General features: G+C 65.6%; 50 protein-coding genes (1 of these 50 only partly in view). 26 read left to right on the forward strand and 24 right to left on the reverse strand.

From position 1 onward, the window contains the following. The 7 genes from glgX to BUS12_RS21015 form a co-directional block, all read left to right on the forward strand. A protein-coding gene (glgX, locus tag BUS12_RS20985) for a glycogen debranching protein GlgX (protein ID WP_074298938.1) crosses the window boundary here: on the forward strand, nt 1-737 show its end. The gene continues 1,492 nt to the left of window position 1, outside the view; the window shows 737 of its 2,229 coding nt (coding positions 1,493-2,229); its start codon lies beyond the left edge, outside the window; it ends in the stop codon at nt 735-737. Nucleotides 738-797: 60 nt separating this feature from the next. Further along, nucleotides 798-1,013 (forward strand): DUF2934 domain-containing protein, encoded by a 216-nt coding sequence (locus BUS12_RS20990; protein ID WP_074298940.1) that lies wholly within the window; start codon nt 798-800, stop codon nt 1,011-1,013. Nucleotides 1,014-1,113: 100 nt separating this feature from the next. After that, nucleotides 1,114-3,159 (forward strand): AI-2E family transporter, encoded by a 2,046-nt coding sequence (locus BUS12_RS20995; protein ID WP_074298942.1) that lies wholly within the window; start codon nt 1,114-1,116, stop codon nt 3,157-3,159. A gap of 343 nt (nt 3,160-3,502) precedes the next feature. Beyond that, nucleotides 3,503-5,653, forward strand: a complete 2,151-nt coding sequence (locus tag BUS12_RS21000; RefSeq protein ID WP_074298944.1) for a hybrid sensor histidine kinase/response regulator — start codon at nt 3,503-3,505, stop codon at nt 5,651-5,653. Between the two features lie 187 nt (nt 5,654-5,840). Continuing rightward, the gene (locus tag BUS12_RS21005; protein ID WP_074298946.1) at nt 5,841-6,866 is read left to right on the forward strand and encodes an aldo/keto reductase; all 1,026 of its coding nucleotides are present in this window, start codon (nt 5,841-5,843) and stop codon (nt 6,864-6,866) included. 490 nt (nt 6,867-7,356) lie between these two features. After that, nucleotides 7,357-8,184, forward strand: coding sequence for a creatininase family protein (locus BUS12_RS21010; RefSeq protein ID WP_074298948.1), 828 nt, complete (start codon nt 7,357-7,359; stop codon nt 8,182-8,184). A gap of 100 nt (nt 8,185-8,284) precedes the next feature. After that, complete coding sequence (locus BUS12_RS21015) at nt 8,285-9,460, forward strand: YncE family protein (RefSeq protein ID WP_074298950.1); 1,176 nt, start codon at nt 8,285-8,287, stop codon at nt 9,458-9,460. 14 nt (nt 9,461-9,474) lie between these two features. Here the strand turns inward: BUS12_RS21015 and BUS12_RS21020 are convergent, their stop codons facing one another. The 10 genes from BUS12_RS21020 to BUS12_RS21065 form a co-directional block, all read right to left on the reverse strand. Continuing rightward, entirely contained in the window at nt 9,475-9,759 is a 285-nt protein-coding gene (locus tag BUS12_RS21020; RefSeq protein WP_074298951.1) for a hypothetical protein, read from the reverse strand. Further along, nucleotides 9,756-10,271 (reverse strand): hotdog family protein, encoded by a 516-nt coding sequence (locus tag BUS12_RS21025; RefSeq protein WP_074298954.1) that lies wholly within the window; start codon nt 10,269-10,271, stop codon nt 9,756-9,758. The genes BUS12_RS21020 and BUS12_RS21025 overlap by 4 nt, the downstream gene beginning before the upstream one ends. Continuing rightward, a complete protein-coding gene (locus BUS12_RS21030) occupies nt 10,268-11,101 on the reverse strand; it encodes a beta-ketoacyl synthase chain length factor (RefSeq protein ID WP_074298956.1) in 834 nt (277 codons plus the stop codon). Before BUS12_RS21030 ends, BUS12_RS21025 begins: the two co-directional genes overlap by 4 nt. Next, entirely contained in the window at nt 11,098-12,327 is a 1,230-nt protein-coding gene (locus BUS12_RS21035) for a beta-ketoacyl-[acyl-carrier-protein] synthase family protein (RefSeq protein ID WP_074298958.1), read from the reverse strand. Before BUS12_RS21035 ends, BUS12_RS21030 begins: the two co-directional genes overlap by 4 nt. 112 nt (nt 12,328-12,439) lie before the next feature. Then, on the reverse strand, nt 12,440-13,321 hold the full coding sequence (locus BUS12_RS21040) for a polysaccharide deacetylase family protein (RefSeq protein WP_074298960.1): 882 nt from the start codon (nt 13,319-13,321) through the stop codon (nt 12,440-12,442). Then, nucleotides 13,318-15,861 carry an MMPL family transporter gene (locus tag BUS12_RS21045; RefSeq protein ID WP_074298962.1) on the reverse strand — a complete coding sequence of 848 codons (2,544 nt, stop codon included), beginning with the start codon at nt 15,859-15,861 and terminating at the stop codon, nt 13,318-13,320. The genes BUS12_RS21040 and BUS12_RS21045 overlap by 4 nt, the downstream gene beginning before the upstream one ends. Then, nucleotides 15,861-16,532: an outer membrane lipoprotein carrier protein LolA gene (locus BUS12_RS21050; protein ID WP_074298964.1), complete on the reverse strand. Its 672-nt coding sequence runs from the start codon at nt 16,530-16,532 to the stop codon at nt 15,861-15,863. Before BUS12_RS21050 ends, BUS12_RS21045 begins: the two co-directional genes overlap by 1 nt. A 3-nt stretch (nt 16,533-16,535) precedes the next feature. Further along, the gene (locus tag BUS12_RS21055) at nt 16,536-17,543 is read right to left on the reverse strand and encodes an LpxL/LpxP family acyltransferase (RefSeq protein WP_074298966.1); all 1,008 of its coding nucleotides are present in this window, start codon (nt 17,541-17,543) and stop codon (nt 16,536-16,538) included. Continuing rightward, entirely contained in the window at nt 17,540-19,435 is a 1,896-nt protein-coding gene (locus tag BUS12_RS21060; RefSeq protein WP_074298968.1) for an AMP-binding protein, read from the reverse strand. The genes BUS12_RS21055 and BUS12_RS21060 overlap by 4 nt, the downstream gene beginning before the upstream one ends. Nucleotides 19,436-19,507: 72 nt before the next feature. Next, the gene (locus BUS12_RS21065; protein WP_074298970.1) at nt 19,508-20,164 is read right to left on the reverse strand and encodes a COG4648 family protein; all 657 of its coding nucleotides are present in this window, start codon (nt 20,162-20,164) and stop codon (nt 19,508-19,510) included. Nucleotides 20,165-20,737: 573 nt separating this feature from the next. Here BUS12_RS21065 and BUS12_RS21070 point away from each other — a divergent pair. From BUS12_RS21070 to BUS12_RS21130, 13 genes are all read left to right on the forward strand, one after another. Further along, nucleotides 20,738-21,016 (forward strand): phosphopantetheine-binding protein, encoded by a 279-nt coding sequence (locus BUS12_RS21070; RefSeq protein WP_290439582.1) that lies wholly within the window; start codon nt 20,738-20,740, stop codon nt 21,014-21,016. A 79-nt stretch (nt 21,017-21,095) separates the two neighbouring features. After that, entirely contained in the window at nt 21,096-21,812 is a 717-nt protein-coding gene (fabG, locus tag BUS12_RS21075) for a 3-oxoacyl-ACP reductase FabG (RefSeq protein ID WP_074298974.1), read from the forward strand. Nucleotides 21,813-22,005: 193 nt separating this feature from the next. Beyond that, complete coding sequence (locus tag BUS12_RS21080) at nt 22,006-23,394, forward strand: NAD(P)/FAD-dependent oxidoreductase (protein WP_074298976.1); 1,389 nt, start codon at nt 22,006-22,008, stop codon at nt 23,392-23,394. Nucleotides 23,395-23,462: 68 nt separating this feature from the next. Continuing rightward, nucleotides 23,463-24,251 carry a glycosyltransferase family 2 protein gene (locus BUS12_RS21085; protein ID WP_074301613.1) on the forward strand — a complete coding sequence of 263 codons (789 nt, stop codon included), beginning with the start codon at nt 23,463-23,465 and terminating at the stop codon, nt 24,249-24,251. A 126-nt stretch (nt 24,252-24,377) separates the two neighbouring features. After that, nucleotides 24,378-25,268, forward strand: a complete 891-nt coding sequence (rbsK, locus tag BUS12_RS21090) for a ribokinase (RefSeq protein WP_074298978.1) — start codon at nt 24,378-24,380, stop codon at nt 25,266-25,268. Beyond that, a complete protein-coding gene (gene rbsD / locus BUS12_RS21095; protein ID WP_074298979.1) occupies nt 25,265-25,663 on the forward strand; it encodes a D-ribose pyranase in 399 nt (132 codons plus the stop codon). The genes rbsK and rbsD overlap by 4 nt, the downstream gene beginning before the upstream one ends. Nucleotides 25,664-25,695: 32 nt before the next feature. Continuing rightward, nucleotides 25,696-27,207 (forward strand): sugar ABC transporter ATP-binding protein, encoded by a 1,512-nt coding sequence (locus BUS12_RS21100; RefSeq protein WP_074298981.1) that lies wholly within the window; start codon nt 25,696-25,698, stop codon nt 27,205-27,207. A 127-nt stretch (nt 27,208-27,334) separates the two neighbouring features. Beyond that, nucleotides 27,335-28,288 (forward strand): ABC transporter permease, encoded by a 954-nt coding sequence (locus tag BUS12_RS21105; protein WP_074298983.1) that lies wholly within the window; start codon nt 27,335-27,337, stop codon nt 28,286-28,288. A 134-nt stretch (nt 28,289-28,422) separates the two neighbouring features. Further along, nucleotides 28,423-29,367 (forward strand): ribose ABC transporter substrate-binding protein RbsB, encoded by a 945-nt coding sequence (rbsB, locus tag BUS12_RS21110; protein WP_074298985.1) that lies wholly within the window; start codon nt 28,423-28,425, stop codon nt 29,365-29,367. A 216-nt stretch (nt 29,368-29,583) separates the two neighbouring features. After that, nucleotides 29,584-30,609 carry a LacI family DNA-binding transcriptional regulator gene (locus tag BUS12_RS21115; RefSeq protein WP_074298988.1) on the forward strand — a complete coding sequence of 342 codons (1,026 nt, stop codon included), beginning with the start codon at nt 29,584-29,586 and terminating at the stop codon, nt 30,607-30,609. Between the two features lie 353 nt (nt 30,610-30,962). After that, nucleotides 30,963-32,150 carry a porin gene (locus BUS12_RS21120; protein WP_074301614.1) on the forward strand — a complete coding sequence of 396 codons (1,188 nt, stop codon included), beginning with the start codon at nt 30,963-30,965 and terminating at the stop codon, nt 32,148-32,150. Nucleotides 32,151-32,361: 211 nt separating this feature from the next. Further along, entirely contained in the window at nt 32,362-33,684 is a 1,323-nt protein-coding gene (locus tag BUS12_RS21125; RefSeq protein WP_074298990.1) for a TIGR00366 family protein, read from the forward strand. Between the two features lie 46 nt (nt 33,685-33,730). Beyond that, nucleotides 33,731-34,423, forward strand: a complete 693-nt coding sequence (locus BUS12_RS21130; RefSeq protein ID WP_074298992.1) for a cytochrome b/b6 domain-containing protein — start codon at nt 33,731-33,733, stop codon at nt 34,421-34,423. Nucleotides 34,424-34,502: 79 nt separating this feature from the next. On the opposite strand, the gene BUS12_RS21135 is transcribed toward BUS12_RS21130, so the two are convergent. Continuing rightward, nucleotides 34,503-34,964 (reverse strand): CHRD domain-containing protein, encoded by a 462-nt coding sequence (locus BUS12_RS21135; protein ID WP_074298993.1) that lies wholly within the window; start codon nt 34,962-34,964, stop codon nt 34,503-34,505. A gap of 143 nt (nt 34,965-35,107) precedes the next feature. On the opposite strand from BUS12_RS21135, the gene BUS12_RS21140 reads away from it, so the two are divergent. Then, complete coding sequence (locus BUS12_RS21140) at nt 35,108-35,503, forward strand: DUF4280 domain-containing protein (RefSeq protein ID WP_074298995.1); 396 nt, start codon at nt 35,108-35,110, stop codon at nt 35,501-35,503. 4 nt (nt 35,504-35,507) lie between these two features. Here BUS12_RS21140 and BUS12_RS21145 read toward each other — a convergent pair whose 3' ends face one another. The 10 genes from BUS12_RS21145 to BUS12_RS21190 form a co-directional block, all read right to left on the reverse strand. After that, the gene (locus tag BUS12_RS21145; RefSeq protein ID WP_074298997.1) at nt 35,508-36,062 is read right to left on the reverse strand and encodes a toxin-antitoxin system YwqK family antitoxin; all 555 of its coding nucleotides are present in this window, start codon (nt 36,060-36,062) and stop codon (nt 35,508-35,510) included. 7 nt (nt 36,063-36,069) lie between these two features. Continuing rightward, nucleotides 36,070-38,058 (reverse strand): type VI secretion system Vgr family protein, encoded by a 1,989-nt coding sequence (locus BUS12_RS21150; protein ID WP_074298999.1) that lies wholly within the window; start codon nt 38,056-38,058, stop codon nt 36,070-36,072. 61 nt (nt 38,059-38,119) lie between these two features. Next, nucleotides 38,120-40,729 carry a type VI secretion system ATPase TssH gene (gene tssH / locus BUS12_RS21155; RefSeq protein ID WP_074299001.1) on the reverse strand — a complete coding sequence of 870 codons (2,610 nt, stop codon included), beginning with the start codon at nt 40,727-40,729 and terminating at the stop codon, nt 38,120-38,122. Further along, entirely contained in the window at nt 40,726-41,844 is a 1,119-nt protein-coding gene (tssG, locus tag BUS12_RS21160; protein ID WP_074299003.1) for a type VI secretion system baseplate subunit TssG, read from the reverse strand. The genes tssH and tssG overlap by 4 nt, the downstream gene beginning before the upstream one ends. Beyond that, nucleotides 41,808-43,595 carry a type VI secretion system baseplate subunit TssF gene (gene tssF, locus BUS12_RS21165; protein ID WP_074299005.1) on the reverse strand — a complete coding sequence of 596 codons (1,788 nt, stop codon included), beginning with the start codon at nt 43,593-43,595 and terminating at the stop codon, nt 41,808-41,810. The genes tssG and tssF overlap by 37 nt, the downstream gene beginning before the upstream one ends. Next, the gene (tssE, locus tag BUS12_RS21170) at nt 43,579-44,052 is read right to left on the reverse strand and encodes a type VI secretion system baseplate subunit TssE (protein WP_074299007.1); all 474 of its coding nucleotides are present in this window, start codon (nt 44,050-44,052) and stop codon (nt 43,579-43,581) included. Before tssE ends, tssF begins: the two co-directional genes overlap by 17 nt. 51 nt (nt 44,053-44,103) lie before the next feature. Continuing rightward, complete coding sequence (locus BUS12_RS21175) at nt 44,104-44,610, reverse strand: Hcp family type VI secretion system effector (protein ID WP_074299009.1); 507 nt, start codon at nt 44,608-44,610, stop codon at nt 44,104-44,106. Between the two features lie 91 nt (nt 44,611-44,701). Further along, nucleotides 44,702-46,180 carry a type VI secretion system contractile sheath large subunit gene (tssC, locus tag BUS12_RS21180; RefSeq protein ID WP_074299011.1) on the reverse strand — a complete coding sequence of 493 codons (1,479 nt, stop codon included), beginning with the start codon at nt 46,178-46,180 and terminating at the stop codon, nt 44,702-44,704. Between the two features lie 26 nt (nt 46,181-46,206). Beyond that, nucleotides 46,207-46,773 carry a type VI secretion system contractile sheath small subunit gene (gene tssB, locus BUS12_RS21185; protein WP_074301615.1) on the reverse strand — a complete coding sequence of 189 codons (567 nt, stop codon included), beginning with the start codon at nt 46,771-46,773 and terminating at the stop codon, nt 46,207-46,209. A gap of 33 nt (nt 46,774-46,806) precedes the next feature. Further along, nucleotides 46,807-46,992: a hypothetical protein gene (locus tag BUS12_RS21190; RefSeq protein WP_074299013.1), complete on the reverse strand. Its 186-nt coding sequence runs from the start codon at nt 46,990-46,992 to the stop codon at nt 46,807-46,809. A gap of 345 nt (nt 46,993-47,337) precedes the next feature. On the opposite strand from BUS12_RS21190, the gene BUS12_RS21195 reads away from it, so the two are divergent. From BUS12_RS21195 to tssA, 5 genes are read left to right on the forward strand one after another with little or no spacing between them, the layout of a single operon-like run. Continuing rightward, a complete protein-coding gene (locus tag BUS12_RS21195; RefSeq protein WP_216352729.1) occupies nt 47,338-47,889 on the forward strand; it encodes a hypothetical protein in 552 nt (183 codons plus the stop codon). A gap of 9 nt (nt 47,890-47,898) precedes the next feature. Next, nucleotides 47,899-49,260, forward strand: coding sequence for a type VI secretion system baseplate subunit TssK (gene tssK, locus BUS12_RS21200; protein WP_074299015.1), 1,362 nt, complete (start codon nt 47,899-47,901; stop codon nt 49,258-49,260). After that, nucleotides 49,257-50,231: a DotU family type IV/VI secretion system protein gene (locus tag BUS12_RS21205; RefSeq protein WP_074299017.1), complete on the forward strand. Its 975-nt coding sequence runs from the start codon at nt 49,257-49,259 to the stop codon at nt 50,229-50,231. The genes tssK and BUS12_RS21205 overlap by 4 nt, the downstream gene beginning before the upstream one ends. Continuing rightward, nucleotides 50,228-54,115 carry a type VI secretion system protein gene (locus tag BUS12_RS21210; RefSeq protein WP_074299019.1) on the forward strand — a complete coding sequence of 1,296 codons (3,888 nt, stop codon included), beginning with the start codon at nt 50,228-50,230 and terminating at the stop codon, nt 54,113-54,115. The genes BUS12_RS21205 and BUS12_RS21210 overlap by 4 nt, the downstream gene beginning before the upstream one ends. Beyond that, on the forward strand, nt 54,112-55,200 hold the full coding sequence (gene tssA / locus BUS12_RS21215; protein ID WP_074299021.1) for a type VI secretion system protein TssA: 1,089 nt from the start codon (nt 54,112-54,114) through the stop codon (nt 55,198-55,200). The genes BUS12_RS21210 and tssA overlap by 4 nt, the downstream gene beginning before the upstream one ends. Nucleotides 55,201-55,212: 12 nt before the next feature. Here the strand turns inward: tssA and BUS12_RS21220 are convergent, their stop codons facing one another. From BUS12_RS21220 to BUS12_RS21235, 3 genes are all read right to left on the reverse strand, one after another. Then, on the reverse strand, nt 55,213-55,578 hold the full coding sequence (locus BUS12_RS21220) for a hypothetical protein (RefSeq protein WP_074299023.1): 366 nt from the start codon (nt 55,576-55,578) through the stop codon (nt 55,213-55,215). An 11-nt stretch (nt 55,579-55,589) separates the two neighbouring features. Then, the gene (locus tag BUS12_RS21225) at nt 55,590-56,189 is read right to left on the reverse strand and encodes a DNA/RNA non-specific endonuclease (protein ID WP_216352730.1); all 600 of its coding nucleotides are present in this window, start codon (nt 56,187-56,189) and stop codon (nt 55,590-55,592) included. A 357-nt stretch (nt 56,190-56,546) separates the two neighbouring features. Continuing rightward, entirely contained in the window at nt 56,547-57,173 is a 627-nt protein-coding gene (locus BUS12_RS21235) for a type 1 glutamine amidotransferase family protein (RefSeq protein ID WP_143788418.1), read from the reverse strand. Nucleotides 57,174-57,671 lie beyond the last annotated feature (498 nt).

Raw genomic sequence — 57,671 nt, forward strand, 5'->3', positions numbered from 1 at the left:
AGTCATGGAATTTCGGCGTCGAAGGTCCGACCGACGACGCGGACATCCGCCAGCAGCGCGAGCGTCAGAAGCGCAATCTGCTCGCTACCTTGCTGCTCTCGCAAGGCACGCCGATGATCCTCGCCGGCGACGAATTCGGCCGCACCCAGCAGGGCAACAACAACGCCTATTGTCAGGACAACGAGATCAGCTGGCTCGACTGGGAAGCCATCGACGACGAAGGGCGCGCGCTCACCGAGTTCGTCAAGAACCTCACCACACTGCGGCATCGCTTGCCGGTGTTGCGACGCGGACGCTTTTTGACCGGCGAATACAACGCGGAACTGGAGGTGACCGATACGCGCTGGCTGTCGCCGACCGGCGAGGATCTCTCGCAGGAGCAATGGGACGATGCGGCGATGCGCTGCTTCGGCCTCGTGATCGACGGCCGCGCGCAGGCGAGCGGCATCCGCCGTCCGGCCTCGGATGCGACCTTGCTGCTGGTCCTCAACGCGCACCACGATCTGGTGAACTTCACGTTGCCGGACATTCCCGAAGGCGATAAATGGACCTTGCTGCTCGATACCAACATGCCGGTGCGCGATGAATTACCGGCCTATTCGGCCGGCGAGTCCTACCAGGTGACCGGCCGCTCGCTGCTGCTGTTCGCACTCGATGCCCCGAGCCGCGCCACTCAACGGGTGCTGGACGGGCTCGAGCAGCAACTGACCACGGACGACGCCGACAAGGCGGCTTGAGGACTGCGCCAGGTACAGGGCTTGCTGAACCCGAGTCACACACCCCACCAGGAGGCCAGCATGGACCAGCAGCAGGAGCAGTATCAGGAACTCGAACCGGTAAGCCGTGAAGAAAGGATTCGCACCCGCGCGTATTACCTGTGGGAGCAGGCTACCGATCCACGGGGCACGCCGGACGAATACTGGGAACAGGCTCGCGCCGAGGTGGAAAAGGAGTCGCCGGACGAGGACACGTCGAAGCACGGCGTGATCCCTACGCCCACGCATAAGAGCTAGCTGTACGGCGGGCGTCGCGCCTTGGCGCCTCGCCTTACACCTTGATCTGGACGGCGACGCCCACCGCAGGCCATCGAACGCAACCGGACTCACGCCCTCCATGAAAGACTTCGACGATCCACGCCTGACGCGAACCGCGACGCGCATCGCCGCGCCAAGTGCCGCGCTGGGCGTCGAGGGGCTGATCACGCTCGCGGTCGGCGTGCTGGCGGTGGCCGCGCTTTACTTCGCGCGCGACGTCCTGATTCCGATTACGCTCGCGATCATGCTCAGTTTTCTGGTCGCGCCGCTGGCGGATTTTCTTCTGCGCATCCGCCTCGGGCACGTTGCTTCGGTGTTCGCCGCGGTGCTGTTGTCGGTCTCGGTCATCGTGCTGCTCGGCAGCGTGATCGGCACGCAGCTCACCGAACTCGTCACCAACGGTCCGCGTTATCAGGCCACTATCGAGCGCAAGTTCGACACCGCGCACAATCTCACCGTCGGCAAGCTCGACCGCTTGATGGGCGTCGCCGGCCAGGCATTGCAGCGCGTGACCATCGAGCCGCAGCCGCCGGCCGCGGCGTCGCCTTCGACCTCGCACAGCGAGGTCGCGCCATCGTCCGAAGCGAGCGTCCCCGACGCCATGCCGGTGATCGTGCGCGAGCCGGTGCCCACGCCGTTCGAACTGGCGCGGCGCTTCCTGTCGCCCGCCGTCAGTCCGCTCGAAACCGCGTTTATTGTGTTCGTCGTCACCATCGTCATCCTGCTGCAACGCGACGATCTGCGCGACCGGGCGATTCGCCTGTTCGGCTCGCGCGACCTGCATCGCACCACCACGGTGATGGACGAGGCCGCGCGGCGCCTGAGCCGCTATTTCGTTTCGCAGCTTGGCGTGAATGCCGGCGTGGGCGTGGTGATCGGCATCGGCCTGTACATCGTCGGTGTGCCGAGTCCTATCCTGTGGGGCATCATGGCCGCGCTGCTGCGGCTCGTGCCCTATGTAGGCATCTGGATTTCGGCGCTGCTCGCCACCGCGCTGGCGGCAGCGGTGAGCCCCGGATGGTCGATGGCGATCGGATCGCTGGCGCTCTTCGTCAGCGTGGAACTGGTGGTCGGGCAGGTGGTCGAGCCGCTGCTTTACGGGCATAGCACGGGGCTTTCGCCGTTTTCGGTGGTGGTGGCCGCGATCTTCTGGAGCTGGATCTGGGGGCCGATCGGCCTGATCCTTTCGACGCCGCTCACGCTATGCCTGCTGGTGCTGGGCCGTCATGTGCGGCGGCTCGAGTTTCTCGACGTGCTGCTGGGCGACCAGCCCGCGCTCACGCCTATCGAAAACTTCTACCAGCGCGCGCTGGCGGGCGACCCCGACGAAGCGCTCGCGCAAGCCGAGATCCTGCTGCGCGAGCGTTCGTTATGCGCGTATTACGACGAGGTCGCGCTGAAGGGCTTGCAACTGGCCGCCAACGATGTGCAACGCGGCAGCGTGACCGCCACGCAGCTCGCACGGATCGAGTCCGCCACGAACGACCTGATCGAAGGGCTCGACGCTTACCCCGACCATGACCCGGCGACTGAAAAGCCGGAGGACAACTGGGCCGCCGTGGAGCCGCCCGGCGCGGATATACCCGGCGTGAACGCGGTATCGCCCACGGCGGACGAAGCGGCGCAGCGCACCGACGATCAACGTGCCTATGAACGCGCCGCGCTCAATCGCGCGGGACATCACGTGCTGTGCATCGCCGGACGCGGCCCGCTCGATCAACTGGCCACCAATGTGTTTCTGCAATTGCTTGGCAAGCACGCTCTGGATGGCCGCTCGCTGCCGCACGAAGCGGTTTCGCGCACGGCGATCGACACGCTCGATACAACGTCGGTGACGATCGTGTGCCTGTTCTATCTGCGCATCGAAGGCATTCCTTCGCATTTGCGCTACCTCGTCAAGCGCATGCGGCAGCGCCTGCCGCATGCGGCGATCATTGTCGGCCTGTGGCCGCAAGGGCAGCCGGAAACGTGGAGCGAAGACCTGCAGGAGGCCATCGGCGCAGACTGCTACGCCACCTCGATGCGCGACATGCTGAACGCGTGCTGCGGGATCGCCGCGCCGGCTCAGGCCCAGAATCCGACGCCGGCGGAACACGAACGGGCCGTCGACGATCTGGCTGCCTGAGCGCGCTGTCAGGCAAGCGTGCCCCGCGCCCCCGTGCGATAGCGATCGTGGTGCCGGGCAATCTGGCGAGTGGGTCGTGGAACCCCGAATGACAGGCCAACCCCAGGCCAACCCCAGGCCAACCCCAGCCCAACCCCAGGGCAATCACGGACCAAAGCCGCTTTAGCCTCGCAGCGCCACGCCATTGAACCGGCCGTTCACGCCATCTGTTTGTGCAGATGCGCGGCCTGTCGTACAGTCAGGCGAAACCGAAACCGGCCCGCCGCGCCGATCAGGCACGTCGTGTGCAGATGATCCGGAGCGGCCTACACTGAATCCATCTACCCTGGCAGGAGATCGTCACGTGCAACACGCGGAGCGCGCCGTCGTGGACTTACCGCTGCCGTTGCGCAACTTTGCTGCGACGCGGCGCATCCTGCTGGTGGTGCTGGCCGCGTCGATCCTGTTTCCGCTCGCCTGCCTGGTGGGCTACGGTTACCTCGACTATCAGCGCCGCATCGCCGACTCGGACGACATGATCGACCGCCTCGCCCGCGTGACCGACGAACAGGCCGTCAAGGTGCTGGACCTCAACCAGCAGATCAGCGCCCGCATCCTCGAACTGCTCGGCGGCGATGACGACGCCGCCATCCGCGCCCATGAGGCCGAGCTGCATCAGCGGCTGCGGGTGATCGGCGGCGACTTTCCGCAGGTCGCCGCCATCGCGGTGTTCGGCGCGGACGGCAAGCTGCTGGTCAACAGCCGGGCCTATCCGGTGCCGGCCATCTCGAACGCCACGCGCGACGATTTCGTCAGAGCCAAAGCCATCCGTCCCGAAGCTTACTTTTCCCTGCCGATGTACGGGCCGGTCTCGCAGACCGATGTCTTCAACACGACGCTCGGCCGCTCGGCGGCGGATGGCCGCTTTCTCGGTGTGGTCTCGATTGCCTTGCGCAGCGATTATTTCTCGCGCTTTTACGCTGACCTGACGGGCGGCGACCCGTCGCTCGCGCTCGGCCTGTACCGCCAGGACGGCCAGTTGCTGGTGCGCTATCCAGGCTGGCCGCCGGGTACGGAACCGCTCGCGCATACGCCGTTCACAAACGCACTGCGCGACAAGGAACTGTTCGGCCATGTCCGCATGACCTCGAGCGTCGACGGCGTGGAGCGGCTGCTGGCCTTCAGGCGGATCGGCGACTATCCGCTCTATGTGATGAGCGCGTACGCCACCAACGCGATTTTCCAGCAGTGGTGGCGCCACTTCGTGCTGATTGCCGCGATCACGGTGCTGCCGTGCATCGCCGTCTGGCTGCTGGTGTTCTTCTCGCTGCGCCAGCTCGAGACCGAGCGTCTCGCCTGGGAGCGCTGGCAGGGCGAAGTGGCGATGCGTCTGTCCGCGGAGGCGTCGACCCGTCAGTTGCAGCGCATGGGCGCGCTCGGCAATCTGGTCGCCAATATCGCGCACGACTTCAACAATCTGCTGATGGTCGTCTCGGCCAACATGCAACTGGCCCGTCACAAGCACTTCAATCACGTCGAGCCCGAGGTCATGGCGGTGGAGCGCGCCACCGCCACCGCGGAAGCGTTGACGCGGCGCCTGTTGAGCGTGGCGAGGAAACAGCCGCTCAAGCAGGAGCCGATCGATCTGGCGAAGTGGCTGCCCGGTGCGGGCACCTTGATCGACGCGGCGGTGGGCGACAAGGTGCAGGTCAGCGTCAGCGTCGTGGTGGATAGCTGGCGCGTGCTGGCCGATCCCACGGAACTCGAATTCGCTCTCATGAACCTCGCGGTCAACGCGCGCGATGCCATGCCGCGCGGCGGCCGCTTCGTGATTCGTTGCCAGAACACCCGGCTGGTATCGAGCGACACGCTATTGCCGGACGGCGAATACGTGCTGATCTCCTGTTCCGATGACGGCGAGGGCATGTCCGAAGCGGTGGCGCGCCGCGCCTTCGAGCCGCTTTTCACGACCAAGCTGCAGGGCTCGGGCACCGGCCTCGGGCTCGCCCAGGTGCTTGCCCTGTGCGAGCAGTCGGGCGGCACCGCGAAGATCGACAGCGTGCCGGGCAGCGGCACGACCGTGCGCCTGTATTTGCCGCGCTACCGCGAGGCGAGGGCGGTGGCGGGCGTGGTCGACGAAGCGGCGCTCGACGCGCGCTCGGCCTCGCAGGGCATGGTGCTGCTGGTGGAAGACAACGAGGACGTCGCCGCCGGCATCGCGGCGGTGCTGGAGACTTTCGGCTGCGAGGTGCATCACGAGGCCACCGCCGACCGCGCGCTCGATGTGTTGAGCGCCGGCGAGACCTTCGAACTGGTGCTGTCCGACGTGCAGATGCCCGGCAAGCTGAGCGGTGTCGATCTGGCCGAACGGGTGCGCCTCTCCTGGCCGAAGCAGAAGATCGTCCTCATGACCGGCTATGCCGACGAACTGGAACGCGCCAGACATATCGGCGTGGCGATTCTCGCCAAGCCGTTCAATATCGACGAACTGCATGCGCTGGTGAGCTGCGAGTAACGCTGGCCGGCGCCCCGCGGCTGATGCCGAAGCCATCACCCCGCATGACGCAGCCGGCAGGTAAAGTTGGCCGCCGCCTGGCATTTTTTACAGCGCGGCCGAGGCTTGCCCGTCTGCCGACAGGATCCCGAAGACGCGCGTAGACTGAAGCCCCGTTGCGCAGTGGCAACCTTATGGAGGATGTTCAATGGAATACAGATATTTGGGCGCGTCCGGTTTCAAGGTCCCGGTACTCAGTTTCGGCACGGGGACCTTCGGCGGCAAGGGCGAATTCTTCGAGGCGTGGGGCGCCACCGATGTGGCCGAAGCGCGCCGCCTGATCGATATCTGCCTCGATGCGGGCGTCTCGATGTTCGACAGCGCCGACATCTACTCGAGCGGTTCCTCGGAAGCCGTACTCGGCGAGGCCATCAAGGGCAAGCGCGACAAGGTCATCCTCTCGACCAAGGCCACCTTCCGTTTCAACGACGAGCCGAATAATGTGGGCTCGTCGCGCTTTCACCTGATTCAGGCGGTCGATGCCGCATTGAAGCGGCTGCAAACCGACTATATCGACCTGTTCCAGTTGCACGGTTTCGATGCCAGAACGCCCGTGGCCGAAGTGCTGTCGACGCTCGACGACCTCGTGCGCGCCGGCAAGATCCGCTATACCGGCGTGTCGAATTTTTCCGGCTGGCATCTGCAGAAGTCGCAGGATGTGGCGGACCGCTACGGCTATCCGCGCTATGTTGCCAACCAGGCGTATTACTCGCTGGTGGGCCGCGACTACGAATGGGAGTTGATGCCGCTCGGTCTCGATCAGGGCGTGGGGGCGGTGGTGTGGAGTCCGCTCGGCTGGGGGCGTCTGACCGGCAAGCTCAAACGCGGTCAACCGTTACCGGAGAAGAGCCGCTTGCACAAGACCGCCGACATGGGGCCGCCGGTGCCGGACGAGTATCTGTTCCGCGTGCTCGACGCGATCGACGAAGTCGCCGCCGAAACCGGCAAGACCGTGCCGCAGATCGCGCTGAACTGGTTGCTGCAACGTCCTACGGTGTCCACCGTGCTGATCGGCGCGCGCAATGAAGAACAGTTGCGGCAGAATCTCGGCGCGGTGGGCTGGAATCTCACGCCCGAGCAGATGGCGAAGCTCAATGCCGCGAGCGCAGTGCGGCCCGCGTATCCGTATTGGCATCAGGAAGGGTTTGCGGAACGCAATCCGTCGCCGGTATAAGGCGGTGCTTTGAGCCTTGAGCCTTGAGCCTTAAGTTTTGTTTTGATCCTTGCGATGGCCTTCAGCGCGTGGCGCGATGCAACGCGCTGAAGGTGGCGAGCGCGGCTTAACGAGCGCGATGGTCGTGACGCAGTATGTTCATCTGCCGGGAACGATGCTCGCGCTCAGGCGCCCGCGCTAGCTCGTCACGACAACATCTCGATCATGGCGACGATCAACGTGAATGCGCCGATGCACCCCCCGAGGGTCAACGCGCTTTGCATGAAGTGCGACATAAACAGGTCTCCAGACGTTAAAGATGAACGCCATTTAACAGCAATCGAAAGAATAAAGAAAGCTAAAAGAAAGATTTGAGGCCGCAAATTGCCCAGGGAAAACCCGTGGCGAGGCGCCTCATTGCCGTGCCTCGGCGACCCAGCAATTGCATCTCCATGCGCGGACGCGGCGGATATACTCACAGCGTCGTCAATCTTCCGGGATGGGACCTGTCATGCGTTTTTCATCGCGGCGCTCATTTACGTCGGTCGTTGCGTCGATCGTCTTGCTGATCGCCACACAAAGCGCTTTCGCGCAAACGCCGAAAACCGTATTCCTCGAAAACCTGACCTGGACGGAAGTGCGCGACGAAGTGGCGGCGGGCAAGACCACCATCATCATTCCCATCGGCGGCACCGAACAGAGCGGTCCCGACGTGGCGCTCGGCAAGCACAACGCGCGCGTCGCCGTGCTGTCGCAGCGCATCGCCCAGCAGCTCGGCAATGCGCTTGTGGCGCCGATCATCGCCTACGTGCCCGAGGGCGGCTACGCGCCGCCGACGTCGCACATGAAGTTTCCCGGCACCATCACGATCCCCGACGATGTGTTCGAAAAGCTGCTGGCCTCGGCGGCCAATAGCTTCGCGGTGCACGGCTTCAGGAACATCGTGTTTCTCGGCGACCATGGCGGCTATCAGAACGACGTCAAGCGTGTCGTCGCCCAGTTGAACAAGTCATGGGCCGGCACGCCGGCGCGGGCCTTCGTGCCGCCGGAGTACTACGGCACCAGTTCGGACGGGTACTCGGAAATCCTGCGCCAGCATGGCTTTCACGATGACGAAATCGGCACCCACGCCGGACTCGCGGATACCGCGCTGCTGCTCGCGGTCGCGCCGCAAATGGTGCGCGTCGAGCGCTTGCGCAGTGGTCCTAAGCTTGGGCCGGCAGACGGTGTGTACGGCGGCGATCCGCGTCGGGCGACGGCGGAACTCGGCCAGCTAGGAATCGATGCGATCGTGTCGAGAACCGTCGACGCCATCAGGAAAGACACGGCAGGACGCTGAGCCGATGCGGCATGGCCTCGCTCGCCGCCAGCCGCTCGTCCCCAAGCCGTTTGCCTCACGCCGTTTGCGTCTGCGTCATCCACTCATGGAGGTCTTCGCTATGGCTTACCGTTCCGCTCGCTGGCTGCGGCTCGCATCGTCTGTTGGCGTGATTCTGGCGGGTCTATCGATCATCACGGACCCGGCCCTCGCGGCCTCGTCCGTGACGACCGTCCCAGGCATGCCGCCTGTGGTCAACGCGAGCAACCTGTACGGCGAAGCAGGCGTCAACCATATGAGCCCGGCGGTGGCGGGCGCCTTGCAACGGGTCTATGTGCCGAACCTGCGCTCGAACGACGTCTACGTGATCGACCCAACCACGCTCAAGGTGATCGACCGCTTTCCGGTGGGATTGAGCCCGCAGCACGTCGTGCCGTCCTGGGATCTGCAGACGCTGTGGGTGGCCAATAACGCCGAGGGCCGGCCCGACGGCAGCCTGACGCCGATCGATCCGAAGACCGGCAAGCCGGGCAAGGCGGTGATGGTCGACGACCCGTACAACATGTATTTCACGCCCGACGGCAAGGAAGCGATCGTGGTCGCCGAGGCCCGCGCGCGGCTCGATTTTCGCGACGCCCATACGATGGCGCTCAAGTCGAACCTCGACGTGCCGGAATGCAAGGGCATCAACCACGCGGACTTTTCGATCGACGGCAAATACGCGCTCTTCACCTGCGAGTTCGGCGGCAAGCTGGCGAAGATCGATCTGGTGAACCGCAAGGTGGTGGGCTATCTGCAGCTCGAAGCGAAGGGCATGCCGCAGGACATCCGCATTTCACCAGACGGCAAGGTGTTCTATGTGGCCGACATGATGGCCGACGGCGTGTTCGTGGTGGACGGCGACAGCTTCACGAAGATCGGCTTTATTCCGACCGGCGTCGGCACGCATGGGCTGTATCCGAGCCGCGACGGCACGAAGCTGTACATCTCGAACCGCGGCTCGAATCGCGTGCATGGGCCGAAGCATGGCAAGGGCAGCATCTCGGTGCTCGACTTCGCGACGCGCAAGGTGCTGGTCACCTGGCCGATTCCAGGCGGCGGCAGTCCCGACATGGGCAACGTCAGCGCGGACGGCAAGGTGCTGTGGCTATCGGGCCGCTTCGACGACGTGGTGTACGCCATCGATACCACCACAGGCGCCGTGCATTCGATTCCTGTCGGCATGGAGCCGCACGGGTTGACGGTGTGGCCGCAACCGGGGCGCTATTCGCTGGGACATACGGGGAATATGCGCTGAGGCGCACGGGGCGCTTACGTCTTTTCCTTCACCCAGCGCTTGGTGGCGTGGTAGCCATTGCGCGTGCCGTTCGCAATCGCATGGCCCGCGCTCCTGGCGCCATGCGCCACCGCATGACCAGCCGTCTTCGCGCCGTGCGCAACCGCATGGCCGGCATTGCCGATCGCGTGTCCCGTTTCCTTGCCGGCGGTCTTTACATCGGTTTTGAACTGATGAGCCCCCTCGGCGAAGTCCGCATGGGCCAGCGGCGTAAGCGCGGCGAGCGTCAGCGTGACGAGCGACAGCCTGAACTTCTTCATGACACAGATCCAAAGTGAGGGCCGGGGCTCAAGGCACGCGCGGCCGTTAGGGTAGCGCCGCTCGCATCGAGCATGACGGTGGCGCGGCCGGTCAGCAGCAGACGCTCGTCACACCGCAAGGCAAAGCGGTAGAGGATGTTGTTGTCGTTGCCGCTCAGACGCTCGGCTTCGACGTTTAACGGGCCGCCCAGCGTGTCGAGCCGTGCGACTTGCGCCTCGACATCGCGCACGCTGGCGAGAAAACCTGCACGCGGCCGGTCCTGGGAAGCCCCGAGCAACGCGCCATGTACGGCCATCGCCTGCGCGGCGTACTCGATGCCGCACACTGCCGCGAGACGTCCCTGCGCACGCAGCGGATTGTGCGGATCCCGATGACTGGTGGCCGTGCAGCGGATATGCTCGGCATCCCATTCGACCACCTGGTCGAGCAGGCACATCGAGCCGCTATGCGGAATATGCGCGGCGATCCACGCATGGTCGAGCGGCGGCGAGAGCGGAAAGCTGGACGTCATGATGCGGACTCGCCCGAGTGGTTCGATATTGCATCGGACATCGTAATGTCGAGTTGCAACTGAACGTCCTGCAGATAGTCGAGCACCACGTTCGACGTGTGGTGTGCCGCCAGCGCGTCGAGCAACGGCAGCGCGCGGGCAGCCGGATTGCCGAGCCGCAATGCTTCGAACTCCGACGCGGCGAGCACGGTCGCGGGCGTGTCGGTGAGCCGGGCGTCGATGCGCGCGAGCGTGTGCGCGCTTTGCGTCGGCGCGAGCACCAGCGCCACGCCGAAGGCATCGGGGATCGGCCGCACTTCGCGCATCGGCGCGGGGTAGTCGGTATCGAAGGCGATCAGCAGGGTGGGCACGCCGTCGACCGCCACCTGGCAGAGCGCTTCCAGCAGACCCGCGGCAAAGCTGCCGTCATACGCGCTCAATACGTTGGACGGCGCCATCGCCCGCGTGGCGATGCTCCAGTAGCCGGCCGGCGCGTTATGAACCGAGTTGTGAAATCGCGTCGGCGAAAGCGCACGGTCTTCGCCCGCGAGCGTCTCGCAGATGACGTGGCAGTTCTGACCGTCGCCGCCCGAGGCGGCGAACACCGTGGCGAGCGACGCGGCATCGCGGCCGCTCGCCGCCACCGCCTCATGACCGACCGCGAGCGCGAGCTTGACGCCCGTGCCGGTACGGCGCCGCTCGGCGGCGGGCAGACTGGCCGGTGCGGGAACGACGGCGCGCGCGGTCACATAGGGCGCACGTCCGGCGAGCAGGTCTTGCGCCTCGGCCCAGTTGTTCAGGCCAGGCCCGAGCAAGCCGACGCTTTCGATAAAGGCACGCAGGGCGATCATAGGGACGCGCCTCCGTGAAGTGCGCGGTCGGCACGCGCGAACAGCAGGCTGCAATTCGTGCCGCCAAAACCGAACGAATTGCTGAGGACGGTGCGTAGCCTGGCGGGGCCACCCGTCAACTGATAATTCAGTCCGAGCGCCGGATCGGCTTCGGTGGTGTTGATGCCGGCGGGCAGCCATTGCTCGCGCAAGCTGAGCGCGGCGATCACGGCTTCGAGCGCCCCGGCGGCTCCAAGCGTATGACCGGTTGCGCCCTTGGTCGAACTGCACGGCGTGGCGTCGAACAAGGCCTGGACCGCGCAGCTTTCCGCAGCGTCGTTGCTCGGCGTGGCCGTGCCGTGCAGGTTGATGTAGTCGATTCCGTCTGCGCCGATGCCGCTGCTCGCGAGCGCCTGCTCCATCGCGAGGCGCGCACCGAGTCCTTCCGGATGCGGCGACGACATATGGTAGGCGTCGCTCGATTCGCCGATGCCGACGAGCAGGATCGCCCCATCGGGCGACGGTGCCTCGTTCGCCTCCGGCGCACGTTCGAGCAGCGCGAACGCCGCAGCCTCGCCGATGGAAATACCGCTGCGGTGGGTATCGAACGGTTTGCAGGGCGCGGGAGACAGCAGCTCGAGCGAGTTGAAGCCGTACAGCGTGGTGAGGCAAAGCGAATCGACGCCGCCCACCACGGCGGCATCGATCAATCCAGCGGCCAGCATGCGGCGCGCCGAGGCGAACACCTTGGCGCCCGAAGAACAGGCCGAGGAGATCACGAACGCCGGTCCTTGCAGCCCGAAGAAGGCGCGCACGAACGCCGCCGACGAATAGGGGTTATGTGTCCCGGCGTAGTGGAAACCGGCGGGCAGGGCGCCGCTTTGCGGATCGCGTCGGCGGTAGGCATTTTCGGTTTCGAGAATGCCCGCAGTGCTGGTGCCGATGAATACGCCGACGCGTTGCGCACCATGACGCCGCGCCGCCGCGGCAACCGCCTCGGCAAAGCCATCCTGCGCGAGGCCCAGTTGCGCGAGCCGGTTGTTGCGGCAGTCGAAGTCGTGCAGATCGGCGCGCACCGGCTCGGCATCGACGCCATCCACTTCGCCGATCCACGTGTCGAGCGTCGCGCGTTCGAAGCCGCACGGCGCGAGGCCGCTGCGTTGTGCGCGCAACGCCTCGAGCGTGGCGTCGAGCCCGCGGCCGATACAGCTCGTGGCGGTAAAGTGCGTGAGCACAAGAGGTTTCACAACGATTCAGTCCTGTTACGGTTCAGTGGACTAGCGCAGCGCGGGCTGACGCGCTCGATGCGATAGCGCCACAGTCTATCTATCCATGGTAGCAAAAGGCGTGCGCGCACCGTCATCCGCGAACCTCGCTTTCGAGCTCCGGCGCAATCGCCGCGCGCAACGTGGTGCAGCGCAACTGGGCGGCAGCGGCCGCGTCGAGTACGGCCGGCAGCACGTCGAGCACCACCGGCCGATGGCGCGCGTCGCGGGCCGGATGGCCGTCGTGCACGAGCAGGATGTCGCGCGGCGCGAGGCCGCGCAGCAGGCGCTGCGTCACCACGGCGGCATCGCGGGTGCGGGTGTCGAAGCCGCGCCGGGTCCAGCTCGCCAGATGCAGCCCGAGCCGGCACAGCACCGGTTCGAGAAACGGATTGCGCAGGCCGGCCGGGGCGCGAAAGAACAGCGGCCGCACGCCGCCGATCTCAGTGAGCGTCTGTTGCGCCGCGGCGATCTCGCGCGCCAATGCGGCCGGACCCAGCAAGGAAAAGTTATGACGATGCCGCTGACTGTGGTTCTCCACCGCATGGCCGCGAGCGACGATGGCTTCGACGCAATGCGGATGGCGGCGAGCCGCCTCGCCGATGCAGAAGAAGGTCGCGCGGGCATCGTAGCGATCGAGCAGGTCCAGCACGCGCGGCGTGACTTCAGGGTCCGGGCCGTCGTCGATGGTGAGCGCGATCTGCCTGCCTGCGCTTTCCGGCAGCGTCGTCCAGTTCAGGCCGAGCAAGGCGCTGCGCGGCCACAGTCCGGCCGCTGTCAACGCCAGATGCGAGGCGACCACGCTGCCCACCGCCCACGGCCATAGCGCGGGCTGCAGCACGACCGCGGCGGCGGCGCCGGCATGCAGCACGGCCGAGCCCTTGATAAACGGCGACGGCTTCCAGCGCCGTGCCGTGCCGGGTGCTGCCGGCGTGGCGCGCGAAGCGGAAAGCAGGTGAGGAGGCGTCGAGTTCATACGCGCTCTCCGCTGCGTTGCTCAGTCGCCACCGGCGGTGTCACGCGTGTCGCACGCGTGATGGCCGGCGCGAGAATCGCCGAAAACAGCAAGGCGAGAATCGCACCCGGACCCACCGTCAGACCGAACGCCTTGAGCAGCGGCACACGTGCCAACGCCAGCAGCCCGAAGCCGGCCACCGTCGCCAGGTTGGCGATCAGCAGCGAGACGAGCGTCTGCGGCGCGATGCTGGGTACACCGCTCGACCCATGGTTCGGCTGGTTGAAAAACAGCGCGTAGTTCGACCCTACCGCGACGATCAGCAGCATGCCGATCAGGTGAAGAATCGTCAGTTGTTCGCCTGCCAGCGCGAGCCCCGCACATACCACCAGCACCGCGGCGATCAGTGGGGCGAGCGTGCGCACCACGGCCTGCGGCGAACGCAAGGCGATCAGCAGCAGTACGACGATCGCGCCGAGCCCGGCCAGCGACAGGTGGATGTCCTCGCGCACGTAGTTGATGTAGAGACGATCGGCTTCGGCCTTCATGTCGACGAAGAGCGCGTCCGGCACTTGTGCGCCGGCTACGGCCGCGCGGATCGTGTCGGCGTCGAGACTGGGTTCGTTCGCCGTACTGGCATGGGCCGCGTCATGCGCGCTATCCGGCGCACGCAGCGACAGCATCGCGCTCCAGCGGCCGGCGCGTTCGGTCAGCAAGGCGTCGACCGCAAGCGCCATGGACGTGCCGCGCAGATCCGCACGTTGCAAGAGCGGTTGCTGGCGGGCCGCCTGAACGTCGGCGATGAACGGGGCGAAGGCGTCCGGCTTGACGCCAATCGACTGGTTCGCGACCGCCTCGCGCATGCGCGTGGCGAGCACCTCGGCGGACGGCAGGCTGGCAAGGCGGGCACGCTGCGCGGCCACGCTCGGCAGGTAAAGCGCAGGGCTTTCGAACCCGGCCAGCACGCCTTTGTCCACCAGCGGCTGCAATTGCGCCGAGACCTTTTCTGCGCCTTCCAGCACCGCTTCCTGGCTTGCGCCCGAGATCACGACCAGATAGCGCACATCGGGTGCGCCGACATCGGCGCGCAGGCTTTCGTCGAGCGCCAGGCTTTGGCGCGACACCGGACTGAGGGCGGAGAGTTCGTGGCTCCAGACCTGGCCGCGATGAAACACGAGCGTGGCAACCGACGCCACCAGCAACGCCACCAGCGGCCAGCGCAAGCGCGGCGCAGCGGCGGTGATCCTCGCGAGTGCCGCGCCGAGCGGGGCGACGTCGCGAATCGCAAAACGGGCGCCGCGCAGATGCGGCAGCACGAAGCGCGTGACGAGCGCGGCCGTCGTCAAACCGGCGATCGAATACAGCCCGAGTTGCACGAGACCGGGAAAGCCGGAGAACAGCATCGAGGCGAAACCGCAGATCGAAGTCAGCACGCCGAGGCGGATGGTCGGCCAGTACTGGCCAATCCATTCGCGCAGCGCAGGGTCGCCGCGCGTGGCCGACGAACCGGCGGCCAGTGTCGTGCCTTGGGTCTGCACACGCGAGGACTGCACGAACAGATAGATCGAATAATCCACCGCTTCGCCGATCAGCGTCGTGCCGAAACCGAGCGTGATGCCATGCACCGTGCCGAACGCGAGGCTGACGGCGGCCAACCCCGCTGCGACGCCCGACAGCACCGGCAGCAAACCGAGCACGAGCGTGAGAGGCGAGCGGTACACCACCAGCAGCAGCGCGACGATCAGCGCGAGGCTGACGGCGGAAAGCCGCGCGACGTCGTGCTTGATGTTGTCGCGCGTTTCGACGGAAAACACGCCCGGTCCGGTCATCAGCAGATGGTAGGACGCGGGGTTCGGCAGGGCGTGCGTGGCGGCATCGAAAGCATGCTGCACGGTGGCGATGGCACGGGCCTGGGCATCGGTGTCGGAGCCCGCGCCCGCGGTCTGCACGACCAGCACCGCCCGCTTGCCGTCGCGCGAGGCCCACACGCCGTCCTGCGAAGACGGCTGCGCGCCGCTGTCGAGCCGGTTGACGAGCGCGGCGACTTCGCCGGTCGGATCGTGCGGCAGCAGGTCCTTGGTGAACATGCCCGCCGACGAGCCCAGCAGATCGAGACTGTCGCCGAGCGCCTGATGCAGCCCGTCGACCGAAAAGCGCTGCGGCGTCACCGCCGGACTCAGCACATAGCGATGCGCGAAGATGAACTGCTGATCGCGCGCCTCGCTGACCGGCTCGCCGTTGTTGACCGAGGCGAACTGCGCATCGCCGCGCAGGGCGGCCGCCACATTGCGCGAGAGCGTCGCCCGTGCAGCGGGGTCGCCGCCTTCGATGCCAACCAGAATCAGCCGCGACACCAGGCCGTCGCGCAACTGGTCGACCAGCACGCGCTGCCCGGCGCTCGGCGAGCGCGGCAGGAACGCGGACAGGTCGGCGGTAAAGGTAGTACGGCTAATGATGACGGCGCACGCCAGCAGGAACATGAGCCACAGCAGCACGGCGCGCTGCCTCAGCGGCCGGCCGATGCCGCGCGGTGGCGTGCCGGCGGAAGGCGGCTCGCGCATCACTGGGCCGCGTCGTTTTGCAGGCGCATCAGCGAATGATCGCCGTCGGCCTGCTGGATCGCGACCGTATGCAGCAGGTCGCGCGTGCCGGTCAGCGTGATGGTGCTGACCGTCTTCAGCATGCGCGCATCGAGCGGCGTGAGCGTCAAGGTCCAGTCGTCGCCGCTGCCCGCGACCGCCACCTTGTACACCTGCTCGAGCGCGAAGCGGTTGCCCGTCAGCGTCGCGCGAAGGCTCTCGATAAAGGCCGACAACTCCGGATACTGCGTCAGCGCGAGCGTGTACTTGTGACCGTTACGGGCGATGGTCAGCTTGTCGCCGTCGACCACGAGGTCTTCCGGCTTCGGATTGTCGGTGCGCTTTTCCAGATGGTCGGGCGCGGTGAACACCAGTTCGCCCGAGGAAGTGACAGGCTCGGTGGCGATCGACAGGTACTTGGTTTCCACGAAGCTCGCATGTCCGGATTTCTTCTGGCCGAGCGTGGACATCAGGCGGTCGAGATTCCAGCCGGAAGCGCCGGGAGTGGCCGCTTGCGCGGTGTCCGCTGCGTTTGCGATGTCCGTGACGTCCGTGACGAAGGCCGCTGCGACGACGGTCACGAGCGCGGCGAGCACGCGAGCCTTGCGACGCAACGGTAGTGGTTCACGGGACGGTGGGCGTGCGGCAATCATGCGTCAGGTGTTCCTGCTGGGAGTGGTCAGATCCGCGCTGGCGGTCACCGCTTTAGCGCCGTTTCGAGCGGCGGCCCCGGCAGCCGTAGCGGCTGTTTCAGCGGCGGATTCGGTTTGCCAGAAGTCGAAATAGTTGAACCAGTTATAGGGCGCCGCGCGGCAGTGCTGCTCCAGCAAGGCGACGTAACGCACGAGGGCGGCCTCGACTGCGGCGCCGCGTTCGCTGCGTTCGACCTGCGAGAAATCCGCCAGTGTTTCGAAGTGGATATCGTAGCGGTTGCCGCCGCGATACAAGCCGGTCATGAAGATCACCGGACGCCTAAGCATGGCCGCCATATGCAGCGGCCCGAGCGGAAACGCGGCCGGCTTGCCGAGAAAATCGACCCAGCGCACCGAGTCGCGCGCATCGCCCAGCAAGGTGCGGTCGGCGAGAATGCCGATCATGCTGCCGCTGTCGAGATACTCGCGCACCTTCAGCATGGAATCGACCTGGCCCAGCCCGATCACGTCCTGCTTCGCGGCCGGATTGATGGAAGCGAGAATCGCATTGATACGGCGGGCGTTGTCCTCGTACATGGTGACGGCCACGCGCAGATTCGGCTGGGTGCGGCCGACCGCGCGCACCACTTCGAAGCTGCCCAGATGTGCGCCGATCAGAAACGCGCCGTGTCCTTCGGCAAGCGTGGCGCTGATCAGTTGTTCGCCGGACAGACGCAGATCGAACAGATCGAAGCGTTCGTTGAGCAGATAGATGCGGTCGTGGATGGTCGCGCCGAACGCCACGATATGCCGCCAGACATCGCGCCAGGTCGCCGGCCGGCCTAGCGCACGCGTGAGGTAGGCGCGCGAGGTCTTGCAGGCGGCCGGCGAAAACAGCACGAAATAGATACTGGCCGGCGCAATCACGATACGGCTCAGGCGCCGGCCGAGGCGCAGCGACAGCCACGTCATGAAGCGCATCATCGGCAGGTTGCTGCGCTCCTCGCGCTGGGTCCAGGCGGGCCGCTTCATGACACGGCCTCCGCGACCGGCTCGGGTGCGGCCAGCACGCCGCTGGCAACCGCGCGTTGTCCTGCGCTGACGGTGAAGCGGATCGCGCCGCTGGCGGTGGTTTCGAACATGAGATCGAGCGGCGCGCCCGCTTCAGCCGGACTCGGGAACTTGGCGGAACTGAGGCGGCAGGCGTCGAGCGAACGGTTCAGCGCGGCGCCGATCGCGCTGATGGCATGGTCGAGCAGCACCACGCCCGGCACGATCGGCTGGCCGGGGAAGTGTCCGGGGAGGGCGGCGTGGTCGGCGGGGATCGTGAAGGTGAGGGGACGCGTGGCCGGCCGGGTGGTCGAAGGGGCGACCGTCCGCTCTATGGTCGAGCATGCCGCGCGCGCCGCGATCGGGCTGGCCGGCGCATTGGCGTCCGAGCGCGTGGCGGCGGTCAACGCCGCGCGCGTGTGTTGCTCGACCAGCGCCGTGAGGACGTCGCGCGGCAGCTTGCCGGTGGCGTTGCGCGGCAGCGCGTCGACGAAGAACAACGGGCGCGGCATGAACGCCGCGTCGATGCGTTCGCGCAGCGCGCGCTGCAGATCGGCGGCCGCAAGGTCCGGCGCCACCACGAACGCCAGCAGACGCGTGACATGCTCGCCGCGTCGCGTGGTAGCGTCGGCGCTGGCGGGCTCGTCCGGCATGAAGAACACGCCATCGACGACACCGGATATCTCGTTCAACTGATGATTCAGGTAGCCGAGCGAGGTCCGCTTGCCGGCGATATTGATGAGATCGCCCTTGCGCCCATGCAGCAGAAAATGGCCGGCGTCGAGCAGTTCGAGCGCGTCGCCCATCGGCACCGGCACTTCGATATGGCCGCCGGAGACCCAGACGGTGGCATCGTCCGGCTCATCGGTTTTGTCGCTCGGTGCATCCGCAGCGTGCCCGGCGTTCGCCTGACGCCGGGTCTCCAGTCGGATGTCCGGATAGAGCTGCCAGTCCGCTCGCTGCGCGGTGCGGCGCGTGGCGATCTGGCCGCTTTCAGTACTGCCGTAAATCTCGAGCAGCGGCGCATCGAGGCGAGCCTCGGCGGTGCGCGCCAGGTCCGCCGCCAGCGGCGCGGTCGCCGACACCATCAACGAAACCGGCGGCAACGCCTGGCCCGACATCATCAACGCGCGCAGATGAACCGGCGAGGTCACCAGCACGCGCGGTTGCGGAACGGCGGCGAGTTCCGCGGCGATATCGCCGGGGTAAAACGGTTGCCCGTTACTGAAGGCGAAGCCGCCGATCAGCGCCAGCAACACCGTGTTCTCGAAGCCGTACATATGCTGCGGCGGTACGGTGCCGACCAGCGTGCAGGCGCCCAACCCGTTCAGCCCAAGGCGGGCCGCCGAGGTGCGCAGGCACTTGACCAGATCGCCCCACTTCTTGCCGTGCGGCACCGGCACGCCGGTCGAACCGGAAGTGAACAGATAGGCCATGACCTGCCCGGCGTCGATCCGCGGCACGGCGATATCGGCATGGGCGTCTGCATGGGCGTCGGCGCCGGCTTGAACGCGAGCGGGCGCATCAACTTCACCGGACTCCGAAGGAAAACAGAAACGCGGCAGCTCGACGCTGCAGTGGGCGCTATCGTGCAGACAGAACGTATCCGGTGCGAACGACGCCAGTTGCCGCACCGCTTCCGGCGTATGCGCGGAAGGCAGCAGGCTGATCTTGCCGGCCACCAGCGTCGCGCACAGGCCGACCGCGAAACGATAGCGGTCGGTGCACATGTTGAACACATGGCCGCCCTCGGGCAGCGCCTTCGCGACGCGTGTCACGTCGGCGAGAAACGCGCGCACGGAAACCGGCGAGCCGTCGCGCCAGGCAATCGTCTGGGCGGACGACGAGTGGAACAGCAGAGGAAGGCTCGGCATAGCGTCAGTCGAAGCAGTGGCTGTGAGTCCGCACGGGTGTCGCTCGACGCCGTGCGGAGATTAAACCTGAATTCATTGTGCGCGTTCGGCGCGGCCGTGCATCGTATGACGGTAAGCGCGGGCGGCGGCGATCATGCTGGAGCGCTGCACATTGGGCAGCGCCACGCGCCGCCAGGCATGTTCCCCGACGAACATGACCGCGACCAGCGGCAGCGTCATGTAATTGGCGAAGGTTGACCATACAACCAGTGGCGCCGTGACGAACAGCAGCGTCGACAGGCCCGCGATGGCGAGAAAGAACGCCGCCCACGCGACCGTGATCTGGCGCGTGTAGTGCGCGACCGCCGGCGTCAGCGTGCCATGCACCACGGCGGCGAACTGGCTGCACAACGGCTGGCGGCCGGCTGCCAAGGTGCGGCCGAACACGAACGCCATGACGAGGTTGATGCTCAGATGTTCGAGATACGCGCCCCATTCGAAGTGACGCACGAGCGGTGCGCGTCCCAACCATAGCGCGACGCAGCCGCACGCCCATAGCGGCAACAGCCAGACGCGTTGCGGCGTGCGGGCCGCCGCGGCGAGCGCGATCAGGAGCAGCGGAGCCACCACCACGGCGAGGCCGAAACCCTCGGCGCCCGGCGTGCTGGCCGCGTAGTGCGTGCCGAGCTCGCAGGCGGCGATCACGCCGACCGTGGCCGCGCCACGCACGATACGGTTTAGCTGCGCCATGACGCGCCTCCGGCGTAACGGGACCATGCAGGGGACAACGCAGGCCGCTTTCCACCGGACGCCGCCCTGTGGAAGGCCTCGCAGAACACATCAGGAATAAGGTCGATACGCTGCATATAGGGGAATTTTTCCAAGCCGGTTCGTAGCCGAAGCGCCGGTTCTTTCATCACATGAATAGCGCGCCGTTCTCCGACGATATCTGTATCACGCATTTTCTGTTCCCGATCGGAACCTGATAACAGACTCGCCCTGGCGCGCCGGGTTCGCAACCGGTTTTGTAACTGTTTGTGTGGCCGCGCGTCGCGAGCGCGGCGGGCGCAATTCTAGCGTACCGTCCCCACTCAGGCGCAGGGCGGGTTTCGCCTTTCGCACCCTTACGCGGCGCGCGTGCGGGGCAAAACGTCGTGTAACCCTTTCTGGGTATACGAGGCGCAACGGCTTCGTCTAGAATCGCCCCAGACTTACAATCTTGAAAAGCGGGCAGATTGCCGGTCCGACAGGGGTGGAGGCCGCGCAGCCAGGGCTCGCGCAAGGCTCGGGTACTGGCCGCTCTCACCCCTTCCATTGGCATGGATCCCGGCACATAAGACAATGAATAAACTGGAAGAAGAGCTCGCCGCGCTGATCGTCGGCGAATTGAATCTCGAAGACGTGCAACTCGATACCGTCACGGCCGATACGCCGTTGTACGGCGACGGGTTAGGGCTCGACTCGATCGATATCCTTGAAATCGCGCTGTTGATTTCGAAGAAGTACGGCTTCGAACTGCGTTCGGACAACCCGGACAATCAGAAGATTTTCGCCACGCTCGGCGCGCTCGCGGCCTATGTGGAGGCGCATCGCGTCCGCTGATGGCCGGCGCGCATCTCATGGAGCGTCACGGTCTGTGCGTTCCCGGCGAAAATCGAAAGCATTCAGTAATGGAGAATCGATGCGAGCGCTTGTGACAGGGGGCAGCGGCGCGTTGGGTCAAGCCATCAGCGAAGCGTTGGCCAAGGCAGGCCACGAAGTGTGGGTGCATGCCAATCGCGGCCTCGCGCAGGCCGAGGCCACGGCACAGCGGATCGTCGCCGCAGGCGGCACCGCGCACGCCATTGCCTTCGACGTGACCGATGCCGAGGCGACCCAGCAGGCGCTGGAAGTGCTGCTGGAAAGCGCGCCGGTGCAGATCCTCATCAACAACGCAGGGATTCACGACGACGCGCCGATGCCCGGCATGACGCAGCAGCAATGGCGCAGCGTGATCGACGTGTCGCTGAACGGTTTTTTCAACGTGACGCAGCCGCTTTTGATGCCGATGATCCGTACCCGCTGGGGGCGTATCGTCAACATGGCGTCGGTGGCCGGCGTGATGGGCAATCGTGGCCAGGTGAACTACGCCGCGGCGAAGGCCGGTTTGATCGGCGCGACCAAATCGCTCTCGCTTGAACTGGCGTCGCGTGGCATCACCGTGAATGCGGTGGCGCCCGGCATCATCGACTCGCCGATGGCCGGCGCGGCCTTTCCGCCTGAACGGATCAGGCAACTGGTGCCCGCGCAGCGTGCCGGCCAGCCGGAAGAGGTGGCGTCGATGGTGGCGTACCTCGTGTCCGACGCCGCTGCCTATGTCACGGGCCAGGTGTTGTCGATCAACGGCGGTCTCGGCTGAGGCGAGCGAGGCGAGGCCGGACCAGGCGATGCCAGGCGCAAAGGTCAGGCACAAGTTGTGCGTCTGAGGTGGCGCAGCGAGGGCGCGTGGCTCTTAACTCAGGACCGCAGGAAGGCCGGATGGCCGGCCACCGGAATACCGGTCACCGCACCGCATGGCACCGCGGGTAACGTCAGCAATGCAGAGGAAAACGATGGCCGAAGCAATTCAATCCGACCCACCTGAACGCATTGAACACGCTGACCACACGGACGCCGCGCTCTGGGACGTCGTGGTGATCGGCGGCGGCCCCGCGGGTTCGAGCGCCGGCACCTTGCTCGCCGATCGCGGCTACCGCGTGCGTCTGCTGGAAAAGGCACGGCATCCGCGCTTTCATATCGGCGAGTCGTTGTTGCCCGCCAATCTGCGGCTCTTCGACCGCCTCGGCGTGGGCGAGCAGGTGAGGGCGATCGGCATGGTCAAGCTCGGCGCCGAATTCGTTTCGCCGCAGCACGACAACCGGATGGAGCGTTTTCTGTTCGCCGAAGCATGGGACAAATCGATGCCCGGCGCCTACCAGGTGCGCCGCTCGGAACTCGATCATCTGCTGCTGCGCAATGCCGCCGCGCATGGCGTCGAGGTGGTGGAGGGCTGTCACGCGCGCGATGTCGCGTTTCTGCCGGACGACGCCGGCGCGGTGATCCGCGCGCAACACGAAGACGGCCGCGAGGAGCAGGTGCGGGCGCGCTTCGTGGTGGACGCCTCGGGCCGCGACACGCTGCTCGCGAACCAGTTCAAGAGCAAGCGCCGCAACGACAGGCACAACAGCTCCGCGCTGTACGGCCACTTTCGCGGCGCGCAGCGTAACCCCGGCGAGCACGAAGGCAACATCACCGTGTACTGGTTCGAGCACGGCTGGTTCTGGTTCATTCCGCTCGCCGACGGCACGACCAGCGTCGGCGCCGTGGTGTGGCCGTACTACCTGAAGAGCCGTCCGAAAGGCCGCGCGGTCGAGGACTTCTTTGCCGACACCATCGCGCTGTGCGTGCCGCTCGCCGAACGCCTGAAGCATGCCGAGCGGGTGCACGACGTGCACGCCACGGGCAACTATTCGTACAGCGGCGAGCTTACGCACGGACGCAATTTCCTGCTGCTCGGCGACGCCTTCGCATTCATCGATCCGGTGTTCTCATCCGGCGTGATGCTGGCGATGCAAAGCGCCTTCGCCGGCGCCGAAGCGATCGACGTCTGCCTGCGCGATCCCGCCCGCGCCGACGCGGCGCTCGCGCGCTTCGACAAGCGCCTGCGGCATGGGCCGAAAGCGTTCTCGTGGTTCATCTACCGCATGACGTCGCCCGCCATGCGCGAGCTCTTCATGGCGCCGCGCAACGTGCTGCGCATGAAAGAGGCGCTGCTGTCTCTGCTGGCGGGCGACATCTTCGAAGACACGCCAATCTGGCGTTCGCTAGGGCTGTTCAAGGGCGTGTACTACGTGTCGGTGCTGCTCAACGCGCCGCGCACCTGGCAGGCCTGGCGCGCGCGCCGGCGCAATCTGCGCGAGGCGCCTGGCGAAGCGGCCGAGACGCAGATGGTGTCGCGATGAAAGCCCTGCGCGAACCTCTGCCGGCCACCGGCGAACCCGTTAAGACTTCTATGCAATTTGCTGTTCCCATGCGTACAACCCGCCCATCGTCGACTCATCTGGTTCTGATCCCGAGCTATAACCCCGGTGAAAAAGTCTATGACACCGTGCGTAGCGCGCGTGAGCACTGGAGCCCCGTCTGGGTGATCGTCGACGGCAGCACGGATGGCAGTACTGAGCGTCTGCTCGCCATGGCCGAGCAGGATGCCGGCTTGCACGTGATCGTGCTGCCGCACAACCAGGGCAAGGGCGCGGCCGTGCTGACCGGTCTGGAGGAAGCGGCGCGGCGCGGTTTCACGCATGTCCTGACGATGGATTCCGACGGCCAGCATCCGGCCAATCTGATCGCGCGTTTCATGGCCGCTTCGCAAGCCCAGCCCGATGCGATGGTGCTGGGCCTGCCGAAGTTCGACTCGAAGGCGCCGAAAGCGCGCGTCTATGGGCGGCGCCTGTCCAACGTCTGCGCCAACCTCGAAACCTTGTGGTCGGGCATCGGCGATTCGCTGTACGGGTTTCGCGTGTACCCGGTCGTGCCCTTGCGCGACGTGATGAGCCGTCACGTCTGGATGCGACGCTTCGATTTCGATCCGGAAGCCGCCGTGCGCCTGTGCTGGGAAGGCGTGCGACCTATCCAGATCGAAGCCCCGGTGCGCTATTTCCGCGCCGACGAGGGCGGCGTGTCGCATTTCAACTATCTGCGCGACAACCTGCTGTTGTCGTGGATGCATTTGCGGCTTTTCTTCGGCTTCCTGCTGCGCTTGCCGGTGCTGATCCCGCAGCGCCTCGGGCAACGCCCCATCCCTCCCGTATCGGGTTAAACCCTGGGTCATCTTCCGTCGGACGAACGGCTCTGGTATAAATCCGCTCCAAAGCTGATTACGTTTTAGCACGGCAAAAATTGACCCCTGCGTTCCGGCGCGGGTTGAGATGTCCGAAGGAGCGGTATGGCACGCGTGGTCGTAGTAGGCAGCATCAATATGGACATGGTGGTGGCGACCGAGGTGTTTCCGCGGCTCGGGGAAACGCTGTTCGGCCAGCGCTTCGCCACCTATCCCGGTGGCAAGGGTGCCAACCAGGCGGTGGCCGCGGCGCGTCTCGGCGCCGAGGTCACGATGATCGGCTGTGTCGGCGCGGATGCGTTCGGCGATCTGATGAAGGCGACGCTCGAGCGCGAAGGCATCGACACGCGCTGGGTCTCCACCGGCCGCGAAGCCACCGGCATGGCTGCGATCACGCTGTGCGGCGGCGACAACGCCATTCTCGTCGTGCCGGGCGCCAACCACGAACTCTCGCCGGCCGATCTCGACCGCGCTCACGAAGCGTTTGCCGGGGCCGACGTCGTACTCGCGCAACTGGAAGTGCCGCTCGCCACGGTCCTGCATGCCGCGCAACTCGCGCACCGTCTCGGCAAGCCGTTCTTTCTCAATCCGGCGCCCGCCGTCGCCTTGCCCGCCGAACTGGTTGCGCTGACAACCTTGCTGACGCCCAACGAGCACGAACTGGCGACCGCCTTGCAAACCGCCGGTACCGACTGGGCCGAGGTGCTCAAGCGCATGCCGGGCCGCATTGCGATGACGCATGGCGAGGACGGCGCCTACACCACGCGTGCGGACGGCGAACTGCTGCACCAGGCCGGCTTCAGCGTGACCGCTGTGGATACCACCGGCGCGGGCGATACCTTCAACGGCGCGCTCGCCGCGTTCTGGCATCTCGGTGCGGACGAAGCCATGCGCCGCGCCAATGCAGCGGGCGCCTTGTCGGTGACCCGTGCGGGAGCGCAGGGCGGCATGCCCACGCTCGCCGAACTCGAACAGTTTCTGAAGGCTCAAGCATGAAAAGACTCGGACACCTGAATCGCGACATCGCACGCGTGCTGGCCGGCATGGGCCATACCGACAGCGTCGTGATCGCCGACTGCGGCCTGCCGATTCCCGACGGCGTCGAATGCATCGACGTCTCGCTGACGCTCGGCGTGCCCGGCTTCTTCGACGTGCTGGACAGCGTGCTGGCCGACTTCAAGGTGGAGCGTGCCGTGTTCGCGAGCGAGAGCCTCACGCACAACGCCGCGGTGGTCGCACGCATGGCGCAACTGCGCGACGCCCAGGTTGCCGTCGACGAGGTGCCGCACGAGACCTTCAAACGCCTCTGCCAGCAGGCCAAAGCGGTGATCCGCACGGGCGAGTGCAGTCCGTACGCGAACGTGATCCTGCATTCGGGCGTGATATTTTGAGCGCCCCGGCGTTTTCTTGAGAGAGGCGTGTCATGCAAGTGACCATGCGGGGCATCGGCAAGGCGTTCGGGCCGGTGCGCGTGCTCGACGGTGTCGAATTCAATCTCGGCGCCGGTGAAATTCACGCGCTGATGGGCGAGAACGGCGCGGGCAAGTCGACGCTCATGAAGATTCTGAGCGGCGTCTACCAGGCCGATGCGGGCGAGATCCTGATCGACGGCAAGCCCACGCCGATCCGCAACACCGTTGAAGCCGAGCGCGCCGGCATCGCCATCATCCACCAGGAATTGAACCTGATTCCGCAGTTGTCGGTGATGGAGAACCTGTTTCTCGGCCGCGAGCCGAGCCGCTTTGGCGTGGTGGATTCCGCGGCCATGCGCAAGCAGGCGCGCAAGTGGCTCGACATGGTGGGCGCCGAGCGCATCGATCCGCAAGCCGAAGCCGGACACCTCTCGATCGGCCAGCAGCAACTGGTAGAAATCGCCAAGGCGCTCTCGCTCGATGCGCGCGTGCTCGTAATGGACGAGCCGACCGCGGCCCTCACGCATCGCGAGATCGAGACGCTGTTCGAGATCATGCTCGCGCTGAAGGCGCGCGGCGTCGCGCTGGTGTACGTCTCGCACCGCATGGAAGAAATCTTCCGCATCTGCGACAAGGTCAGCGTGTTGCGCGACGGCCAGTTCGTCGGCGAACGCGCGGTGCAGGACACCAGTTTCGACGAAGTGGTGCGCCTGATGGTGGGCCGCGAGCTGGGCGATCGCTTTCCGAAGCGGGCCCAGACGCCGGGCGAAGTGCGCTTCAAGGTAGCGGGCCTCGCCGACGACGGCAACATCTCCGGCATTTCATTCGACGTGCGCGCCGGCGAAGTGCTGGGCGTGGCCGGCCTGATGGGCGCCGGCCGCAGCGAGATTCTGCGCACGCTGTTCGGCCTTAACCGCAAGACGGCGGGGACCGTGACGCTCGATGGCCGCACGCTCGAGGTGCGCGACGCGTCGGGCGCGATCGACGCCGGCATCGGCTTTGTCACCGAAGACCGCAAAAGCCAGGGCCTCGTGCTCGGCATGTCGGTGCGCGAAAACGCGACCCTGGTCCATCTGGACCGCTACGCCCGCTTCGGCGTGGTGAACGACGGCGCCGAACGCGCGGCCGTCGCCGATCTTATCAAGCAGCTACGCATTCGCACCCGTGATGCGGAGCTGGACGTCAAGTCGCTCTCCGGCGGCAATCAGCAGAAGGTCGTATTCGCCAAGTGGCTCGTCGAGCCGCCCAAGGTGCTGCTGCTCGACGAACCGACGCGTGGCGTGGATGTGGGCGGCAAGGCCGAGATCTACACCATCATCAACCAGCTCGCGTCGCAGGGCGTGGCGATCGTGATGGTGTCGTCGGAATTGCCGGAAGTGCTGGCCATGAGCGATCGCATTCTGGTGATGCACCAGGGCAGGCAGAACGGCATTTTCGAGGCGGCCGGCGCGACCCAGGAGCTGATCATGACGGCCGCCACCGGCGGCCATGCGGCGACGGTGGCGACTTCCGCAGCGGCCTGAAAGCGCACCGAGCCAATCATTGAACGAGACACCCTGAACGGCACGGCGGCAACGCCCCTGTTCAACGTTTGACGGCGACCCAAAGCGCCGACATCCAGATCCGAGCGAGAAACGAGCGAGACACGACATGTCGCAATTGACCATGACACCCAGTACCAAGGCCACGCTGCAAAAGCTCGGGCCGTTCATCGCGCTGCTGATCATCGCGGTGGGGCTTTCCATCGTCAGCCCCAACTTCCTGACGCTCGACAACCTGCTCAATGTGATGCGCCAGGCGTCGATCAACGCGTTGATCGCATTCGGCATGACGCTCGTGATCCTGCTGGGCGGCATCGACCTCTCGGCGGGCTCGGTGCTGGCGCTGTCGTCCGTGATCATTGCGAGCCTCATGCAAAGCGGCGTGCCGGCCGTGCTGGCGACGCTCGCCGGCATCGCGGCCGGCGGCGTGATGGGGCTCTTCAACGGCCTCGTCATCAGCAAGGGCAAGGTGGCGCCGTTCATCGCCACGCTCGGTTCGATGACCGTGCTGCGCGGCCTCGCGCTGGTGGTCTCCAACGGCAGCCCGATCAGCAGCTTCAACAGCGATTTCTTTTCGCTGCTGGGCGGCGGCTATGTGGCGCGGCTGGTGCCGATCCCGGTCGTGCTGATGCTGATCATGTTCGCGGTCTTCTGGTTCGTGCTGAAGAAGTCGGTGTTCGGGCGCCACGTCTACGCGACGGGCGGCAACGCCGAATCGGCGAAGCTCTCGGGCGTGAAGGTCGATCGCATCCAGTTATGGGTGTACACCATTTCCGGCGTGATGGCGGCGCTTGCCGGCGTCGTGCTGACCTCGCGCCTGAACTCCGCGCAACCGACCGCGGGCACCGGCTACGAGCTCGACGCTATTGCCGCCGTGGTGCTCGGCGGCACCAGCCTGACCGGCGGGCGCGGCTGGATTTTCGGCACGCTGGTGGGCGCCTTGCTGATCGGCGTGCTGAACAACGGCCTGAATCTCATGGATGTCTCGTCGTTCTACCAGCAGGTCATCAAGGGCGGGGTGATCCTGCTGGCCGTGCTGATCGACCGGGGCAACAAGAAGTAGGGCGCCTCTGTGCCGCGCTCGTCTGTATGAGCGCGGCCGCAAGCCGATTTTTCTAAAGCAGTAGCGGCGCAAGCCGCGTAGTACCACTAAACGATCCACGTCACACTCTACTCAAAGGACTCAGGAGGACGACAATGAAGAAAATCATCTCCCCGCTGTTCGCAGCATTGCTCTTGGTCGGCATCGCCGCCTGTTCGAAACAGGGCCCGGACAGCACCACGGCTGCGGGCGCGAGCGACGCCTCCGCGCCGGCCGCGGGCGGCGCCGTGACGATCGGCCTGTCGATCTCGACGCTCAACAACCCGTTCTTCGTCTCGCTGCGCAAGGGCGCCGAAGACGAAGCGAAGAAGGACGGCGTGACGCTGATCACCGTGGATGCGCAGAACGACCCGGCCAGGCAGCAGGCGAGCGTCGAAGATCTGATCCAGAAGAAGGTCAGCGTGATCCTGATCAACCCGACCGATTCGTCGGCCGTCGCCAACGTCGTAAAGGAAGCAACGGACAAGGGCATCAAGGTGATCTCGCTCGACCGCAGCGTGAACGGCGCCGAAGTCAGCTCGCACATTGCCTCCGACAACAAGGCCGGCGGCAAGATGGCGGCGGACTTCCTCGTCGACAAGCTGGGCGGCAAGGGCAACGTGGTCGAACTGCAGGGCATTCCGGGTTCGTCCGCCGCCAACGAGCGCGGCGCCGGCTTCGATACGGAAGTGGACGCGAAGGGCGGCGTGAAGATCGTCACCAGGCAGCCGGCTGACTTCGATCGCGCCAAGGGCTTGTCGGTGATGGAAAACATCATCCAGAGCAACAAGGACATTCAGGGCGTGTTCGCGCAGAACGACGAGATGGCGCTCGGCGCGGTCAAGGCGCTGCAGGCCGCCGGTCTGAAGAACGTGGCGGTGGTGGGCTTCGACGCCACCGACGACGCCATCGCCGCCGTCAAGGCCGGCACGATGGCCGCCACCGTGCAACAGCAGCCGGAACTGATCGGCCAGTACGGCGTGCAGACCGCGAAGAAGCTGGTGGACGGCCAGGCCGTGGACAAGTTCATCCCGGTTCCGCTGAATCTGTACAAACAGTAAGCCGGTTTCCAGCCGCGCGTCCCCGTAGTACCATCTGGCACTGATATCAACGTCGATGCAGTGCTCGCCGCCGCCCGGTAACCACCGGCGTGGCGGCGTTCCCCCCACTACCTGTCTGGCGCAATGACGCGTCGGCCTTGGGCCATCGTGCCGCTGCAGGCGCTGCCAGGGCTTCGTGATCGAGGGCGTCAACCCACCTGCCGCGAGGAAGTCCGCGTGACCCAGTTCGAGCGTCTGACCATTGACGACATCGCCCGTCTGGCGAACGTGTCCCGCACCACCGCGAGCATGGTGCTGAACGGCTATGCCGAGCGCTATCGCATCTCCGCGGCGACCGTCGAGCGGGTCCTGCAGGTCGCGAAGGAACACCATTTCACGCCGTCGCAATCGGCGCGTGCCCTGCGCTCGCGGCGCAGCAATACGATTGGCCTCGTGATCCCCGACCTCACCAACTCCGTGCACTCCGCGCTGGCCCAGGCCATGGAATGGCAATGCCGCGGCCAGTACGGTTGCCAGTTGGTCGTGGTGACGAGCGACGAAGACCCGGTCCGCGAAACCGAGGGAATTGCCCACCTCGTCTCGCACCAGGTGGACGGCCTCGTCGTGGTGCCGTGCACGGCCGACCCCGAGCGCTACCAGAAGTGGGTGAAGCGCCTGCCGCTGGTGTTCGCCGACCGCCGCGTCGAAGGCAGCGCGATTCCGTCTGTCGTGACCGATGCGACGGGAATCGTCGCGACGCTCGTAGGCGATGCGATCAAGGACGGCGTGACCGAGGTGGTGTACTTCGGTGGTCAGTCGGAACTCTCGGCGAGCCGCGACCGTCTGGCGGGCTATCGCCAGGCGCTGGCCGAGCACGGTTTGAAGGAAGCCACGGACTGGGTCCACCAGCGCGACTACCAGCGCGAATCCGGCCACGCCCTGATGCAAGCGTGGTTCGCGACCCATGGCCGTTATCCGCAGGCGTTGTTCACCGGCTCGATCACCTTGCTGGAAGGCGCGCTGTCGTTCATGAGCGAGGCCCATAGGCTGACCCAGGCACCGGGCCGCCTGATGTCGTTCGACGACCATCAACTGCTCGACTGCCTGCCGCTCGCCATCGACGCGATCGTGCAGGACAGCCGGCAACTGGCCGAGCACAGCCTGCGCGGCGTGTTCGACATGCTCGAAGGCAATGCGCATCCCGATTCGTTGCAGGTGCCGGCCCATATTCATTACCGGCGCACCTCAGCCACACCCGGATAAGCGCACGGACTTAAAGCGGCAATACTGAGCCGCGTACGGAAATTGCTTGAATGCCCATTCGCTCGTTGAACTAAATACTGCACGAATATTTCAGCCCGCTTTCTTGCGAAAAGTATAATGAATCGGCAGTATGACGAATGGAACTTCGCATTTTAGCGAATGGCGCTTTAATACTAGTCTTTGCGTCAAATGAGTATTTCCACTCCCGCAATAGTCCGTCAGTCCGTTGTTTGGTAAGGATTTTCTGCCTGTTAACTTTTCGCGACAGGTAATATTTTTCAGTGTTCCGGAAGAGTGCGTCGCGTTATTGTCCATTTCGCAATAACTGAATCATTCATTGGCACGGAGAAATGATGAAAAGAATCGCGCTTTCCACTCTCTCGCTGACACTGCTGGGCGTTGCGGGCGCCGCGCACGCACAAAGCAGTGTTACGCTTTACGGCACGATTGATACCGCCATTACCTTTGTTCATAACGCCAATGCGGCCGGGCAAAATCAGTGGTCGGTCGGCAATGCGAGTAACGGCGATCTGTCCGGCAGCCGTTGGGGCCTGAAAGGCCAGGAAGACCTGGGTGGCGGTCTGAAGGCCATCTTCCAGTTGGAAAACGGCTTTAACCCGAGCACGGGTGCGCTGGCGCAAGGCGGCCGCGAATGGGGCCGTCAGGCGTTCGTGGGTTTGAGCGCGGACCAGTACGGCACTTTCACGCTGGGTCGCCAATATGATCCGCTCGTCGACCTGGTGCAGGGCATCACGGCCGACAACTATTTCGGCAGCACGTTCGCCACCGCAGGCGACGTCGACAACTACGACAACAGTTCGCGCACCAACAACGCGATCAAGTACGTGTCGCCGGTGTTCTCGGGCCTGCAGGTCGAAGGTATGTACGCGTTCGGCGGTGTGGCGGGACAGACCGGCTCGGGACAGACCTGGTCGGCGGCCGCGTCGTATAACAACGGTCCGATCTCGGTGGCGGCGGGTTACTTCGTGGCCGACAATCCGTCGGTCGACGGTCTCGTGCGGCCTTCCACGACCACCGGCACCGGCTGGGGCGGCACCTCCGACGGCACCTTCGACGGCTCGCTGATCAACCTCGGCCTGCAGAGCGCGAAGTCCATCAATATTGCCCGCGTCGCGGCGCAGTATGTGGCCGGTCCGTTCACGTTCGGCGCGGGCTACAGCAACGCGCAGTACAAGGCGGACGGACAATCGGCGTTCGCGTCGACGGAGAAATTCAACACGGGCCAGGGCTTCCTCGACTACCAGGCCACGCCGGCGATCCTGCTGGGCGTGGGCTACAGCTATACGAAGTCGAGCGGCGACACCGGCGCGACGTACCACCAGGTTTCGGTGGGCGCGGACTACAACCTGTCCAAGCGTACCGACGTGTACCTGGTGGGCGCATGGCAGCACGCCAGCGGCGAAACGCTTAGCGCCGACGGCACCGCCGTGGTCGCCGCGCAAGCCTCGGTGGGTTCGTATGGCTACGGCGGCACCAATACGCAGGAACTGGTCAGCGTCGGTCTGCGCCACAAGTTCTGAGGGTGTTGCACCCGCCACGCCCGTGGCGAAAGCAGGGCGTGACAGTAAAAAGCCGGTCGTCAGTGTGAGCTGACGGCCGGCTTTGCTTTGTGCGCGCCGCAGCAAAGGCCTGCATTTCATGCAAGAATCGCGGCCGGGGACGTGGGCGAAAGAAAAAATGCACCGTTAAGCCGCCCACTAAAAACTAGTACCGGTGACGAGGAGTAGACACTTGATTCAGCGTATCTCGCGTTTCTTTACCCAGGTGGTCCATCGCGTCCTGCCTGATCCGTTGATCTTCGCGATCTTCCTGACCATTGCGACCTTCGTGCTGGCGTTCAGCCTGACGCCGAAGGCGCCCGCCGAACTGGTCACCATGTGGGGCAGCGGTTTCTGGAACCTGCTGGCCTTCTCGATGCAGATGGCGATGATCCTGGTGACCGGTCATGCGCTCGCCAGTTCGGGACCGGTCAAGCGGCTGCTGGTGGCGCTGGCCAGCTCCGCGCGCACGCCCGCGCAAGGCGTGATGCTGGTGGCGTTTTGCGGCGCCGTGGCGTGCGCGATCAACTGGGGCTTCGGCCTGGTGCTGGGCGCGATGCTGGCGCGCGAAGTCGCGCGGCGCGTGCAGGGCACCGACTACCGTCTGCTGGTGGCAAGCGCCTACATGGGCTTCCTGACGTGGCACGGCGGACTCTCCGGTTCCGTGCCGCTGGTCGCGGCCACCAAGGGTAATCCGCTGGAAAAGACCGTCGGGCTGATTCCGGTCTCGCACACGATCTTCACCGGCTACAACGCGTTCATCACGTTCGGGCTGATCGTGCTGCTGCCGATTCTCGCGCGCCTGATGATGCCCAAGCCCGAAGACGTGGTGGCCGTGGACCCGGCGCTGCTCGAAGATCCGCCGTCGGTGGAACGCGTGCTGCCCGCCGATGCAACGCTTGCCGAGCGGCTCGAAGAGAGCCGCGTGCTGGCGCTGCTGGTCGCGCTGGTGTGCGCGGTGTATCTCGTCGTGCGGACGGTGCAGAAGGGGTTTACGCTGGACATCGATACGGTGAACCTCGTGTTCCTCGCCGCCGGCATGGTGCTGCACAAAACACCGATGGCCTATGCACGCGCAGTCGGCGTGGCAGCGAAAGGCGCCTCGGGCATCATGATCCAGTTTCCGTTTTACGCCGGCATTCAGGCGCTGATGGATCATTCGGGACTCGCCGGCGTGATCACGCGCTGGTTCGTGGATATTGCCAACGTCCATACCTTTCCGCTGCTGGCGTTCCTGAGTTCGGCGGTGATCAATTTCGCGGTGCCGAGCGGCGGCGGTCATTGGGTGGTGCAGGGGCCCTTCGTGATGCCGGCAGCGCAAGCGTTGCACGCGGACCTCGGCAAGTCGGCCATGGCGATCGCCTACGGCGAGGCCTGGACCAACATGGCGCAACCGTTCTGGGCGCTGCCGGCGCTGGCGATTGCCGGACTCGGCGTGCGCGACATCATGGGCTATTGCGTAACGGCGCTGCTGTTCTCGGGCGTCGTGTTCGTGGCGGGCTTGTATCTGTTCTAGATAGATTCGGCATGGCGGCAGACGCTTGCCCCGGGAGGCGCGACGCATGAACGCTGACGAACCCGTGACGCCGCCGGGGCAACCGGTTCGTCGCCGCGTGCTGGTGTGGGATGCGCCGACCCGGCTGTTTCACTGGCTGGTGGTGCTGCTGGTCGCGGGGGCGTATGCGACGCTGAAGCTGAACTGGATGGACTGGCACGTGCGGATCGGCGAAGCGCTGCTGGCCCTCGTGCTGTTCCGCCTGCTGTGGGGCTGCTTCGGTAGCGAGACCGCACGGTTTCGCAGCTTCGTGGCGTCGCCCGCGTCGGCGTGGCGGCATCTGCATCATCTGTTTCGCCGCGAGCCGGATCTGCAGGTGGGCCACAACGCGGCGGGCGGCTGGATGGTGCTGCTCCTGCTCGCGCTGCTGCTGATGGAAACGCTTAGCGGCCTGTACGTGTACAACGAAGTCGCCGACGAAGGACCGCTCAGCGAACACGTGCCGGCGTGGCTCGCCAACGCCATTTCGACGCTGCATGCGGTGGGGTGGGACGTGCTGCTGGCGGCGGTCGCGCTGCACGTCTGCGTGATCGCGCTGTACGCCGTGGTGAAGGGACACAATCTGCTGCGGCCGATGCTGAGCGGCTACAAACCGCTGCCGTCGACGATCGCCGCGCCGCGGCAGAAGCCTGTGCTATTGGCCTTGCTGCTGCTGTCGATCGGCGCGGCGGCGGTTATTCTGCTTGCGGTGTATCTCTAGGCGTGTTGCCGGCGGAACGGACTTGCACACACAATGCATGCAGCACCGCGCAAGCTGCTGCATGAGCGATCGCCTCAGTTCAGTTGCCCTTCGGCGGCATCACCTGGCCGCGGATTTCGCCACCCGGATTGGCCTTGGTGTGGATGTTGATATACATATTGCCCGCTTCGAATATCTGGGCGTCGTCCGCCGAGAGCGTGGCTTGACCGCTGAGCGGGCTCGTCACCTCCATATTGCCTTTCTGCGAGATCCAGACTTTCACGCCGGCGTTTTTACCCGCCGGCGCCGGGCCGTGGAAATGCGCCATGGTGGCCGGCCCCGTCAAGCCGCTGAAGGTGATGTTCCACGTCACCACATGTGTGCTGGCATCATAGGTGAGGTTAGCGGTGCCGCTGCCCGAGGTTTGCACGGGTGGGACCTGCTGATCGCCGGAGAGTGGTACGGTAAAGGAGACGGGAGCTGCTTGAGCCAGGGTGACGGCGCCCGCCAGGGCGAGACCGGCGAGAAGCATGAGAGCGCGACGCGAGATCGAAACTGTCATTTGATTTTCTCCGTTTTGGGTTCACCTTGCTGCTCAGGTGTGAGACAAGGATAGGCGCTACCCGGCGGTAACTCCAGGCGGAAAAACGACACGTTCCCGCTGGCCGTTGCCGGGCACAGCGGTTGCTGAAACAGTGAGGCCATATGGCAAATCTACAGGTATGCGCGGGCGCCACGCTGCAATGTTCGTTCGGCGGCGCGCCAGGCGTGCTAAACGTGTTGCCTGCCAATCGTACGATGGTCGGCGGCGTGCCGGCGGCCACGCTGCTCGATTCCATTCCGGTGGTCAACATCACGCCGTTCGCGATGTGCCAGAGCGTGGCGAACCCCGCGGTGATTGCCGCTACCGCGGCGGCGCTCGGCGTGTTTACGCCGATGCCCTGCGTGCCGGTCACGCCCGCGCCATGGATCCCGGGCGGCGCGCCGACCGTGCTGATCGGCCCAGGCCCTGCGCTCGATGCGCAAGGCACGATGATCTGCGCATGGGGCGGCGTCATCAAGGTCGCGCAGCCGGGGCAAACCAGCACGCTGGTGCCCTGAGCGCTCACTGCTGAGCGGGTGGGGTGCCGGACAGCTTGCGCCACCCTACGCGCCAGCGCGACAACGGCTTGCCCTCGGCATCGAGCGGCCGGCCATCCATGGCATAACGTTCTCCCGGCTGAAGCGGCTTGCCCGCGCCATACAGATGCCGCTCGGCGAGCCGGCCGTTGCTATGGAAGCGCTCGACGAGGCCGTGCAGCTTGCCCTGCCGGTAGCGGGCGTGCTCGAGCAGGGTGCCGTCCGGCAGATAGGTCTTGCTGTCGCCGTTCAACGCGCCGCGCACATAGTGCGCTTCACGTTGCACGGTGCCGTCCTGCGCGTAGTACACCGCTTTGCCATCGAGCTTGTCGTCGAGGTAGTGGAGTTGCGCGGACGGCTTGCCGTCCGGATAGAGAAGCGTCGCCGGACCGCCCAGGCGGCCATGCACGTAGCGCAGAATCGCCAGCATCACGCCATCCGCATAAATGCGCGCGGCGCCGTGCAGCGCGCCGCCCACCAGCGTACCTTCGACACCGGAGTCGCCGTGCTTCACGCTCACATCCTGAGGTTGGCTGCTCATGGCCGGCTCAATTGATCTTCACAATGCCGCCCTTGACGGTCAGCATGGCGCCCCCGTCCACGGTCTGTTCGACCGAACCTTTGTTCGACACGCTTTGCGCCTCGTTCGAGAGCGTGCCGTCCGACTTGTTCGTCAACGATGTGCCGGCCTGATTGGTCAAGGACACCGCCGCCTGATGGCTCATCGAGCCGTCGGTCTTCGCGCTGAGGTCGCCGGTGCTTTGCAGCGTGAGGGTGCCGCCGACCTTGATGGTCAGATTGCCGTCCACGCTCAGCGTGAAATTGCCGCTGACGGTCTGCGCGAGATTGCCGCCGACGCTGCGCGTTTCGTCGCCGCCGGCCTTGACGGTGCGGGTGCCGGCGATATCGACGGTTTCGTTGCCGGTTTTCACCGTCGCACTGCGATTGCCTTTTTCCACCACCAGGGTGTCGTCGGCTTCTTTCACCGTGTGCGTGCGCGCATTCTGGATGGTGCGGGTTTCGTCGTGGCCGACGGTCCAGGTGGCGTCGTTCAGCACCTTCGCGTTCAGGTCTTTTTGCGCCTGCAGGAAAACTTCTTCGTTATCCTTTTTATCTTCGAAGCGCAGTTCGTTGAAACCGGCGTTGCCCTTCGAACTGCTCGTCTTGATGCCCGACTGCGTCTGGTTGTCGGGCAGCGTATAGGGCGGCTGGTTCGCACCGTTATAGACGCTGCCCGTAATCAGCGGGCGATCCGGATCCGCATCGACGAAGGTGACCACCACCTCGTCGCCGATGCGCGGCATGAATTGCGCGCCGAAGCGCTTGCTGGCCCACGGTTGCGCGACACGGACCCAGCACGAACTGTTCTCGTCGTTCGTGCCGTCCCGATCCCAATGGAACTGCACCTTGACGCGTCCGTACTGATCGGTCCAGAGTTCCTCGCCCGCCTTGCCCACCACGATTGCCGTCTGCGTCGGCATCACGGGGCGCGGCGTCGTGCGCTGCGGGCGGTATGCCGTGGTGGCGGGGAAGGCCTCGAAGCGGTTGCGATACTTGTCGTGATTCGCGTCGTGGACCACGCTCGCCACCACCCACTCGATGTTGGCGTCGGTCGACTCGTGGTCGCTCAGCGTGAACTTGTAGCCGGGCAGCAGTGCGCGGCAGTCGCTTTCGCCGATCAGGCGGCGCGCGCTGCTGCGCAACTCGTCGATGCGCCGCTTGGTGATCGAGGCGGCGTCGCCGCTCGTCTGATAGCGGCCGGGGTATTCGTAGACTTTGGGGTCGGCGGCCACGGCCTCGGCCTGCGAAAACAATTGCGAGGTGGGCGTCAGATACGCGTAGTCGGAACTGGCGAACACGCCGCTCACGCTTTGCTCGACCAGTTCGCAGTAGAGAATCTGGCCGCTTTCGCGCTCGCCGGTGAGACCCGGTGTGTAGGCGAGCGTCGCGGCGCCCGGCAGCGTCGCGAAGGCATCGGTATGGTCGGCCACCATCAGCGTGTGCTTGCCGCTCTCGTGCTGGAAGAAATAGAACCAGCCTTCCTCTTCGCACAGGCGGCTGACGAAGGCGAAGTCGGTCTCGGCATACTGCACGCAGTATTCGCGTGCCGTGTAGGTGCCGGTCAACGAGAACGAAAAATCCGTCGCGCTGTGGCCGCTGAAAACGGCTTCGACAATCTGCTGTGTGGTCTTGCCCTGGAAGATCCGGTTGTTGGAGGCGAGCGTGAGCAGCCAGAGCCACGAGCGCAATTCGAATGCGTAATGGCTGCCGTCGACGGTCGACGGCAATTGCGCCGCCCGCGTACAGACGGCATCGAGCAGGCGCGGCGTCTCGCCCCACACGAGCGAGAGCGTGGCGTGCTTGCCCGTGAAGCCGGCCAGCGCAACGGGCGGTGCCGCGCCGATGGCGCGCACGCTCAACTCGGCGACGGCGCCGATCGCTTCGCGGCCGCTGAACTGCGCGGGGAACAAGGTATCGAACGGCGCGCCGGCGAACGCGAGGCGGGTGGTGTCGTCGGTCGGGATGGGACGGGGCATGTCATCACAGGTGAGTAAGGCGGGTGGTCATAGCTGGGATAGCGTTCCATGAGCGCGGGCGTCATTCGAGCGCCCACTGGGCGAGCGTGCCGACCAGTTCGTTCATCAGCACGTTGTCGATTTCGCGCGCGCCGGCCGAACGGCAGCGCGCCAGCACCGCGTTGACGATGCCCGCGTCGAAATCGAACTGCTTGCCGGTGAACGCGTGGTATCGCACTCTCAACTCCTCCAGTTTCCTTTCGATGATGCCGCGCAGCACTGTGTCGTCGAGCGCGCGATACGGCACCGCCGTCATGCGCGCCAGAAACGCCGGGCGGAAGGCCTCCAGCAGTACGTCGCGCAGCTTGCGCGCGAAGGCGTCGGTGGCGAGCAGGTCGGCTGGCGTGTGCAGCAGCAGTTCGGCGCCCACATTGCTGGTCGCCAGAATCACCGTGTTGCGGAAATCGACGCTCAGGCCGGTGCCGTCTTCCATCGTGCCTTTGTCGAAGACGTTGTAGAACGCCTCGAGCACATCGGGATGGGCCTTCTCGATCTCGTCGAGCAGCACCACGCTGTAGGGCCGGCGACGCACCGCCTCCGTCAGCATGCCGCCCATGCCGTAACCGACGTAACCCGGCGGCGCGCCCTTCAGTTGCGACACCGTATGCGCTTCCTGGTACTCCGATAGATTCACCGCGATCAGATTGCGCTCGCCGCCGTACAACGCATCGGCGAGCGCGTAGGCCGTCTCGGTCTTGCCGACGCCCGTCGGTCCCACCAGCAGGAACACGCCCACCGGCTTCAAGGGATCGGTGAGACCGGCGCGATAGGCCTGGATGCGTTTGGCGATGCGGTCGAGCGCGGCCTCCTGGCCGATGATGCGTTGCGCGAGGCGCACCTTCAGCGTGCGCACCGCATGCACTTCGTCGGCCAGCATCTTGCCGACCGGAATCCCGGTCCAACTCGCGATCACCGCGGCCACCGCCTTCGAGTCGACGCAGACCGGCACCATGGGATCGTCGTCGCGAATCGCTTCGAGCCCGCTTTCGAGCCGGGCGAGTTCGGCGCTCAGGTCGTCGAGCTCCTCGCTGAGTCCGGGCGGTCCCTGCGGGTCTGTGCGCAAGGTCTGGTCGAGCGTGGCGAGCCGCGCCCGCGCGCTGAGGATTTCGCGCACCGCGGCGGACTCGTCGTGCCAACGCGCCTCGAGTTCGCGCGCGAGCGCCGCGTTGCGTTGATGCTCGGCGTCGAGCACGGCAAGCCGTGCCGCATGGTTCGCGCCGAGCACCAGTTCACGCTTGAGCCGCGTCAGTTCCTCGTGCAGCGCGCGTTCGCGATGGCGTGCGGCTTCCAGTTGCGGCGGCGTGTCGTGTTGCGCCAACGCGACACGCGCGCAGGCCGTATCGAGCACCGCAATCGCCTTGTCGGGCAACTGGCGGCCGGAAATATAGCGATGCGACAGCTTCACGGCATCGACGATCGCCGCTTCCAGCACGGCGACGCCATGATGTTCCTCGAGTTTGGTGGCGACGCCGCGCAGCATCGCGACAGCGGTCTGCTCGTCGGGTTCTTCGACCTGCACCAACTGAAAGCGCCGCGCGAGGGCAGGGTCCTTTTCGAAATACTTCTTGTATTCGAGCCACGTGGTGGCCGCGATCGTGCGCAACTCGCCGCGCGCAAGCGCCGGCTTCAGCAGGTTGGCGACGTCGCTTTGCCCCTCGGCGCCACCGGCGCCGATCATCGTATGGGCCTCGTCGATAAAGAGAATGACCGGCTGCGCCGAGCGCTTGACCTCGTCGATCACACTCTTCAGGCGTTGCTCGAACTCGCCCTTGACGCCCGCGCCCGCCTGCAGCAAGGCGAGGTCGAGCACGCGCAGCGCGACCGCGGCGAGCGGCGGCGGCACCTCGCCCGCGGCAATCCGCAGGGCCAGGCCTTCGACGACCGCCGTCTTGCCCACGCCGGGCGCCCCCACCAGGATCGGATTGTTTTGCCGGCGCCGCAGCAGGATATCGACGGTCTGGCGAATTTCGCCGTTACGGCCGACGATCGGATCGATGCGTCCGGCGCGCGCTTCGGCGGTCAGGTCCAGCGTGTATTGCTCGAGCGCCGATGCTGCCGCGCTACCGGCGCCGCTTGCGCGGCTTGAACCGCCCAGGCCACCAACACCGCCCAGGCCGCTCATACCGCCCGCGAGCGACCCCGTGCCCCCCACACCGGGTTCGCTCGACGGTTCGAGCCACGCTTTCAGATTCATGCGCAACGCGGCGCGCGAGACGCGCAGGATCGACGGTACGCTGGCCGACAACTGCGCGCACATCGCATCGCTTTCGAGCAACGCCAGCAGCAGGGTGCCCGAACTGACCAGCGGCTCCTGCAGTACGACGGTGGACAGAACAAGCGCATCCTGCAGCAGCATGACGAGATTGCGCGAGAACGACGGCGTGCGGGTATTGCCGCGCTTGAATTTTTCGAGCGCGCGATTGATCTCGGCGATCAGCGCATCGCGCTCCAGTGCGAAGTGCGGCAGCACGCAAGCGAGGTCGCCGCCCTCGATGTCGATCAGCTCGAGCAGCAGATGCTCGATCTCCACTTCGAAATGGGTTAGTTGCAGGCAGCGCTGCGCAGCGCGTTCCAGCGCACCGCGCGTGGAGCGTTCGAGGGTGCCGACCAGCGTCTTCAGATCGAGGCTCATCCTGCGCTGCCGCTGCGTTCGCCGGGCCGCAGGGGACCGAGCCGCATATGCGCGGTGCGGGCTGGCGGCGTGTCGCTCGCGCCGACCCATGCGGTCCAGCCGAGTCGCAAGGGCGCTTGCCGCGACAACTGCGCCTTGGGCTGCTGGCCCGCCGCGAGATGCAGGTCGAGGTGATGATAGAGATCGGCGCCGAAATACGCGGAGGCAAGCGCATGCAGATCCGCATGACAGCGGCCGCCTGGCAGAAACGATTCATAGCCGTCGAGCGGCAGCGGGCCGATCGCAATGCGAATGCCGCGATGCTCGTCCCAGATCCGCGAGCCGACCACCGCACCTTGTCCAAGGTAATGATTGCGACCGCGCCGGCCGATGCGGCTCTGGCTTTCGTCGGCCAGCGTGCGCCAGCCGCCTGCGAACGGCGAGGTGCGCACCGGCACGCCGAAATGATGCTGCGCGATCACGTCGAAGCCGGCGAGCGAGCGGCGCCGGTTAGCCATCAGCCCGGCCCGCGCGAGGGTCGCCGAGACGTCGAGGCCGCCGACCGGCGGCGCGCTATCGCGCCTTGCCAGCGGCAGGCCGGTCAAGCCGCGCAAGATGGTCTGCGCGGGACTGTGGGCCGGCGCGAGAAACGGATCGGCGACGCGGTACTTGCGCTGCGCCCGGTAGAGCAGCGCCAGCAGCCGGTGCTGAAACAGGTTGAGGAAAGCGACCGCGGAGGTGTCCTTCTGCCGCAAGCGGTCCTGCAGCCATTCCTGATACGCGTCCGGCAACGGACCGTCGGGACCGCCCAGTCCGAATATGTTGACTTGCAGTTCGGGTTGCGGCGCGGCGCCGTCTGCGCCGTTGAGGGGCGCCACCTCGGCCTCGGCCTCCGCGGAGAGGGCACGCGGCGCGGCACGCCGCAATGCGCCAAGGGCGCTCGGCGCGAACACCGGCGCGAGCGCTCCGGCTAGCGCAAGCGCTTCGGCGCGTGGATCGAGACCGGTGCCGAGCGGCACCGAGCCGGGCCGCAGCAGTTCGAGCAGGCGCACCGCCTGCGCAAATTCGAAGGCATACGGTTCGTCGAAGAGCCGCTGCGCTACAGAACGAGCGGGCTGCCCTGGAGTGGCCGCCATGCGTGAATCTCCCTGCCGTCGCGCATCAACGCGGTATGCACGAAACGATTGACACTCGCATACAGCGAGAAGAAGTGGGCCAGCACGCCGGAGAACATGACCGGACTGGCGCCGACGAAATGCGTGTGGTCGAGTTCGATGCGCACCTTCAAGCCGTTTTGCCAGCCGCGCCACAAGTCCGCGCCCACATGCCCGACGATCGCTTCGCTGCTCACGCTCATGAGCCCGCTGACTTGCCGGCGCGCGCTGGGGCTGGTCGCGAGGTTATGCAGTTCCAGCATCTCGCGCAAGGACTGCAGCGCCTGCGGGCCAGAGACCAGCGGCGTGTGATTGAGCACGAACTGCGAAGCGAGGCGCCAGCGCGAACTGCCGTCGAGTGCGGCAAAGCTTTGCCGGGTCGGACGATGGGCGATGCGCACGCTGGCCACCGGGCCCGGTTGCTCGAACGCCAGCAGCGTGCCGGGTTCCAGCGTGTGCGCCAGATGCCGGTTGGTGCAGAGCAGCTCGGCGGTAAGCGTGCGCGCGGCGGGACTCGCCGGATCGAAGCAGGCGTCGACGAAGGTCAGCATCATGTCGCTGCCGGGCCGCGACGGATGCATGCCGGTCACGCGCCGGGCGTGCCAGTAGAGCGTCGAACCGCTGCCGTGCTGCACGCCGTAGTAGGGCGGCACTTCGACGACCTCACGGCCGCTCACCGAGCGCACCTTGCGCACGGCGTAGATTTCGGTGCTGGCCTCTCGGTGCGCGTCGGGGCTCACGCGTAGCTCGCGTTGGGTGCCGTCGGGACGCAACGGCTCCGAGGTTCGGGCGAACAGATTCAGCGCCGGCGTGCAGCCGAGCGCGAAGTCATGCGCCTGGAGCGTGAGGCGGCCGCTCGGCGCCGCGTCGAGTCCAATCAGCAGATCGATGCGCTCGCCGGTGTCCGCGGGCGGTTCGAACGGCAGATCGAAGAACGCAAACTTCTCGGGGAAGGCGAAATATTCGACCAGCAGGCGGCACGCCGGGTGCACGCCGTCTTCGAGCGGCAGCAGCGCTTCCTCGTCGTCGAAGCCAACCGGTTCCGGCTTGCCGGCAAGCGCTTGCGCGCGGGCACCCGGCGCTTGCACGTAAACGCCCGCGCCATGCGCGCACAGCAGATCGTAAAGCGTCGCGGCGCTGACGGGCGAACCCGCGAGCCGCACTCGCAAGCGTTTGATCGGCAACTGACCGAAGCGGTGCAGCCCCGTGCAGCGCAGCGACAAGCGCAGCGCCGCTTGCACGCCCGGGTCGCCGGTGGCCGTCTGCGCCTCTTCGGCATTGAGCATCTCGGCCGCTTCGAGCGCGATCGGCCAGAGCGTCACGTCCGCCGAGGTGCGCCAGCGCACCGCCGTGCCGTCGGGCGTCACGTGGACCAGCGGCGTCTGGCGCGGCACCGCGTAACCGGTGGCGACGCTGCCCTGGGTCGGGTCCGCTTCGAGCTGCACGATCGTCATGGACGGCAACGGCCGCGCGGCATAAGGGTAAAACTGCTCGAGCAGGCCGTCGGTCAGCTCCGAGTATTCGTCGTCGAGCGTGCGCTGGATGCGTGCCGTCAGGACAGCGAAGCTTTCGATCAGGCGTTCGACATGCGGATCGGCACTTTCGCCGGGCCCCAGTTCGAGGCGGCGGGCGATCTTCGGATAGCGTTGCGCGAAGCTCTCGCTGGCGCGCCGCAAATAGGTCAGTTCGCGCTGGTAGTAGTCGAGCAGCAGGTCGTCAAGCGATTCGTTCATCGACCACTCCGACCGGCTGGCCGTCGGCGAGTTGTGCGACGAAGGCGACCGGCAAGGGACCGGCGCCGGCGTCGAGGGTGCCCATGATGCGCAGCCGCAACCGCCAGGGTGCATCCGGCTCCGGTTCGATCTGGGCGCTGGGGTGCGTCAGACGCGGCTCGAACGCCGCGATCGCTTCCACCACCGCGCGCTCGAGCCCGCTGCGATCCGCGGCGCGCGCGGCGTCGTTCGCGCTCCAGTCTTTCAGGCCGTAATCGAGCACGTCGAGCGGACGGCGGGCGCTGCTGCGCCCACGTCGCGTATTGAGCAGCCGGATCAGTTCGGCGCGCACCGAATCGCGCAGCCCATTGGACGTGAGCGTGCGCCGCGCCGGCACTTCGGCGGACACGAACGGGGCGTCGTCTTCGAGCCGCTCGAACAGCGGCATCGGCGCAACCGGGGCGTCAGCGGACGGCATGCTGCCTCGCAGACCCGGCGCGCAGACGGTGGGCGAGTGGCGGCGTCAGATTTAGCTCCCACCCTTGACGAGCTTGTTGGCGGCCATATCCCAGGTCGAGGCGGCGGTGCCTTCCTTGGTGCCGTCGTCCTTCTGCGCGGTCAGTTCCCACTTGATCTTGGTGAAGTTCAGCGACAGCGTTTCGACCGGCTTGCCGCCGGCGCCACCCGACACGCTGACGTTGCTGAACACGACGTTGTTGAGCGTGTAGGTGATGAACGGCATGATCTTGCCGTCGCCTTCGGCGGCGTTGCGGCCCACGATCACCGTCGCGGTCGCCACCGCCTTGCCGGAGCAGCAGTATTCGTTCAGCGTCGGCGTCGAGACGTCGACGAACTTCGTCACGGTGAACTCGCCGACATGCGGCTTGCCCGAGGTGCGCTCCGAGTTGCTGACGTCGTTGGTGACCTGCATCGCCACGTTGTGGCTGTATGACATCACTTCGATCTTGTCGGTATAGCCTTCAATGGTGCATTCGCCTTTGATGTCGGTGCCGAGATCGAGAATGATCGAATCCATGACTGAGCGCTCCTGAAACGTGTAGAAGCGGCGCGTGCCGGAATGGCCGCGCCGCGCAGATGGCAGGGAGGTGCCGTAGGGCCCGCGAGAATCAGGCCGCGGCAGGCGGCGGCAGCGAGGCGACCAGTCTGATCGAAGCGGTGAGCTCCTCGAGCTGGAAGTGCGGCCGCAGGAACACCGTCGCCTTGTAGGCGCCGGGCTTGCCGGCCACCTCCGTCACGTCGACGCGCGCCTCGCGCAGCGGATACTGCGCCTTGATTTCCTGCGGCGCATTGTCGTTGAGCAGCACGTAGTCGGCGATCCAGGTGTTCAGGTAAGTACGCACGTTGTCGCGCGTCATGAAGCTGCCCACCTTGTCGCGCATGATCACCTTGATGTAATGCGCGAAGCGCGAGGCGGCGAGCACATACGGCAGCATGGCCGAAATGCGCGCATTAGCGGTGGCTTCGTTGGTGTTGTAGACCGCCGGCTTGTTGGCGGTCTGGCCGCCGAAGAACACCGCCTGACCCTCGCCCTTCTTGTGGCACAGTGCGATGAAGCCAAGCGAATCCAGTTCCTTCTCGCGCCGGTCGGTGATCGAGATCTCGGTCGGGCATTTCATCGCCTTGTCGCCGGAGGCCGTCTGGAAGATATGATCCGGCAGTTTCTCGACCGCGCCGCCGCCTTCCACACCGCGAATCGCGGCGCACCAGCTGAATTGCGCGTAGGCGTTGGTGATGCGCTGGCCCAAGGCATAGGCCGCGTTGCCCCACAGGTACTTGGAATGCTGGGTGCCGTCGACGTCTTCGACGAAGCTCATGCCTTCAACCGGATTGCTGTCCGGATGATAAGGACGGCGCATCAAAATATGCGGCAACACCAGCGCCACGTAGCGCGAGTCTTCGCTCTTGCGGAATTCGCGCCAGCGGGCCATGTCGATGGTCTCGAACACCTTCGACAGGTCGCGCGGCACGCTCAGTTCGGTGAAGCTGCCCATGTCGAACAGTTGCGGGTGCGCCGCCGAGATGAACGGGGCGTGGGCCGCTGCCGCGACCTGGGCGATCTTCTCGAGCAGGCTGACGTCGGGGGTCTGGCGGCTGAAATAATAATCGCCGATCAGCACGCTGAACGGATGGCCGCCGAAAGTGCCATATTCCTCCTCGTAGACCTTCTTGAAGAGCGCGCTGGTGTCGACGTCAATGGCCTTTTCCAGGTCGTTCTGCAGGTCTTTCTTCGACACGTTCAGCAAGCGCAGCTTCAGGCGCGTGCCGGTTTCGCTGTTCTTCACGAGGTAATGGATGCCGCGCCACGAGGCTTCGAGCGCCTGCATGTCCGCGTGGTGCAGCACCTGATTGAGCTGCTCGCTGATCAGTTCGTCGATCTTCTTGATGTGGTCGTTGATCATCGCGACCGTATCGCGGCTGACCGTCATCTTCTTGTCGAGCACCTGCAGCGCGAACTCGGCCAGCAATTCGCGGGCGTGCTGCTGCTGCTCGTCGTCGTGGGCCATGCGGCCGTCGTGAACGATGCGGTCGAGCAGGGTCAGGGTTTCCGTTTGCGCGGGCGCAGCCGCGGCTTGCGTATCGGACATCAGTGTCTCCTCGAGGCGGGCTGGGCTCAGGCGCTGGCGGGCGCGTCGCCGGCGGGTTCAGTCGGCTCTGCCGGTGCGGGCAGTTGCGCGACGACACCATCCTGCGGATGAGCGGACTTGATTTCGGCAAGTCCTTGCGTGTTGTGCACCACGTCCTGCAACAGCTTGTCCAGCTCGTCGTTGCCGTCGAGCTTGGTGAGCAGGTCGCGCAGGCGCAGCCGCGCATCGTAGAGCTGCTTGAGCGGCGCGATCTGCTGCACGATCTGCACCGGATCGAAGTCGTCGATGTGCTGGAACTTGAGCGCGACGTTCAGCTTGCTGCCGTCGGCAGCCAAGGTGTTGTCGACGTGCAGCGTGACGCGCGGCTCGATGGAGTTCATCACGTCGTTGAAATTGTCGCGGTCGATGTCGACGAAGCGGCGCTCCGACAGTTTGGCGAGCGGCTTTTCGGGTTGACCCGATAGATCGGCCAGAATGCCGACCACAAGCGGCAATTCCTTTTTCTCGATTGCGTTGCCGGTTTCGACGTCGTAAGTAATCTGGACGCGCGGGGGGCGGTTTCTCTCGAACCAGTGTTGGGTACTGTCGGCCATGGTCATCCCTCTGTTTTCGTTCTCTCGACGCGTTTAATACGCGGTGCATGCACCGCTTCTTTTGTTTCTCGCGCGATAAATCCCGCCTGCGATATCAAGCTGCGTGAAGGCCTGCGCGAAGACGAGCGCATTCCCTCGGGCAATCGACATCGTGATCGCGCCGCACTGCGTGACTGCAACAGAAATAGTGGGCGCAAGGCACTCCTGAAAGGCGGTCATTGACCTTTCACTAGCGTAAGGCGCACCGAACCCCGGAAAGCCAAGCCGGCAGGAATCCGAAAAAATTTCCGCCGGCCGATTTGCTCAGACAAAAATACTCTACGATAGTCTTCGACGAAATTCAAACAAAAATTTAACGTTTGCAACGAGGCCTCGCGCAGGAGTAGAACTTACCCGTAGTGACAATTTGATGGCAGAGTCACGACCTGGCGAAGCGGCAATTGCGGTGTACACCGTGGTACTTGTAGACTACGCTCGCCGCGAGATGTGATGCGCAAGCGTGTGCGGGGAACTGAGAGAGCCCGCATACGACAACAGATACGAGGGCGGCTGCACCAGGAGTCCATGCGAAACATGGCGGCGGTGTCAGCCGGCGCAGACGGACAGGACGTGAAAGGGGATATCGACGTGATCAATGCTTCGCGACTCGCGGCCGGCCGGCGCAGCCCATCGCCCCGGCGCTGGTCGATGCCGCTCGTGGCGGCGCTATGCGTCGCGGGCTGTTCGGCGTCGCTGCCGCGCGTCAAGGTCGACTCGCTCGCCATCCAGGTGGCGGCGCAGGCGAACCTCGATACTCCGATTGCCGTCGATGCCGTATTGGTACGGAATCCTCAATTGCTCGACACGCTGCTGGGCTTACCCTCCGCCAAATGGTTCGCCCAGCGCGAGCAGTTGCGGCGCGACTATCCGAAAGATCTGAGCGTCGTCTCGTACGAACTCGTTCCGGGCCAGCAGATTGCCGATTCCAAATTCGCCTTCGATGGGCAGCGCGCGGCCGGCGTGCTGGTGTTCGCCGACTATCAGACAGTCGGCGCGCACCGCGTGCGGCTCGACGGCGGTCCATCGAAGCCGCTGCTTGAACTGGGCGACCAGGATCTTCAGTTGATCGCCCGCTAGACCATAATCATGCGCAATCTGTTTCCGGATACGATCTGCTGGTTCGAAGGCATGCCGTTGCTGCCGCAACATTTCCAGACCCAGGCCCTGCATGCGGCCGGACATGCGGCGCTGCTGGCCGGTGCGGCCCGGCCGCACTACTGGGGCGTGCTCACGCTCGAGCAGGAAGAAGCGGGGCTTGCTGAAGGGCTCGTACGCATCACGCGGCTCGATGCGATCCTGCCTGACGGCCTGCCAATCCGTCACGCCGCCGAAGATCCCGTCCTGCAGATCGACGTGCGCCAGGCGTTCACCTCGCCGGAACAGCTCGTCACCGTCTATCTGGCCGTGCCGCCGCTCTATCGCGGCGGCCAGATCGATCAGCGCGGCGCGCGCTACCGGCAACATCAGAGCCAGGGTGTGCCCGATCTGACGACCGGCACCGAACCCGCCGCGATCACCACGTGGCGGCCAAGCCTGCACCTGATGACCGATCTCGGCAATCAGGAATACGAACGGTTGCCGTTGATGCAGTTGCGGCAACAGGGGGGCGGCGTCGCGCTCACCGAGTATGTGCCGCCTTGTCCGTTCGTCGCCCCGGAATCGCCGCTCGGTCAGCGCATCATGCGCATCGCGATGCGGGCGCGGGAGAAGTGTGTGTTCCTGTCCGGCCGTCTCGATGCGGCACGGCGCGCCGGCGAGCGCGACGACGCCGGACAGATCGAGCGGCAACTCACTGCCTTGTGGATGCGCTTGCCGGAGATCGAGGCCGCGCTGCATTCGCGCGCGGTGCATCCGCTCGACCTTTACCGCATCCTCGCCGGCATGGCGGGCAGTCTCGCGAGCCTGCGACCGACCCGTGGCGTGCCGACTTTCGCGCCGTTCGACTACGCGGAACTGCTGGCGTCGTTCGAGCCGCTGCTCGAGTGGATCGACACGGCGCTGTCGACGGTGCGCCAGGGTTATCGGGTGCGTCAGTTCACTGCCGAAGCGGGCGGCTTCTGGATCGATCCGCCGGCGGACGCAGGCGTGAGCGCACCGGGCGAACTGGTGATCGGCCTGCGCATGCCGGGCGATGCCACCGAGCACGACGCCAGTACCTGGCTGGAGCAAACGGCAATTGCCTCGCGCCCGCATTTGCCGACCTTGTCGCGGCAACGCATGCGCGGACTGGCGCGCCGCCGGTTGTCGCGCGACGAGCGCGCCACGTACAGCGCCGGCGACGACACGGCGATGTTCGTGATCGCGCTCGACACGACCTGGTTCGATGCGTCGCAGCCGCTGCATATCGACGTCGGCGCAGGTGTGCGCGGCGTGGCGCCATGGGCGGTGCAGCTTTTCACGCCGGCGGCCGAGGCGAACGATCCCGCCGGCGATGCGGGGCGCGAATGAGTGACTACACGGCCTTCTCCGGCGACGAACGCGCACCGCTCACGCGTGCGTTCGTCGACGCGTTCCGGCGCGCCATGGAAACACGCGACGCCCTGGGCCGTGCAACGGAAGCGCCACTGGAAGTGCTCGCCCAGGGCGAGAGCGTGGCCGACAAGGTGGCCACGCAACTGGCTTCGGTCACCCGGCGGCTCGCGCGCGAAGCGATGGCCTGGACGGGCGCTGCCGGCGAGACCGATATTGCAGCGGCGCAGTATGCGTTTGTCGCGCTGCTCGACGAACTGCTGCTGTTTTCCGACTGGCCGGGCCACGCCGCGTGGGAGGCGAGACCGCTCGAGGTGCGGGTGTTCGGCACGCGCGCGGCGGGCGAACGCTTGCCCGATGCGATCGAAGCGCTGCTCACGCAACGCGACGCGTCGCAACGCGATCTGGCCAACGTCTATCTGGCGTGTCTGATCCTCGGCTTCAGAGGACGCTTGCGTGGCGAGGCGGGCGCGCTGCGGCACGATCAACTGCGTCATGCGCTGTTTGCGTTCGCCATGCAACGCGATGCCGAACCGGCCCATCTCGCTGCGCCGCTCGAACGCGTGGCGCTCGCGCCGCGCCGCACCGTCACGCTCAGCAAGATGTTTCCGGACCATGTGCGTTTTGCCGCGTTGCTCGGCGTCGGCGTGTGTGTGCTGCTCGGCGTATCGCATCTGCTCTGGTCTGTCGCGACGGCGGATGTGCAGCGCTCAGTGATGCAGTTTCAGGCCATCGCTTTAGCTGACACGCCGGCCGCCCCGGCGAGCAGCACGAGTGTGTCCGGCGCGGTCGTGCGGGTGCCGGTCAAACCGCGCGCACAACCTTCGACGACGGATGCGCCGGCACTGCCGCAAAGCAATGCGCTGGCCGCCATACCTGCGGTGCCGGCGGTGGATACCAACACCGTGGTGTTACGTACGGCCGCGGATGGGGGAGGGAACCGGCCGTGACGCTGATCGCGATCCTGCTGGGTCTCATTGTCTTGCTGCTGCTGGGGCTGGTGTTCGCCGTCTTGCTGCGCTGGTGGCATGCGCGCCAGGACGAACGGCCGTTGCGCAGTTTCGCCGCAACCATACGCGCGGCCCATGCGCGCATGAGCGTGCGCGATCCTTATTCGGTCCCGCGCATTCTGGCGACAGGCGCACCGGCCGCGCTCGATGCGCTCTGCCGTGGCTGGCGTTTGACACCGGCAGGTGAAGCGGCATGGTTCGGGCGCGTCTGGAACGATGCGGAAGGACTGTTGATCGCCGAACCGCAGGACGTGCTCGCCGCGCCTGCGGCGGACCGCCGCCTGGGCGCGTGGCGCCGGCTGCTGCGCGCCTTGCTGCGTAACCGCGCCGGACGTCCGCTGGATGCGCTCGTGTGGGTCGTTGCGGCCGGCGCGCTGATCACGGAAGACGGCGAGCCGCGCGAGATGAGTGCGGCGGCGCTCGAGTCGTCGCGCAAGCTGATCGCCTTGCAACGGCAATTCGGCTTGATGTTGCCGCTCTATATCGTCATCAGCGATTGCGATGCGTTGCCCGGTTTCGACGCGCTCGCGGACGGCTTGCAAGGGGCCGCGAGCAGCGCCACGCTGGGTTGGGCGTCGCCCTATGCACCGCGGCGTGCCTATGAAGAAGCGTGGCTCGACGAGGCTTTTGCTGCGATGCGTGCGGCGCTGACGGAAACCATCGTCGAACTCGGCACGCTGAACGGCGGCGTCGGCGATGCGCTGTTCCTGCTGCCCGAGCACCTCGACCGCTTGCGCGTGCCGCTGCGCGAACGCTTCGATCTGGTGCTGCGCGGCGCGGCGGACGGCACGGCGCCGCTGTTGCGCGGCATCTACTGTATCGGCGCAGTGCCTGAACGGCTGCCTGTGGAAGAGGGGGGCGCCGCGCCGGCCTTGCGCGCCAATGCGCCGACCTTCGCCGGAAGGCTCTGGCACGACGTGCTGCTGAGCGGCCAGGGACTCGCCGTGCCGATGCCGCGCGTGCTGGCCCTGCGGACCCGTTGGCACCGCGCGGCCACCGTGTGCGCCGCCGTGCTGGCCGTCTGCTGGTGCGTGGGGATGGGACTCGCGTGGTGGCATCTGCGCAGCGACGCGCGTGTGCTAAGCACGGCGTACGATTCGCTCACGCTCGCACGCGCCACCTATCGCGAGTCGGATCGCGGCGATGCGGCCGCTACGAGCGCGCTGCGCAGCGCCCGGGACGCGTTGTTCAAGGTGCCGCGCTGGCAACTGAGCTCGCCGTTCATGCCGCTGTCGTACCTGTTCCTGCAGGGCCAGCTCGGCGACGCGCAGCGGCACGTCTTACGCGGACTGGTCTTCGAACCGCTGTATGACCGGCTCACGGCGCAACTGGCGCAAACCTCTTGCGAAGTGAACCCGGCCGATCAAACGGACGCGGCGTCGCAAACGGGCACCAGGCCGCAGGACTTGCCGGCGTTCGTCTCCGGTACGCAACTCGTCAACGAGGCCGCGCAAACCGAGCATTGGATTGGACAGTACAACGAACTGGTCCAGGCCGGCAGCGGCAATCTCGTCATGCTCACCCAACTGATGCACGAAGCCACCGGTGTGGATCTGCCGCCGGAACACGTCGCGGATCGCACACAGGTCGATGCGGCGCTGCGCGACACCAGTCTGGATGACGGCACGCTGGCGCTCGATGCCGCGAAGGCCGCGAGTGCGCGGCAACGCGTGAGCGCGTGCTTTGAGCAGACGTTCGATGCGTGGTTCGACGAGGTCTATGCGGACTCCACGCTGACAGCTAACGCAACCCAGGTCCAGACTACGCTCGCGCAAATGCGCACACCAGGCGCCGCGCCGGTGGACGCGGCCCTGTCCACGCTAGCCAACGGCATCGATGCGCTGGCGGTGCAGGTGGACTCGGCCGATCACGGTTGGGCAAGCGCGCGCGACAAGGAGCTGGTGCCCGGCCTGACGGCCACCTTCGATACGGCGCAACGGCTGCAACTGATCGGCGCAGCGCCGGTGCAAGCCGTGCTCGCGCACGAGCAGGCGGCCCGCGAGGCGTTCTCCGCGCGCTGGCTCGCCAACGGCAATCTGCCCGGCGTGCTGAGCGCCACGCCGGCCAACGGACTGCAACTGTCCGCCGACCTGCCGCCCTTGCGTGAAGCCTTGCGCACCTTGCTGGCACAACCGTTCGCAGCGACCGACGGCAGCACCGATACGGTGATCCGCAGCGTCGATGTCGGCACCGTGCAACGCGCGCTCGCGGTCTTGCCGGCCTACCGGCAATACGTTGCGGGACCGCTCGCGCAGGCGCCTGACGCCTATCGGGCGGCACTGCTGGCCGCCGCCGGCAACGAGGCGGTGAAAAGCATGCTGGCCGCGCTGTCGACGCCCACGCAACAGGCGGCGCAGCAAGGCAGCGGCTCGGTCGCGGACACCGCGGCGCAATTCGACGCATTGCATAAGAGCGCGCTGGATCTGATCGCCGCCTTCGATTCGCTGGGCCGCGACGATCTCGCGACCAGCGTGGCGTTGCGCGTGAGCGACGCGGCGGTCGTGGTGCTGCGCACAGCCGACGCGCAGTTGCAGCAGCTCGCCCCGTTTCGCCCGGTGCGCGGCGATTTTTCGGGTTGGGACGGTCACACAGGGGGTTCGTTGCGCGCGTTCGGCGCCGCCACGCCGCAAGCGCTGCAGGGCTATCTGGCGGCACAGGCGGCGGCGATTGCCGATCTGGCGGAAGGTCCGGCCGGCGCGCTCGACTGGCTGAGCGCGCAGAAACCGCCGCTCACGCCGGCCGATGCCCAACTGGTGAGCCGCTGGAAGGCCTTGTCGGCGGACCTCGCGCAGTACCGCGCGAAGAGCCCGGCAAGCGCGATGATCGCGGTGCAGACGATCATCGGCGATCAACTGGACAAGCTGGACCTCGGCAATTGCAGTGCCTCGCTCGAGCAGGTCAGCGTGCCGCCGGCGGGCGATATCGTCGCGAGCGCGGGTTCGCGGCTCGTTTCGTCCGCTCGTGAGCAGTGCTTCAGATTGCAGATGGGCACCGGCATGCAGGCCTACGAGCAGATCCGCAGCTTTTTCGCGCGCTATCTGGCGGGACACTTTCCGTTTGCCGCCGATGCGACCGCGCCCGGCGCCGACCTGCGGCAGACGGCGGCGTTCGTGGCTTTGCTCGACAACCAGTTGCCGCAGGCGCAAGCGGGACTCGCGGCAGCGGCTGCGGCCGGGCGAGGGCGCGCGGACGGCGCCGACGCGTTCATCGCACAACTGGCGCGCGCCAAGCCGTGGCTCGATACCTTGCTGGCGCGCGGCGCCGACGGCACCTTGCAGGGCGTTGAGCTGAGCGTCGAATGGCGCGTCGATCGCGCCGACGAGGTGGGAGCCGACCAGGTGATCGAATGGAAGCTCGCGAGCGGCAGCGACACGCTCACGTATCCGGCAACGGGCGAACCGCCGGCGCGCTGGCGGCCAGGGCAGCCGGTCGCGCTCAGCCTGCGCTGGGCCAAGGATGCGCCATGGCAACCGATGTTCGACACCGCGCAACCGACGCTGGCGGGCGAGCACGGCGCCGCGACCTGGAGTGCTTCGGACACCTGGGCGTTGCTGCGGCTCGTGCGTTTGCACGTGATGCCGGAAGACGCCAGTCTCACGAGCGCCGGCCTGCCGCCGCGGCTGTTGTTCACGGTCCCGGTGCGCGATCGCAGCGGGACGATCCAGACCGCACGGATGTATCTGCGCGTCAGCATGGCGGGCGCGGCGAAGACGCCGCAGGCGATTCCGGATCTGCCGGTCGCGGCGCCGGGCTATGAGGGCAGGGGCATGACGACGACGGTGATCTATCCCACGAATGGCAATGCGCAGGCGGATCACGGATGATGCCGGCACTCGACATCGACGCGCTGCTGCAGCCTCTGCCGGGCGACGAGCCCTGCGGCGTATCGTTGATTCACGATCCGGAGTACGAAGCAATCCGGACGGCGCGCCGCGCGGACGATGCGAGCGTGCCGGCCGGCATCTGGCAGACCACGCTGAAGGTGGCCGACTGGCCGGCGGTGGAGGCGGGGTGTCGCCGCGTGCTGTCGAACCGCAGCAAGGATCTGACGATCGCCGCCTGGCTCGGCGAGGCGTGGTTGAACCGCTATGGCGTGGCCGCGCTGCCGCACTGTTTTCAGTTGATGGTGGGCTTGTGCGAGCGCTATTGGGACGACCTGCACCCGCTGCCGCGAGACGGCGATCAGGGCTTTCGCGCGGCGCCGTTCGCGTGGCTTGCCGGCGCTTATGCGGATCTGCTGTCGGCGCAGATCGAACTCTTCGAAGGACGCGACGGCTTGCGCGGCACGCTCGCGCAATGGCAAAGCGCACAGCGTGCGACGCTGACGGCCGCCGCGCGGCAAGACGTGCCGGCGGCGAAGCGCCAGGAAGCAGGGCGCGTGATGACGGCGCTACAGGACGCGGTACGGGCGACTTCGCCTGCGCATCTGCGGCTCGAACGCGATGCGCTCGAGGCGGCGCGCCCGCTCATCGAGCAGCTCGATGCGCTCTGTACTCCGAAGTTGGGCGCCGAGGCCCCCAGTTTCGTCCCGCTGATGGAAACGATGACTCATGCAGCACTTGTTTTGACGGAGTGTCTAACTATGCATCCGAATGCCCCGGAGCCGGCCCGGTCGCAGGCTGGCGATACGACCGCGGCGGCGGAGGCTTCCGTGTCGGGCGCCAAGGCCGTCGCCCCCGGCGTGCCGCAAAACCGGGACGATGCGTACCGGCAGCTGGAAGTGATCGCCGAGTATCTCGCGCGTTATGAACCGCATAGCCCCGTGCCTTATCTGATCCAGCGGGCGCTCGAGTGGGGACGCACGCCCTTGCCGGTGCTGCTGCGCGAATTGACGTCGGGCGATGCCGATGGACAAAGGCTGTGGAGCTTTCTTGGCCTGTTGCGCAATGAGGGGGAGAAATCGAAATGAGGCCTGAGCCGATCACCGCTTGAATCTCAGTACCGGGAGTCCATGCTGCACCTTGATGATCTCCATGGGCGTGCCGCGCGGACAGGACCAACCGTTCAGTGAGTCGTCGACCTTGGTCAGAAATTTTCTCTTGATGCCGACGAAGACCATGACCCGGTCGAGGCTGTCCGTTTGCGCGCGGTTGACGCTCGATGTGAAGATCCATTGTTCGCCGTTTTGCCGGGATGGCACGGCGCCGCCGGCCGCGGCAGCGGGGATTTCGCGCACGTTGAAGAGACCGATCTGATTCATGTCGCAAGCGCTGATCAAGGTCACCTTGGTTTCCGGACCGGCGAGGCGTACCTGATCTTCCTGCGTGGGGAAAATGTCGAAAGGCATTTAGCGTCTCCTCAGGATGCCCAACAGTTTTTAGAAACGTGTTTGGGACTTCCTTCGTGAAATTTGTACACGCCGTTGGGGATAAGAAGCGGGCCTGCGTGGTAAGCCAGTCCTTCGCCAGTGGAAATCGGAATGGGTAGGGGATAAACAAGATGCCCGGGTGATTCGGCGTAGAAAAAGTCTATCTGCAGCGATTCCGGGCAGGGCATCGGGCAATACGGATTACTCGCCGCGCCCATCGCGGCGCCGCCTACGACAGTCTGAGCAGTGGAATACCGCGTCGCATCATACCGCGCGGTCACCTCGTACGTGAACTCGATGCCTGGGTTGCTTTTGACCTTCTCGTACACCATCGCCTCGAATTCATACATCACGGGATGATTGGTGCCCTCAGTCAGCGTGACGAGATTGCGTTCGTCGGTTCCGCTCCCGCCGAGCTTGTTGCCGATCAAATGACCACGCTGATGATGATGCGGGCAGTCCCCCGATTGAAAACCTGGAGGGCGGATCGATTGCGCCGGCCCGGTGCCGCCGGTCATGTTCGTGGAGGTAAGAATCGCCTTGGCCTTCCAGGGTACCGTCACGCTGGTGCCATTCACATTGAGCGCCATCGAGGTGTATATCGGGTCTAGAGGCATTCTATTTTTTTCCCATTTATGGAAATTCGCTCAGGTTTTGACGCACATGTTTCTGGTGCCGTCAAAGGCCTGGTGTGGTGCATTTATCATACGTAAACTGAGTGGGATAACCAATGTGCTGACGATGCGTTGAAGCACGTTTTTTTACGCTGTCGAGATGAGGGTTGGCTGGGATGCGGAGGGTGAGGTTTGGGTCGTGGATAGGGTTGTGCGCCCTCGGCAATAGTAATCGTCGGCCTCGAATCATAAGCAGCTGATCTCGACATCCGCAGGTCGGGCAGAAGCGGGCAGGGTGCATAGGTCACGGCCCCAAGATCGTGGCGTCCTGCATCAGGCGAAAAGGTGACCCGCAGGTCGCAGTGGCCTGCAGTTTCCGTACGATTCTACGCAGTCGGCAAAAACCAATCTCGACTGACCTTCGGAAACAACCTGGACGGCATCATGGCTCACTGCGATGGCGGTCTGATCATCAATGGCATAGACCGGCAGCGCTATTCTGGCGGCCCGTTTTTCAGCATTCTCTAGGGAGGCATCCGGATGATCCGGATTGGCGAAATGCGAGATCAATGCAAAGTCGACCCAACCTGCTCCGTGGGCCGTGACCAGGAGGCTTGTGACCTCGCCCTCTGCAGTTGCGAACAAGAAGTGCTCAGACGCCAGCGCATCGCGATTACCACTGGGCGGCTGGGTGTAGCTTTCTGAAAATGCCGAAGACACCGCCATGCTACCGGCGCTAACGCCCAGGTAAGCCAGTTCAGCTCGCAGTGAAGGCAATAGCTCGGCGAGGCCGGAACGACGCATCCAGCCAGCTAGATAGATGCGGCGATGTATTGTAAAACGGATCGAAGGTAGTGCGCAGTCATGCGTGTAGTTGCCGTTGAAAACAATCGTGGCCTGCCACTGCGGGGAAAACTGCAAACCTATTGCTGCACCACGGGCTACCTGACGTTTCAGCACGGCCCTTGGAATGGCTAGAACCTTTTAAGGAGTCCTGGTTGGATCGGTTTTCTTTGAGGCTCGTATGGGCGCACAACAAAGTCTGCACCATTCAATAACTGCTGTCGTGCCGCCGCCCGTTCCATCTCTTTTACGCCTGGTGTGGTCTTGGCTTTGGACAACCAGAAAAGGGGGGTGGTGAGTCCTGCGGCACTGGACGGGAGGGCGGCACTCGTATCGTACGTTCCTTGTTTCCACGTTCGAACCCGATACGGTGCCTGGACGTATCGCGCGTGTGCTTAAGTCTTATGCGGTAAGGCGAAAAACGATCGAGGCAAACGTTGCCCTGTAACTTTGTCTCAAACCAGACGATAACAGGAAAGCATTTAACGGAGGAGCGATCAGCCAGACCGGCAGCTGCTAGCGAACGGTTTTTCTCGAATTCTGAGACGACTCCTAAAGCAACCGTATCGTCATCGCGGAAGTTGGGGCCGTTCGACGGCCTGTCATAGTGGGTCT

It is taken from the genome of Paraburkholderia phenazinium, assembly GCF_900142845.1.
GTDB lineage: Bacteria > Pseudomonadota > Gammaproteobacteria > Burkholderiales > Burkholderiaceae > Paraburkholderia > Paraburkholderia phenazinium_A.

Excerpts from the sequence above, each read along its gene's own strand:
- BUS12_RS20990 (WP_074298940.1), top strand. The coding sequence starts at position 798 with ATGGACCAGCAGCAGGAGCAGTATCAGGAACTCGAACCGGTAAGCCGT.
- BUS12_RS20995 (WP_074298942.1), top strand. The coding sequence starts at position 1,114 with ATGAAAGACTTCGACGATCCACGCCTGACGCGAACCGCGACGCGCATC.
- BUS12_RS21005 (WP_074298946.1), top strand. The coding sequence starts at position 5,841 with ATGGAATACAGATATTTGGGCGCGTCCGGTTTCAAGGTCCCGGTACTC.
- BUS12_RS21010 (WP_074298948.1), top strand. The coding sequence starts at position 7,357 with ATGCGTTTTTCATCGCGGCGCTCATTTACGTCGGTCGTTGCGTCGATC.
- BUS12_RS21015 (WP_074298950.1), top strand. The coding sequence starts at position 8,285 with ATGGCTTACCGTTCCGCTCGCTGGCTGCGGCTCGCATCGTCTGTTGGC.
- BUS12_RS21020 (WP_074298951.1), bottom strand. The coding sequence starts at position 9,759 with ATGAAGAAGTTCAGGCTGTCGCTCGTCACGCTGACGCTCGCCGCGCTT.
- BUS12_RS21025 (WP_074298954.1), bottom strand. The coding sequence starts at position 10,271 with ATGACGTCCAGCTTTCCGCTCTCGCCGCCGCTCGACCATGCGTGGATC.
- BUS12_RS21030 (WP_074298956.1), bottom strand. The coding sequence starts at position 11,101 with ATGATCGCCCTGCGTGCCTTTATCGAAAGCGTCGGCTTGCTCGGGCCT.
- BUS12_RS21040 (WP_074298960.1), bottom strand. The coding sequence starts at position 13,321 with ATGAACTCGACGCCTCCTCACCTGCTTTCCGCTTCGCGCGCCACGCCG.
- BUS12_RS21045 (WP_074298962.1), bottom strand. The coding sequence starts at position 15,861 with ATGCGCGAGCCGCCTTCCGCCGGCACGCCACCGCGCGGCATCGGCCGG.
- BUS12_RS21050 (WP_074298964.1), bottom strand. The coding sequence starts at position 16,532 with ATGATTGCCGCACGCCCACCGTCCCGTGAACCACTACCGTTGCGTCGC.
- BUS12_RS21055 (WP_074298966.1), bottom strand. The coding sequence starts at position 17,543 with ATGAAGCGGCCCGCCTGGACCCAGCGCGAGGAGCGCAGCAACCTGCCG.
- BUS12_RS21060 (WP_074298968.1), bottom strand. The coding sequence starts at position 19,435 with ATGCCGAGCCTTCCTCTGCTGTTCCACTCGTCGTCCGCCCAGACGATT.
- BUS12_RS21065 (WP_074298970.1), bottom strand. The coding sequence starts at position 20,164 with ATGGCGCAGCTAAACCGTATCGTGCGTGGCGCGGCCACGGTCGGCGTG.
- fabG (WP_074298974.1), top strand. The coding sequence starts at position 21,096 with ATGCGAGCGCTTGTGACAGGGGGCAGCGGCGCGTTGGGTCAAGCCATC.
- BUS12_RS21080 (WP_074298976.1), top strand. The coding sequence starts at position 22,006 with ATGGCCGAAGCAATTCAATCCGACCCACCTGAACGCATTGAACACGCT.
- BUS12_RS21085 (WP_074301613.1), top strand. The coding sequence starts at position 23,463 with ATGCGTACAACCCGCCCATCGTCGACTCATCTGGTTCTGATCCCGAGC.
- rbsK (WP_074298978.1), top strand. The coding sequence starts at position 24,378 with ATGGCACGCGTGGTCGTAGTAGGCAGCATCAATATGGACATGGTGGTG.
- rbsD (WP_074298979.1), top strand. The coding sequence starts at position 25,265 with ATGAAAAGACTCGGACACCTGAATCGCGACATCGCACGCGTGCTGGCC.
- BUS12_RS21100 (WP_074298981.1), top strand. The coding sequence starts at position 25,696 with ATGCAAGTGACCATGCGGGGCATCGGCAAGGCGTTCGGGCCGGTGCGC.
- BUS12_RS21105 (WP_074298983.1), top strand. The coding sequence starts at position 27,335 with ATGTCGCAATTGACCATGACACCCAGTACCAAGGCCACGCTGCAAAAG.
- rbsB (WP_074298985.1), top strand. The coding sequence starts at position 28,423 with ATGAAGAAAATCATCTCCCCGCTGTTCGCAGCATTGCTCTTGGTCGGC.
- BUS12_RS21120 (WP_074301614.1), top strand. The coding sequence starts at position 30,963 with ATGAAAAGAATCGCGCTTTCCACTCTCTCGCTGACACTGCTGGGCGTT.
- BUS12_RS21130 (WP_074298992.1), top strand. The coding sequence starts at position 33,731 with ATGAACGCTGACGAACCCGTGACGCCGCCGGGGCAACCGGTTCGTCGC.
- BUS12_RS21135 (WP_074298993.1), bottom strand. The coding sequence starts at position 34,964 with ATGACAGTTTCGATCTCGCGTCGCGCTCTCATGCTTCTCGCCGGTCTC.
- BUS12_RS21140 (WP_074298995.1), top strand. The coding sequence starts at position 35,108 with ATGGCAAATCTACAGGTATGCGCGGGCGCCACGCTGCAATGTTCGTTC.
- BUS12_RS21145 (WP_074298997.1), bottom strand. The coding sequence starts at position 36,062 with ATGAGCAGCCAACCTCAGGATGTGAGCGTGAAGCACGGCGACTCCGGT.
- BUS12_RS21150 (WP_074298999.1), bottom strand. The coding sequence starts at position 38,058 with ATGCCCCGTCCCATCCCGACCGACGACACCACCCGCCTCGCGTTCGCC.
- tssH (WP_074299001.1), bottom strand. The coding sequence starts at position 40,729 with ATGAGCCTCGATCTGAAGACGCTGGTCGGCACCCTCGAACGCTCCACG.
- tssG (WP_074299003.1), bottom strand. The coding sequence starts at position 41,844 with ATGGCGGCCACTCCAGGGCAGCCCGCTCGTTCTGTAGCGCAGCGGCTC.
- tssF (WP_074299005.1), bottom strand. The coding sequence starts at position 43,595 with ATGAACGAATCGCTTGACGACCTGCTGCTCGACTACTACCAGCGCGAA.
- tssE (WP_074299007.1), bottom strand. The coding sequence starts at position 44,052 with ATGCCGTCCGCTGACGCCCCGGTTGCGCCGATGCCGCTGTTCGAGCGG.
- BUS12_RS21175 (WP_074299009.1), bottom strand. The coding sequence starts at position 44,610 with ATGGATTCGATCATTCTCGATCTCGGCACCGACATCAAAGGCGAATGC.
- tssC (WP_074299011.1), bottom strand. The coding sequence starts at position 46,180 with ATGTCCGATACGCAAGCCGCGGCTGCGCCCGCGCAAACGGAAACCCTG.
- tssB (WP_074301615.1), bottom strand. The coding sequence starts at position 46,773 with ATGGCCGACAGTACCCAACACTGGTTCGAGAGAAACCGCCCCCCGCGC.
- BUS12_RS21190 (WP_074299013.1), bottom strand. The coding sequence starts at position 46,992 with ATGACCGCCTTTCAGGAGTGCCTTGCGCCCACTATTTCTGTTGCAGTC.
- BUS12_RS21195 (WP_216352729.1), top strand. The coding sequence starts at position 47,338 with ATGCGAAACATGGCGGCGGTGTCAGCCGGCGCAGACGGACAGGACGTG.
- tssK (WP_074299015.1), top strand. The coding sequence starts at position 47,899 with ATGCGCAATCTGTTTCCGGATACGATCTGCTGGTTCGAAGGCATGCCG.
- BUS12_RS21205 (WP_074299017.1), top strand. The coding sequence starts at position 49,257 with ATGAGTGACTACACGGCCTTCTCCGGCGACGAACGCGCACCGCTCACG.
- tssA (WP_074299021.1), top strand. The coding sequence starts at position 54,112 with ATGATGCCGGCACTCGACATCGACGCGCTGCTGCAGCCTCTGCCGGGC.
- BUS12_RS21220 (WP_074299023.1), bottom strand. The coding sequence starts at position 55,578 with ATGCCTTTCGACATTTTCCCCACGCAGGAAGATCAGGTACGCCTCGCC.
- BUS12_RS21225 (WP_216352730.1), bottom strand. The coding sequence starts at position 56,189 with ATGGCGCTCAATGTGAATGGCACCAGCGTGACGGTACCCTGGAAGGCC.